Consider the following 57,671-nt stretch of genomic DNA (forward strand, 5'->3'; position numbering starts at 1 on the left):
CTGCAGGATGGAATAATAATGAAAACGATGAGAGTGATAGCAACCAGTTGCATGCTGTTAGCGACTAACGGCTGCTCAAGCGTGATGAGCCACACTGGCCCAAATCAGGGCTATTACCCCGGCACTCGCGCCAGCGTGGATATTCTGAAGGATGACAACACCAGTTGGGCAATGATGCCACTGGTTGCGTTGGATCTGCCGTTATCAGCCGTCATGGACACGGTATTGCTGCCTTACGACTATATGCGATCTGGCAGTGACGCGACCTCAGACTCACCTAAGGCGCGCATTCTCCGCGGCGAAGAGCAGAATCTGGCCGCCAGCGGCGATCCTGCCCACGCAGCCACCACAACCCCACATTAACGTATCAGACGCGGGCCACTTGCCCGCGGTTGATTACAGCCCGACCACAAAAATCTGGCTGAATCCGCCAATCTCACGCATAAACGCCACTTTATTGCCGTCCGGTGAGAACACGATAGCGTCCCCCGACGGCGGTAGCGCAGTACGCTGTGTCAGGCGCTGCATTCGGCCACTTGCGACCTCACACACCATGAGGCTGTTATCACACACCAACGCGATCCTGCCCCCCTGTGGATGCCAGCTAAATGCCGACTGAATCCCGTGTTCACCATGGGTGATCTGCCGCGGGTCACCGCCATTGGGTGAGATTGTCCACAATTGCACAACCCCTCTATCATCCTTCATTAGAAAGGCGATCATGCTACCGTCGGGCGAACTGCGCAGCCAGTGGCGAGGCGTGGTCACAACACCGGGATAACAGCGTTGGCCGGTAAACGTCAACCGGCGTTGGCGCACTCCCAACGGCGGTGCAGGCAAATGGCGGGCGGTGCCCTGTAACGGCCTGGTTCCGGCTTTGGCATAATCGGTATCATCCTGTGGCAGGTCTACAATAAAAACCTCAGGTAGCTTCTCACCGCTGCTGGAAAGCGTATCGCCGATAAATGCCAGCGCCCAACGCTGTTGCCGCCCATCAGGCCGGGTATAACCACGCTGGCCGACCCAACCTTCTTCATAGGCGCGGTTAATTTGGTCGCTGCCTGGCTGTGGCTGCGATGTCGTCTCGCTCACCAATACACAGTAATGGCTACCGTCATATTCACGCGGATGTTGCTTCGGCGGGTTCACTCCCTGCAATGGCACAGCCACACCCACGTTGCGCAAATCCTGCGCCGGGTCCAACTCGTGCATTACGTGGTCATTGTAGGTGAAGCTCAGGCGGCTACCGTCCGGGCTAAAGACATGCACGTGAGTGCCGCCACGTAGCGCGCCAGGGGTAAAGGGGGCGGTGATATCCATCGCATCGAGGGTTATGGCCAATTCACGATCCGGCTCGCTGACGATCACCCCACGCCGGTGATGAAAATCATAATGCCAAACGCTGTCCGGATACTCTGGCCCGTGAATAAAGGCATAGCGAGCCGGTGCATCCGGGCTGACGGTTACCACGCCAACGTGGGCCCCCTGCTGCGCGCGATAAACCACCTCTACCACGCCGCTATCGACGTTCACCCGCTCGATACTCAAGCCAGTGAAGGAAGCCCCATTCGGGCGTACATCGTAAGCCAACCACTGGCTGTCCGGCGTCCAGACGTTAATATTGGTTAACTGATGTCCACGTGGATCAAAAGTCAGTTGTTGTTCCCGATGGCTCATGGCGGCTCTCCTGCATAGGCTGGTACTGAACAGCCATCTTACCGGAATGGGCTGTGGGTTCACATTGCCCATTGGCACACTGTGTCCACGCACAAATGAAGGTTTACAGACAATACTAAAAAGTACACACTGGATTTTAAAGTCTACATTAATCTTTTCTACAGGAGCCCGTATGAGCAATCTATTCGATGCCATTGTTTCCGCCCATCAGCACTTGCGCCCGCAGGTTCGCGTGACCCCGCTGGACCGCAGCGTATTGCTGTCACAGCAGTTGGGCTGCGAGCTGTATCTGAAATGCGACCATCTGCAACATACCGGCTCCTTCAAGTTTCGTGGTGCCAGCAACAAACTGCGGTTGCTCAATGACCAACAGCGCAGCTGCGGGGTGATCGCCGCTTCTACCGGGAATCATGGCCAAGCCGTCGCGTTGGCAGGCAAACTGATGGGTGTCAGCGTGACGGTGTATGCCCCAGAAACGGCGGCAGCGATCAAACTGGAGACCATCCGTGCGCTCGGCGGTAAGGTGGAATTGATACCGGGCGATGCACTGAATGCCGAACAGGCGGGAGAAAAGGCGGCCATTGAGCAAGGTAAAGTCTATATCTCACCCTATAACGACCCACAGGTGGTTGCCGGTCAGGGCACCTGCGGCATGGAGCTCGTGGAGCAGCAAGCGGATTTGGATGCGGTGTTTGTCGCGGTGGGAGGCGGCGGCTATATTTCAGGAATTGGTACCGTTCTGCAGCGATTGTCTCCCAAAACCCAGCTTATCGCCTGCTGGCCAGAAAATGCCACCAGCATGTATAGCGCACTGGAAGCCGGCCATATTTATCCGGTGGAAGAACGGGACACGCTGTCCGATGGCACCGCTGGCGGTGTCGAGCCGAACGCAATCACCTTCCCGCTGTGCCAGCAGGTGATTGACCGCAAAATATTGGTCAGTGAAGCGGAAATCAAGCAGGCCATGCGCCAGATTGCCGCCAGCGATCGCTGGATAATTGAGGGCGCAGCCGGAGTAGCCTTAGCTGCCGCCATCAAACTCGCGCCGGAATTTCAGGGGAAGAAAGTGGCGGTAGTGCTGTGTGGCAAAAACATCGTACTGGAAAAATACCTCAAGGCCATCTCCGATGAGAATCATTAATAAACGGCAGATTCTTGACGCTTTCGATGCTGATGCAGTCACTTTGTTGCTTAAACAGGGGTTTATTGCCTATTCACAGCAACGGGTGCAACAGCCGCCAGTTCAGCACTTCCTCTTCGAGCAGGCGTCGGGTGACTGCTGCATTAAATCAGCGTGGCTGGAAGGGGACGAACAATTTGTCATCAAGGTTTCTTCCGGCTTTTATCACAACGCGTTGCAGGGCCTGGCCAGCAATCAAGGGCTGATGATGGCCTTCTCGGCGCAGACCGGCGTACCGCAGGCATTATTGTTGGACGAAGGTTGGCTGACCGCGTTACGCACCGCACTGGCCGGACGTATTGCCGCCGAACTGTGCGCACCAGCGGATATCCCGGCGATTGGCCTCATCGGTTGTGGCATGCAGGCCAGGCTGCAATTGCAACACCTCAAACCGCAGACGACCTGCCGCAACCTTTGGGTGTGGGGCCGTAACGAACCGGCATTAGACGCTTTCCGTCGCGAAGCGGAGGCGGAAGGATTTCGGGTACAGACCACGCAGGATGCCGCAGAATTGGCGGGACACTGCCGGTTGATTGTCACCACAACACCCAGCCGTGAACCCATTCTGCGGGCAGCAGATATTCAACCCGGTACCCACATCACCGCCGTCGGCGCCGATGCTCAGGGTAAGCAGGAACTGGAGAGCAGCCTGGTTGCCAGCGCGGATGTGTTGCTGGTCGACGCGGTGTCCCAGTGCACAGAATACGGCGAGATCGCCACGGCTTATCGGCAGGGTTTACTTCAATCGACGCCAATCGTCGAATTCGGTACGGCATTGGCTCAGGGGATAAAAGTGCGTAGTGATCCTCGGCAAATCACCCTCGCCGATCTCACCGGGCTGGCGATTCAGGATGTGCAAATTGTGAAAGGCATTTTGGCACGGCTATAACGTACAAGGGCGCAGTTGCGCCCCTGTAATGCCAAACAGCATTAGGCATTGAGCACAAACTTCTCAATGGCGCGCGCTACGCCGTCTTCCGTGTTGGTGGTGGTAACAAACTGTGCCACCGCCTTCAGTTCCGGAATAGCGTTACCCATTGCAACGCCGACACCGGCATACTCGATCATCGCGGTGTCGTTAGCCTGGTCGCCCAACGTCATCACGTTTTCACGCGCAATGCCAAGATGATCGGCCAGCATTTTCACGCCGGCACCTTTATCCACATTTTTATGCAGGAGCTCCAGGAAATAAGGCGCGCTTTTCAGGATGGTGTAGCGCTCATGCGTTTCGGCCGGAATACGGGCGATAGCGCGATCCAGCAACTCAGGCTCGTCAACCATCATCAATTTCGGGAAACGAATCGAACGATCCATCTCTTCCACACTGCGGTATTTGAGCGGGATACCGGTCATTTCCGACTCGTGCACGGTATATTTGCCGATATCTTTGTTCGGCGTATACAGCGTATCGAAATCAAATGCCTGATAGTGGACGCCGAATTCACGCGCCATCTGCTCGAAGTAGAGATAATCCTCAAAGCCCAGCGTTTCCTGCAGGATGCAGTCACCGTCAACCGCCTTCAAAACCAGCGCGCCGTTATAGGTAATACAGAAATCACCGGGACCCTGAATGTCCAACTGACGCAGATAATCCTGCACACCGACGTAAGGTCGCCCGGTAGCCAGCACGACATGCACCCCTTTGCGGCGTGCCTCGGTGATCGCCTGCTTTACCGCCGGCGTAATCTGGTGCTGCGGGTTGAGCAGCGTGCCGTCCATATCAATTGCAATCAGTTCAATAGCCATTCGAGCCTCTCCCAGTGGTTTTTTCCATGCTAACGCGTTTCAGCCGGTAATGTCAGCGCCAAAAAAGCGTAAAAAAATCCGCGCAAGTCACCCGGCGCGGATTTTCAACGATCCCTTCATACTTCAAGTCGCTTCTTATTGGCTGCCTTTACTCACCCCAGTCACTTCGTTATCTAAGCTCCCGGGGATTCGCTCAGTTGCCGCCTTGATGCAACTCGAATTATTTTGGGGGATAAGGACGTCAGATATCGATGTTTGCCGCTTTCAGGGCATTTTCTTCGATAAAGGCACGACGAGGTTCAACCGCATCACCCATCAGGGTGGTGAACAGTTGGTCAGCAGCAATGGCGTCCTTCACGGTCACGCGCAGCATGCGGCGGCTTTCCGGATCCATCGTGGTTTCCCACAGCTGCTCTGGGTTCATTTCACCCAGACCTTTATAACGCTGTACTGACAGACCACGGCGCGACTCTTTCACCAGCCACTCCAATGCCTGTTCGAAGCTTTCAACCGGCTGACGACGCTCACCACGTTCAATGAAGGCATCTTCTTCGATCAAACCGCGCAGCTTCTCACCCAGGACACAGATTTTGCGGTATTCGCCGCCGTGGATGAAGTCAAAGTCCAACGCGTAATCGGTATCCACACCGTGAGTACGAATGCGCAGTACAGGCTCAAACATCTGGCGCTCACGGTTCTCAAAGATCACCGAATCATAGCTGCTGCCGTGCTGTTCTTTGTCGTTCAGCAGTTTCACCAACGAATCAATCCAGGTCTTAACCTTGGCCTGATCGCTCAGATCGCCCTCTGCCAGAGTTGGCTGGTAGATCAGGTTGTTCAGCAACGCGCGCGGGTAGCGGCGTTCCATACGGCCGATCAACTTCTGCACGCTGTAATGCTCAGCAACCAGTCTTTCCAACTGCTCGCCCGCAAGCGCCGGTGCACTGGCGTTGGTATGCAGAGTGGCGCCGTCCATCGCGATGGCGATTTGGTATTGATCCATCGCCTCGTCATCTTTGATGTACTGTTCCTGCTTGCCTTTTTTCACCTTGTACAACGGCGGTTGGGCAATGAACACGTGACCGCGCTCAATGATTTCCGGCATCTGACGATAGAAGAAGGTCAGCAGCAGCGTACGGATGTGCGAGCCATCGACGTCGGCATCGGTCATGATGATGATACTGTGATAACGCAGCTTGTCCGGGTTGTACTCATCCCGGCCGATACCGCAGCCAAGTGCAGTGATCAGCGTGGCAACTTCCTGTGAAGACAGCATCTTGTCGAAGCGGGCTTTCTCAACGTTGAGGATTTTACCTTTCAACGGCAAGATCGCCTGGTTCTTACGGTTACGCCCCTGCTTGGCAGAGCCGCCCGCTGAGTCCCCTTCCACCAGGTACAGTTCGGACAGTGCCGGGTCGCGTTCCTGGCAGTCCGCCAGTTTGCCCGGCAAGCCGGCCAGATCCAACGCGCCTTTACGGCGAGTCATTTCACGCGCTTTACGTGCGGCTTCACGGGCACGCGCTGCATCGATAATTTTACCGACGACGATTTTCGCATCGCCCGGGTTTTCCATCAGGTAATCGACCAGCTTCTCGTTCATCAGGGTTTCAACAGCGGTTTTCACTTCGGAAGAAACCAGCTTGTCTTTAGTCTGAGAAGAGAACTTAGGATCCGGTACTTTTACTGACACAACGGCAATCAAACCTTCACGCGCATCGTCACCGGTAGCGCTGATCTTGGCCTTTTTGCTGTAACCTTCTTTATCCATGTAGCTGTTCAGGGTACGCGTCATCGCGGTACGGAAACCGACCAGATGGGTACCGCCATCACGCTGCGGAATGTTGTTGGTAAAGCAGTAAATGTTTTCCTGGAAACCGTCGTTCCACTGCAACGCCACTTCCACACCGATGTCGTCTTTCACTGTAGAGAAATAGAAGACGTTCGGGTGGATTGGGGTTTTGTTTTTGTTCAGGTACTCAACAAACGCCTTGATACCGCCTTCGTAGTGGAAGTGGTCTTCTTTGTCCGTACGTTTGTCTTTCAGGCGGATAGACACGCCAGAGTTCAGGAATGAGAGTTCGCGCAGGCGCTTGGCCAGAATGTCGTACTCAAATTCGGTATTGTTGGTGAAGGTTTCGTAGCTCGGCCAGAAACGCACTGTGGTACCGGTCAGATCGGTTTCACCGACCACTTTCAGGGGTGACAGTGGTTCGCCCATCGCATAGGTTTGTTCGTGAACCTTGCCTTCACGACGGATAACCAGTTCCAGCTTCTCGGACAAGGCGTTAACAACCGATACGCCTACACCGTGCAGACCGCCGGAAACCTTGTAGGAGTTGTCATCAAATTTGCCGCCGGCATGCAACACAGTCATGATCACCTGTGCCGCAGAAACCCCTTCCTCTTCGTGAATACCGGTCGGGATACCACGGCCGTCATCCTGTACCGAAACGGAGTTGTCGGCATGGATGGTCACCTGAATGTCACTACAGTGGCCAGCGAGTGCTTCGTCGATAGCGTTGTCCACAACCTCGAATACCATGTGGTGCAGACCGGTGCCATCATCGGTGTCGCCGATATACATGCCCGGGCGCTTACGCACCGCGTCCAGCCCTTTTAATACCTTGATACTTGAGGAGTCATAAGAATTCGACATCAACGTTTCTCGCTCATTTTAGTCCTGTGGTTGAACCTCTATTTTACCCTGTTCCACGCGGAACATCTTGCCCTTTTCACCGGCCATGTCGGTCACTTGTTCAGCGCTAACAGCACTGACAAAGACCTGGGCCTGGGTGGCTTTCAGGCGATCGGCCAGCAACCGGCGACGGCCGGTGTCCAGCTCGGAGGCAAAATCATCAATCAGATACAGGCAACGCCGCCCGCTCTGCCGGGTGAGAAACTCACCCTGCGCTAAGCGCAACGCGCACATCAGCAGCTTAAGCTGACCGCGCGATAACAAATCCTCTACCGGCGTGCCGTCGGCACGAATGCGAAAGTCCGCTTTATGCGGCCCCACCGCGGTATAGGTTAACGCCCTGTCGCGCTCAAACTGGCGCTCCAGGAGCTCTCCGTAGTCGCTCTCTTTGTCCCAGCCACGCTGGAAAGAGAAACTCAGGGCAAATTCGGGCAAAAACTGCGCGCATGTCGCGGTAATATCCGCGGCAATCGCGTCGCTGTAAGCTGCCCGCCATTCGCTGATGCGCTCGGCCAAGGGGATCAGTTCCTGATCCCACGCGCGGATCTGCGCATAGCGACTGACCTGGCGCAGCGCGGCATTGCGCTGCTTCAGTAACCGTTTCAGGTTGCTCCAGGCGGTGAAAAAACCGGGTTCGTTATGAAAACAACCCCAGTCCAGGAAGGCGCGCCGGAATTTCGGCCCGCCGTTTAGCAGGGTAAAACCTTCGGGGGTAATCAGTTGCATCGGCAGTAGCTGCGCCAGTTCAGCCACTTTGTGGCCGTCGCTGCCATCGACACGTACCTTGCTGTCCCCCTGACGGCTCTTGCTTAATCCTACGGATATTTCACGCTCTGCACCGTCAATGCGGCCGTGCAAAATGAACTCCGGCTGGTCGTGACGAATCACGCGCCCCGCCTGCAGGCTGCGAAATGCCCGCCCGTGACCGAGGGTATACACCGCCTCAAGCACGCTGGTCTTGCCGCTGCCATTGGCACCCACCAGGAAATTGAACCCCGGCGCCAGCGCCAAATCCGCAGCTTCTATATTGCGGAAATCTTTAATCAGTAAACGCGTTAATGCCATGCCAATTCCATCACCGGGAAATTACGCTCAATGTGAGGGCGTTATCGGCGCTGGCAGTTTACGTGCAGGCAGCGCACAGCAACCGGAGCGTACACAGAGTACGTGAGGATTGCGAGCACTGCCCAAGCGTAAAATGGCAAGCAAGATAGCCCGGATATCGATCACAACCGCATTGGCATGACGACATAGGCGGCAGACTTACTGGCACCGTCTTCGATCTGCACGCTAGAGACCGAGTCGGTCAGCAACAAGCGTACATCTTCACACTTGAGTGCATTCAATACGTCCAGCACATAACTGACGTTGAACCCAATTTCCATCTCGGTGCCGTCGTAGCTGACGTCGAGGATCTCTTCCGCTTCTTCCTGCTCAGGGTTATTGGCGGTGATCTTGAGTTGGTTTTGGCTGACGTACAGGCGCACACCGCGGAACTTTTCGTTCGACAAAATGGCCGCACGGGCAAAAGCCTGCTTAAGCAAGTCGCAACCGGCTTCCAGCGTTTTGTCCGGGTTCTTCGGCAATACACGACGATAATCAGGGAAACGGCCGTCAACCAGCTTGGAAGTGAAGATGAAATCACCGACGTGCGCACGGATGTTGTTACTGCCGATCTGCAATTGCAGCAGCGTATCGCCACCGTCCAGCAGACGCACCAGTTCCATCACCCCTTTACGCGGCACGATCACCGAATGCGACGGTAATTGCTGGCCAATAGGCATCGAACACACAGCAAGGCGGTGACCATCGGTCGCCACGGTACGCAGTTCTTCACCTTCGGTTTCGAACAGCATGCCGTTTAAGTAGTAGCGCACGTCCTGATGAGCCATCGAGAACTGCGTGGCTTCGATCAGGCGCTTAAGGGTCGCCTGCGGCAGAGAGAATTCAACTTCGCTCTGCCAATCGTCCAGGTTCGGGAAATCTACCGCCGGCAGCGTAGAAAGGGAGAAGCGACTGCGGCCAGAACGCACCAGCATACGCTCGCCTTCCAACGTCACAGTGATCTCAGCCCCTTCAGGCAAACCACGGCAGATATCAAATAATTTACGCGCGGGGACGGTAGTCGCGCCCGCTTCATGAGGTTGGGACAGGGCAACGCGCGCCACCATCTCCATCTCCAGATCGGTGCCGGTCAACAGCAGGCAGCCTTCTGTGACCTGCAACAGCAGGTTACCCAGAATAGGCAGCGTTGGGCGGCCGCCCAGCGGGCTGCTCACCTGTTGCAGCGGTTTTAGCAGATGCTCACGTTCAACGATAAATTTCATAGCGCTAGGAAGATAATGTTCTGATTAAATTGGAGAAATCTTCTTTGATGTCGTGACTTTCCTCACGCAACTGCTCGATCTTCCGGCAGGCGTGCAACACCGTGGTATGGTCGCGGCCACCAAACGCATCGCCGATTTCTGGCAGGCTGTGGTTGGTGAGTTCTTTCGCTAACGCCATCGCCATTTGACGTGGACGGGCAACGGAACGCGAGCGCCGCTTGGACAACAAATCTGCGATTTTAATTTTATAGTATTCCGCCACCGTCTTTTGAATATTATCGATGGTGACCAACTTTTCTTGCAGTGCCAGTAGATCGCGCAGCGCTTCACGCACGAAATCAATGGTAATGGCACGTCCGGTAAAGTTTGCGTTGGCGATCACGCGGTTCAACGCCCCTTCGAGCTCACGCACGTTGGAACGCAGGCGCTTGGCGATAAAGAACGCCACTTCTCCTGGCAGACGGATATTGTTTTCGTCAGCCTTTTTCATCAGGATCGCTACGCGGGTTTCCAGCTCCGGCGGTTCGATGGCTACCGTTAATCCCCAACCGAAGCGGGATTTCAGACGGTCTTCCACCCCGTTAATCTCTTTAGGATAACGGTCCGACGTCAGGATAATCTGCTGATTGCCTTCTAACAGCGCGTTAAAGGTATGGAAGAACTCTTCCTGCGAACGCTCTTTATTGGCAAAAAATTGTATGTCATCGATCAGCAGCGCATCGACCGAACGGTAATAACGCTTAAATTCTTCAATGGCATTGTTCTGCAACGCTTTGACCATGTCTTGCACAAAGCGTTCAGAGTGCATGTAGACCACTTTGGCGTTAGCTTTGCGCGCCATGATGCCGTTGCCAACCGCGTGCAACAGGTGGGTTTTACCCAGACCGGTGCCACCATAAAGGAACAACGGGTTATAGGCGCCGCCTGGGTTATCCGCAACCTGGCGAGCCGCCGCGCGCGCCAACTGGTTGGATTTACCTTCAACAAAGTTATCAAAGGTATGCTTTGGGTTAACGTTGGAACGGTAAGAAAGCTCCGGCTGCGGTGCCGCGTTGTCCCAGCTTGGGCGGGTAGGCGCAGCAACGCGCACCACGGGTGCACTCGGGGCGCTAACACTGGCGGTGACGGTTTGGCTGATGATTTGGGAAAGCGGTTTGCTGCCCACTTCAAAACGCAGCAATGGCGCATCCGTACCGCAGAAATCATTTAACAGGCCATTGATATTGTTTAAGTACTTATCGCGAACCCAATCCAGCACAAAACGATTTGGCGCATAAAGCGCCAGGGTGTTGTCACTCAGTTCCGCCTGCAATGGGCGTATCCACATACTAAATTCTGTGGCAGGTAACTCATCCTGCAATCGGGCAAGACACTGCTGCCAAAGCGAAAGTGACACGGCGGACTCCACTCGAACAAGATCAATAAAAGAAAAGAATCAGGCTACTTTTTTATAACTCATGATTTTTGACACATACCCGGCATCGGCAGTTTGCCTGTGGGGGATGCGAACCGCCTTTCACGGTTTATGTCCCTCACGATCCCCGCTTGAGAGATCGCGATCGGAATGACGGATCATAGCGCAATCCGCGCAAGAGATCCTCCCCTTCATCACAGATTAGATCCATTTTATCCACAGGCCCCGGCCTGCGGCGATCTTTTCGCCAGTCACGCTAAATTGCAGGCAAAATACCGTGTGAGTAACGGTATTTTTTACATTGTCAACCGGTTATACCCTGTTATCCACGCCGGATCCTGGGTTTTCACGCTAAGGATCGCATCGGGATCCTTGCGATTTACCCCTGAGTCCGTATAATCTTCGCCCTACGTGTGTACCTGGTTCCTTAATGGTGAGTCATTAACCGGACAGGATTCTGCGGTGACCACGGGCCAAGACCGGATTTTACTCCGAATTGGCAGACAACCAGGTAGGCTAGCGCAATGTGAATTGACTCAGGACTGTACAATTATTACAATCCCGCCTCTTTATATATTGCGATTGAGGCGTCGGTCGTCTTCACGCCGAGTAGCCAAACGCGTTTACTGATCAGTAATTATTTTAAGTTTAGGTAGAAATCGCCATGAAACGCACTTTCCAACCGTCCGTATTGAAGCGTAACCGTAGCCACGGTTTCCGTGCTCGTATGGCCACCAAAAATGGTCGTCAAGTTCTGGCCCGCCGTCGTGCGAAAGGCCGTTCTCGTCTGACTGTTTCTAAGTAATAAAAGCTAACCCGCTGAGTGGTTAAGCTCGCTTTTCCCAGGGAGTTACGTTTGTTAACTCCCACTCACTTCACTTTCGTCTTCCAGCAGCCACAACGGGCTGGCACGCCGCAAATCACCATCCTCGGCCGCCTGAACCAGCTGGGGCATCCCCGCATCGGTCTTACTGTCGCCAAAAAACACGTCAAACGCGCGCATGAACGCAATCGGATAAAACGCCTAACCCGCGAAAGCTTCCGTTTACGTCAGCACGAGTTACCGGCGATGGATTTTGTCGTAGTGGCCAAAAAAGGGATAGCGGATTTGGATAACCGCGCGCTGACGGAAGCTTTGGAAAAATTATGGCGTCGCCACTGTCGCCAGGCTCCCGCATCCTGATCGGGCTGGTGCGAGCTTACCAGCTCGTCATCAGTCCGCTGCTTGGGCCTCGTTGCCGCTTCCAGCCGACATGCTCTCATTACGCAATTGAGGCATTAAGCAGGTTTGGCATGATAAAAGGCAGTTGGTTAGCATTGAAACGCGTATTAAAATGCCACCCTTTGAACCCAGGTGGCGATGATCCCGTGCCGCCGAAACCCGACGATAACAGAGAACACTAACGATGGATTCGCAACGCAATCTTCTCCTCATCGCTCTGCTGTTCGTGTCTTTCATGATCTGGCAAGCCTGGCAAACGGACAATGCTCCGCAACCAGTCGCTCAGACCACGCAACAGACTTCGAACACTGCTACCGGTGATGCCGCAAGCTCAGCAGTTCCAGCCAGTGGCCAGGGTAAACTGATTACCGTTAACACTGACGTGCTGTCGCTGACCATCAACACCCGTGGTGGTGATATCGAGCAGGCTAAACTGTTGGCCTACCCGGACACTCTGGGTTCATCGACGCCATTCCAGCTGCTGGAAACCACACCGTCATTTGTTTACCAGGCGCAAAGCGGCCTGACTGGCAGAAACGGTCCGGATAACCCGGCAAACGGCGAACGTCCTCTGTTCCAGGCGGCGCAGGACAGCTACACCCTGCCAGAAGGCCAGGATGAGCTGCGCATTCCGCTGACCTTTACCGGTAAAGACGGTGCGATCTACACCAAGACTTTCGTGCTCAAGCGTAACCATTACGCAGTTGGCGTTGACTACAACGTTGACAACAAAGGCACAACTCCGCTGGAACTGACCCTGTTCGGCCAACTGAAGCAGACGACTGAGCTGCCTAAGCACCGTGACACCGGCAGCAACAACTTCGCTCTGCACACCTTCCGTGGTGCGGCGTATTCATCCAGCGATGACAAATACCAGAAGTACGCGTTCGATAAGGACGAGAACCTGAGTGTCACCACGCAAGGCGGTTGGGTTGCGATGCTGCAACAGTACTTCGCCACGGCTTGGGTACCGGCAACGCAGGGTAGCAACACCTTCTATACCGCCAAGCCTGGCGATAACCTGTCTACCATCGGCTTCAAATCTACGCCGGTAGTGGTACAGCCTGGTGCGCAGCAACAACTGAATGCGACCCTGTGGGTTGGCCCAGAACTGCAAGATCAGATGGCCCAGCTGGCACCGCATCTGGATCTCACCGTAGATTACGGTTGGTTGTGGTTCATCTCCCAGCCGCTGTTCAAACTGTTGAAGTTCATCCACGGCTTTATCGGTAACTGGGGCTTCTCAATTATCATCATCACCTTCATCGTGCGTGGCATCATGTACCCGCTGACCAAAGCGCAGTACACCTCGATGGCAAAAATGCGCATGCTGCAGCCAAAATTGCAGGCGATGCGTGAGCGTATTGGTGATGACAAACAGCGCATGAGCCAAGAAATGATGGCGCTGTACAAGTCTGAGAAAGTGAACCCGTTGGGGGGTTGTCTGCCGCTGGTTATCCAGATGCCAATCTTCCTGGCGCTGTACTACATGTTGATGGGTTCCGTTGAGCTGCGTCATGCGCCGTTCGCCCTGTGGATCCATGACCTGTCGGCGCAAGACCCGTACTACATCTTGCCAATCCTGATGGGCGTGACGATGTTCTTCATCCAGAAGATGTCGCCGACCACCGTGACTGACCCGATGCAGCAAAAAATCATGACCTTTATGCCGGTAATCTTCACAGTGTTCTTCCTGTGGTTCCCGTCTGGTCTGGTGCTGTACTACATCGTCAGTAACCTGGTGACCATCCTCCAGCAGCAGTTGATTTACCGCGGTCTGGAAAAACGTGGCTTACACAGCCGCGACAAGAAAAAAACCTAAGCGTATTGTAGGGGTTCGGCATGCCGAACCCTTGCAGTAACACCAAGAGGCGGTCATTAAGACCGCCTTTTTGCATATTGAATTGTCAGAGCCGCGTTACCCGACAGCGCTAAAGCTTGCAGGTTGGCGGCAACGGAACGCGTCCCCGAGAGCCTGGTAAGCCAGGTTACCGGGGTAAGAGAAGGCAGCCAACACCGCTGCAACTTGAAGGATAAAGGGTATATGAGCACTACCGATACCATCGTAGCCCAAGCCACCCCGCCGGGACGCGGCGGCGTCGGCATTTTGCGCATTTCCGGCCGTGGCGCCAAAGATGTCGCCCAAGCGCTGCTCGGCAAACTGCCCAAGCCGCGTTACGCCGATTATCTGCCATTCCGTGATGCCGATGGGGCGACGTTGGATCAGGGCATTGCATTGTGGTTCCCTGGCCCCCATTCGTTTACCGGTGAAGACGTGCTGGAACTGCAAGGCCACGGTGGACCGGTTATTCTCGATCTGCTGCTAAAACGTGTACTGGCGTTGCCTGACGTGCGTATCGCACGGCCCGGGGAGTTCTCCGAGCGCGCATTCCTCAACGACAAACTCGATCTGGCACAGGCGGAGGCAATTGCCGACCTGATCGACGCCAGCTCAGAGCAAGCAGCACGTTCAGCAATGAACTCGTTGCAAGGGGCATTTTCTACCCGTATCCACCAGCTTGTGGAAGCACTCACTCACCTGCGAATCTATGTGGAAGCTGCAATCGACTTCCCTGATGAAGAAATCGACTTCCTGTCTGACGGTAAGATCGAAGCGCAACTCAACGGCGTCATGGCCGACCTGGACAGCGTACGTGCCGAAGCACGCCAAGGCAGTCTGCTGCGTGAAGGCATGAAAGTGGTCATTGCGGGGCGACCAAACGCGGGCAAATCCAGCCTGCTGAACGCATTAGCTGGCCGTGAAGCCGCGATCGTCACCGATATCGCCGGTACCACACGCGATGTACTGCGCGAACATATTCACATCGACGGCATGCCGCTGCATATCATAGACACCGCCGGTCTGCGTGAAGCCAGTGATGAAGTTGAGCGTATCGGTATCGAACGTGCATGGAACGAGATCGAACAGGCAGACCGCGTCTTGTTTATGGTCGATGGTACGACCACCACCGCTACCGAGCCGGTAGAGATCTGGCCTGAATTTATGGCGCGTCTGCCACACCGCCTGCCCATTACCGTTGTGCGCAATAAAGCCGACATCACGGGTGAAACCTTGGGTATGACCGAAGTAAACGGCCATTCGCTTATTCGCCTGTCGGCGCGTACCGGTGAAGGTATCGATCTGCTACGTGATCACCTGAAGCAAAGCATGGGCTTCACCAGCAATATGGAAGGTGGCTTCCTGGCGCGCCGTCGCCATCTGCAGGCGCTAGAACAAGCGGCACAGCATCTGGTAGAGGGTAAAGAACAGTTAGTGAGCGCTTACGCGGGGGAGCTGTTGGCCGAAGAATTGCGCCTGGCACAGCAGGCGTTGAGTGAAATCACCGGTGAATTTACCTCTGATGATCTGCTGGGACGCATTTTCTCCAGCTTCTGTATCGGTAAGTAAAAAACCGCAGGTATTAACGATCGGAGCAGGCGACGCACTGCCGCCTGTTCCACCGTTGGCTTATCGCATAATGTCTGCGCGATATGTCACAGCCCCTTTAGAATAAGCGCTATATACTGAGCAATAAAGGATCCCCTCTCAGGAAAGAGCGAACATGCCGTTAACCATCAAGGTATTACTGGAAAACCGGCGTGCCGCTGGCGTAGACAAATCGCTAAAAGCGAAAGCCGGGTTGAGCCTGTGGATCCAGGATGAAACAGACGCGGTTTTGTTCGATACCGGCCCCGATGGCAGTTTTCTGCATAACGCGACGCAAATGGGCGTCGACCTCTCCCGAATGACCGCAACGGTGCTTTCACACGGCCACTACGACCACTGCGGTGGCGTACCCTGGTTACCCGATAACAGTCGCATCATCTGCCACCCGCACATAGCCAATGAACGCCACTCAGCGGTAACATTTCTTGGATATACCAGGAAAATCAAAAAATTATCACTGAATATTGATTACTCACGCCATCACATGGAATACAGCAGTGAACCTCTGCATATCAGCGAGCGCTTTATATGGTCAGGGGAAATCTCGGTTACCCAACCGCAGGCCTATGGTGTGCTCAGTGGCAAAACGGAGTCTGTGGATTACGTGATAGACGAAGGTGTACTGATTTATAAATCTGACCGCGGATTGGTGATCATTACAGGCTGCGGACATCGGGGGATCGTTAACATCGTTCGTCACTGCCAAAAAATCACCGGGATAAATCAGATCCATGCGCTGATCGGCGGTTTTCATCTGCGCTGTGCGTCACCGCACACAATATGGCAGGTCAGACGGTTTCTAAACCAGCAAAAACCGGAAAAATTAATGGGATGCCATTGTACCGGTGCATGGGGCCGGCTATGGCTGCCGGAAGTGATTGCGCCAGCAACGGGAGAGACTTTCGTTCTGGAATAAATACCGTCTCCGCCGGCGGCCCCTCATGGCCTCCGCCCTCTTTCCTCACGGGAAAATACATAGCAAAAACCAATAAATAGGATAAAACGCATACTGTTTTTTGATGATAAATCCTAGGCTTATGCTTAATCTAATCCCCCAGCATTTTCAGTGAACCCTCTGTCATGGAGTGAATAATGGCGTGTCATTTTGCCCGATGGATCCCCACATCCACCGTATTGGATACCCGTAGACTCCCCACCGACGTGATTGCTGCAGCTACTGCTTTTTCCGTTAAACGCCGCCAGAGATTCCTGCAAGGGCGTGTTCTGCTCGCAGAAATGATGTTTTATCTTTACGGGCTACCGACACTCCCTCCTATTGCCACTACCCCCACCGGACGTCCTTGTTTTATCGACAATCATCTGCCCGATTTCAGTCTGGCCTATGCCAGCAATACGGTGGGAGTTTTACTCAGCGAAGAAGGCAGGGTTGGCCTGGATATTGAAGTGATGCGCGCACGCGGCGGGCAACATAAAGAGCTTCAGCACCAATATCTTACACCGGCGGAAAGTGCCTGGATAAGCGCACAGTACGATAGACTGGAGGCAGAAACGCAACTGTGGAGCATCCGCCAGAGCGTGCTGAAACTTTCCGGCCAGGGCAACAGCGGCCAATCAACCCTACGTCTGCATCCTTTTTCCGGCCACCTGCGTTCCAGCACTACACCAGATGTCCATGTGATGAGCGACGCCGATGAGTACCTGAGCTGGGCCTGTGCCCACACTCCCGGCTTGGAACGCTTGGTGTGTTGGCAATATGCAGAACAGCAGGGCCTGCAAAAAGACGGCGAGATATCACCGCGCAACCCAGCCGTTTCAACGCGCTTCGTCAAACTGACCAGCCTGGCGACGCCTGGTTAAAAAGGGCGTAAATAGCGCAAAAACCAAGATAAAACTTTCTTTACCACATAAATTTCTTAATAAAAATGTAAAGTCAGCTAAATATTCAGAAATCGTCTATTCTCTCCGCACGCTTTGCCCTACTATCTTCAGGTGTTCTAAGCTGAATCTGTTCATTCGAAAGGGAGAGTCACCATGTCAGACCAAGCATTAAAAATCGTCACTCTGCTCGGTAGTTTGCGCAAAGGTTCGTACAACGCGATGGTTGCGCACGCGCTGCCAAGCCTTGCGCCACAAGGCGTCACCATTGAAGCGCTTCCTTCAATCCGTGATATCCCGTTATATGATGCCGATATGCAACAGGAAGAGGGTTTCCCTGCTACGGTGGAAGCCATTGCCGAGCAAATTCGTCAGGCTGACGGCGTTATCATCGTAACCCCGGAATATAACTACTCTGTGCCAGGCGGATTAAAAAACGCTATCGACTGGCTTTCTCGTCTGCCAAATCAACCCTTAGCCGGTAAACCAGTGGCCATTCAGACCAGTTCCATGGGGCCTATTGGCGGCGCACGATGCCAGTATCACCTGCGCCAGATTCTGGTATTCCTTGATGCCATGGTGATGAATAAGCCGGAATTTATGGGTGGCGTGATCCAAAATAAAGTGGATGCTCAGGCAGGTGAATTGATCGACCAAGGTACGCTGGACTTCCTGACCGGGCAGCTCTCCGCGTTCAGCGATTATATCCGCCGCGTGGAGTAAATGTTTTTTGACGCCCTCAGCAGAAAGCCGAATGGGGGCGTCACGCCAATGAGAGAACCATTGCCAACCCATTAAAAATAAAGTCATTACATTATGTATTTTTTCATTTTAGCCATATTACTGGCTTTCATCACCAGACCATTATTAGCCACAGAAATGCGCTACCCCGCCGGAGAAGAGCCCATCGCGCTGCCGGTACATAGCCCACTCAATGCTCAACTGTCGCGCACGGCTCAGAATCAGGAAGATAAAAAGATCGCAGCCATGTCGTTATATCTGACGCTCATGCGAGAAGACGGTCGCAACATCTGGGCCCCCTACCAGCTGGCGGCTTCGTCAGCGGAAAAAGGCCAAACCGAACTGGCAGAGCGGTACCTGCAGCTGAGCGCCGATCGCGGATTATGGTATTACTACAATCTGCTGGAAGACGACGCCTTCAATAGTATTCAACACAGCAGCACCTATCAGTCGATCTTGGCCGTTACCAAGGCCCGCTATCTGCAGCATGCGCATTGGTTTGAAGGCAAAGCCAGCTACGCCATTCCGGCTGGCACACCGCCCCCCGAAGGCTGGCCAACGGTGGTATATCTGCATGCCTATGGCAAAAGTGCCGGTATATCTCCCGAGGAGCGCGTGCTGTTTAGTGAGATGGGCGTCGCCTATATTGAAATCAACGGCACCCAGATGCTGTCGGAAAACAGTTTCCGCTGGTCGAATTACAGTGACGAGAGCACCCAAAGCGCCATTCAGCGGGCGCTGCAACCGTTAATAGCGGAATTAAAACTCAACCCACAACAGGTCTATCTGAGCGCTCGTGGCCAGGGAGCGCTGCATGCCGCCAATCTGTTAGCCAAGTACCCACAGCATTATGCTGGTGCTCTGTTAATTGCGCCTCAGGGCGAGATCAAACAGGCACAGCAATCTCTGGCGAAAAATAAACGGATGGTGGTGGCGTATTACGATCGGCAAAAATTTAGCGATCAAGCGCTGGCAATGCACTTTGCCAATCTGTTCAGCGAAGATAATCAGGTTGAGGCACTGCATTTTGCGCAGGGAGAGAACCCAGACGCGGGCTGGCAGGCACGCTTCAAACGGCCATTACAGTGGCTACTGAATCAGGCGCCGGATGCAACGCCTGACGCATAGAACACCGGGGCCGACGCTTGTCGGCCCCGGTGGCATCAATGTCCGTCGACAAAGACAATCTTCAGCACAAACAACAGCGCGACAACGACCACGCATGGGCTGATTTCACGCCAGCGGCCGGTACCCAATTTCATCACACAGTACGAAATAAAACCGAGTGCGATACCTTCGGTAATCGAGAAACTGAACGGCATCATCACCGCAGTAACAAACGCCGGTACGGCTTCGGTCAGGTCATCCCACTTCACCCGTGCCAGGCTGGATGTCATCAGTACGCCAACGTAGATCAGCGCACCGGCAGCGGCATAAGCCGGAACCATACCCGCCAGCGGTGACAGGAAAATCACCAACAGGAACAAGATACCGGTCACCACTGCGGTCAGGCCGGTACGGCCACCGACAGAAACCCCGGCGGAACTTTCAATGTAGGCTGTAACGGAAGACGTGCCGACAAACGAACCTGCTACCGAGCTGATACTATCAACATACAGTGCCTGCTTCATGCGCGGGAACTTGCCTTTGTCATCGGTCAGCCCAGCCTTGTCAGTCACCCCGATCAGAGTACCGGAGGAGTCGAACAGGTTTACCAGCATGAAGGAGAAAATGACCCCTGCCAGACCAATGTTCAGCGCGCCTGCCAGATCAACCTGACCCACGACCGAAGTTATGTTCGGTGGCATGGAGAACAGACCGCCGTATTTCACATCACCCAATGCCCAACCGATCAGGGTTGTCACCACGATAGAAACCAGCACCGCCGCGTGGAAGTTACGCGAAGACAGCACAGCGATGATAAAGAAGCCCAGCGCACCTAACAGCACGTTGTGCGAGGTCAGGCTGCCTATGGTCACCAGCGTGTCCGGATTAGCCACCACGATACCGGCATTTTTCAGCCCCATCATGCCGATAAACAGGCCGATACCACTGGTAATCCCCACCCGCAGGCTCATGGGAATATTGGCAATCATCCAATAGCGGATACGGAAAATAGTCAGCAACAGTAAACCGACCGCGCCCCAGAAAATGGCTCCCATGCCAACCTGCCATGAAATGCCCATTGCACCCACGACCACAAAGGCGAAGAACGCATTGAGGCCCATCGCGGGTGCCAGCGCAACCGGCAGGTTTGCCAGCAAGCCCATCAAAATACTGCCGAAAGCGGCAATCAGACAGGTTGTGACAAACACGGCCTGCGTATCCATGCCCGCCGCGCCCAGAATTTGGGGGTTAACGAACACGATATACACCATAGTCAAAAAGGTCGTAATACCGGCAATCGTTTCCGTACGCGCCGTAGTTCCATGTTGCTTGAGTTTAAACACGCGCCCAAGCAAGCCTTGCTCAACGTCAAGGCCAGATACTGGTTTGCTCATTATCAGAATTCCGAAGAAGGGAATGGAGAGTCGCCGGCTATCCTATAACAAAAAGTAGGGGTTTTGACGCCGCTCACAGATTTTTTTCGCCGTCTTTACGGCTATAACCCTCAACAGATTGTATTTACTGAAATTGATAGGCAAACCGGGATTCTGATGTCGCAATCGCACCCGATCTGGGTAAAGTGGCACTATCGCTGCTTAATTAAAGGACATGACGCTGATGAACCAGGTTGACTGTATTTTGTTTGATTGTGACGGCACGCTGGTAGACAGTGAAGTGATATGCAGCAAAGCCTATGTGCACATGTTTGCTCACTACGGTATATATCTGTCGCTGGACGAGGTGTTCAGAAAATTCAAAGGGGTGAAGCTGTACGAAATTATCGAACAGGTTAATGCAGAACATGGCATCAATCTGGCAAAGGAAGAGCTGGAACCCTTATACCGCCAAGAAGTAGCCCGTCTATTCGACAGTGAACTGCAGCAGATTGCCGGGGCTCGTGAACTGCTGGCACAAGTAACAGTGCCTATCTGCACCGTATCCAATGGCCCGGTCAGTAAAATGCAACACTCGCTCGGTCTGACCGATATGCTGCACTATTTTGATGACCGGTTGTTCAGCGGCTATGATATTCAACGCTGGAAACCAGACCCAGCCATCGTATTCCACGCGGCAGAAAAAATGCAGGTACCGGTCGAGCGTTGCATTCTGATCGACGATTCCGCCGCTGGCGCCCAGGCCGGGATCGCTGCGGGGATCCCGGTATTTTACTTCTGCGCCGATCCGCACAATAAACCGATCAACCACCCGCTGGTTACCGTATTCGACGATCTGGCACAGCTGCCTGCGCTGTGGCGCGAGCGGGGGTGGCAGCTAACGGCAGATTAACTGGCCGGTAGCGGTGGCTTATTACGCCACCAGCGCCATGACCGTTTCAGCGCTCGGGTCTGTGGGCTGAAACGGCGGTTGGCCGCATTGGCCAGCAAATCCAGCGCCAGACAAAACACGAAGTACACCAATGCGACAAACAGAAACACTTCCATCGGGTACACCATGCTGCGGTTATTGACCTGAGTCGCCAGGAAGGTCAGTTCTCCGACGCCGACGATATAAGCCAGGGAGGTGTCTTTGATCAGCGAAATCCATTGGTTGATAAACGACGGCACCATCATACGCAGCGCCTGCGGCAGCACGATCATGCGCAGTGTTTGCCAACGGGTCAGCCCCAGTGACAAGCCGGCTTGCCACTGCCCAACGCCGATAGCGACAATGCCGGCCTTCACCGCATGGGCCAAATACGCGGAGGCGATCAGCGCCAGCGCGCATACCACGGTGGTGATTTCCGGGATATCGACGCCAAACACCATCGGCAATAAGAAATAGGTCCAGAAAATCAGCATGATCACCGGGATGGCGCGGAAGAAACCCAACACCGCCGCCAGCAAGCCAGCCGCCACACCGCGCGACATTGCCAATGCCACCCCCAGCAGCGTGCCGAAAATGGCCGAGGCCACACCGGCCATCAGACTGATCGCCAGCGTCAGCGCCGCACCGCCCAATGGCCCGTCGGGCCAGGTTCCCCACAGCAGATAGCCCAGGTTGTCATGAATAATGCTGAAATCCATCTTAATGCCCCCTCAGCGGCTTGCGCTGCTGTCGCCACATTCCCCAGCCTTCCAGTAACGCAATGATGGCGATGTACAACACCGTCGCCACACCAAATGCCTGGAAGGTGCGTAGTGTCTCGGTTTCCACCTGACGCGAAGCATACGACAGTTCGGCCACGCCGATCGCCATCGTCAACGAGGAGTTCTTTATCACGTTCATATACTGACCCAGCAGCGGCGGCATGGCGATGTTTAGCGCCTGCGGCAACACCACATAACGCATAGCCTGCCAGCCGGTTAATCCCAGCGCATTGGCCGCATATTTTTGCCCACTGGCAACGCCACGAATACCGGATCGGATCTCTTCGGCGATAAAGGCGCTGGAGTACAACGTCAGGCCAAAGAAACCGGCAAGAAATTCAAACGACGGCCATTCAAGCGGGCCAATGTGATGTGAGGTGTTAAGCCATTGCATCGTGGCTGAAGGCAGGATCTGCCCGGCGGCGAAATACCAGAAGAACAGCTGTACCAGAAGCGGCGTATTGCGAAACAACGAACTGTAGCCCATCGCCAGCCATCGCAATGGGCGCAGGTGGCTGTCACGCATCGTCGTCAGTAAAAAACCCAACAACGTGGCGGCCAGGCTCGCACAGGCAGAAAGCCACAGCGTCAACAGAAAACCCTGCCACAGCCAGTTTAGGTATTGCGGCGCCAGCAACCAGTCCAGATTCATGGTCAATCCTTGTCTTACAAAATGCGTCAGGGGCGCAGCAAGCTGCGCCCCTACAAACAGATCTCAGCCCCGCAAAAAATCAGGCCTTCGGCTGTTGATCCAACGGCGCGATTTTGAAATCGCCGCGCGGTTGTGCGGTTTTGGTTTCCGGGCCGAACCAGCGATCGTAGATCTTCACCGCTTCGCCGTCTTTTTCCAGCGCGATCAGCGTGTCGTTAACCGTGGCCGTCAGGCGATCTTCCCCTTTTGGAATACCGACGCCCTGGTACTCTTTGGTAATGCTGAACGGGGAGATTTCGAAGTCCGCTTTCTGCGCGGCCGGCAGGTTGCCTAACAGGCCCACCAGCTTGGCGTCATCCTGGGTGATTGCCTGCACGTTGCCGTTACGCAACGCAACGAACGCCAGCGGGGTGTCATCGTAGGAGATCACTTTCGCCGTTGGATAATGCTCACGCAGCGTGATTTCCTGCACTGTCCCCTTGTCCGCACCGATACGCAGTTTTTTGATATCTTCCGGGGTTTTCAGCACGCCTTTATGGGCAATAAATTTCTGGCCGGTAGCAAAATAGGGCACGCTGAAGTTCACTTCCTTGGCGCGCTCATCGGTAATGGTGAAGTTGGCGGCGATCAGATCGACCTTTTTCGAGACCAATAAAGGAATACGGTTAGCTGGATTGGTGGCACGCAACTCCACCTTTACACCCAGCGCTTTACCAATCGCATCGGCCACATCAACGTCATAACCCACCAGCTTTTTAGTTTGCGGATCGATATAACCGAACGGCGGGTTACTGTCGAATACCGCGATACGCACTACGCCAGCTTTCTTGATGTCGTCGAGTTTGTCCGCATGCGCGGCACCGGTAGCGAGGCTGGTCAAGCTGGCTAATAGCGTTAAGGCCAAAACGCGATGTTTCATGGGAAGCTCCTAAGGGGTTGATGTCCTGCTGGCTGCTACGCTAGCAAGACCCACTTAGGTCAGGAAATAATATAAAAAGCTATATTTATAACCATTTTGTATTTAAGGGTTTTAAACGGCATAAAGGCGCAGTTTTCTGCGCCTTTATAGGGTAACTCGCGAAGAGAATTACTCTTTTTTCTCGTCTGTACCGTCGGAAGACAACAGTTTTTCCAAGGCATCACCACCAATATGGCGGAAGTCCTGGCCTTTCACGAAGTAGAAGATGAATTCGCAAATATTCTGGCAACGGTCACCGATACGCTCAATAGAACGTGCGCAGAACAATGCAGTCAGCACGCTTGGAATGGTGCGTGTGTCTTCCATCATATAAGTCATTAACTGGCGTACAATGCCTTCATATTCCTGATCGACTTTTCTGTCTTCGCGATAAATTCGGATCGCTTCGTCCAGATCCATACGCGCAAAGGCATCCAGCACATCATGCAACATCTGCACGGTATGGCGGCCAAGAGACTCCAGACTGACCAGCAGAGGCTGGTGCTGGTGCGAGAATTTCTCCAGTGCCGTGCGACAGATTTTGTCTGCCACATCGCCGATACGCTCCAGCTCAGAGATAGTTTTGATGATCGCCATCACCAAACGCAGGTCGCTGGCGGTCGGCTGGCGTTTGGCAATGATGCGCACACAGGCCTCATCGATTGCCACTTCCATCATATTGACCTTGGCATCGCCTTCGATCACCCGCTTGGCCAACTCACCGTCCTGGTTATGCATCGCGGTAATGGCGTCAGTCAGTTGCTGTTCCACCAGCCCACCCATGGTCAACACCTGGGTACGGATGTGCTCAAGTTCTGCGTTGAACTGGCCGGAAATGTGTTTATTTAAATTCAGGTTATCCATGATGCATCCTATCAACCATAACGGCCAGTGATGTAGTCTTCGGTCTGTTTTTTCTGTGGCGCGGTGAACAGGGTATCAGTATCACTGAACTCGATCAGTTCGCCCAGATACATAAATGCCGTGGAATCAGAACAACGCGCGGCCTGCTGCATGTTGTGAGTGACGATCACCACGGTGTAGTCAGACTTCAGCTCGCTGATCAGCTCTTCAATTTTACCGGTGGAAATCGGATCCAGCGCCGAGCAGGGTTCGTCCAGCAATAAGACGTCAGGGCGAATAGCAATCCCGCGGGCGATGCACAAACGCTGTTGCTGGCCACCAGACAGGCTATAACCGCTCTGGTGCAGCTTGTCTTTGGTCTCGTTCCACAGCGCTGCCTTGGTCAGAGCCCATTGCACGCGCTCATCCATATCGGCACGCGAGAGCTTTTCAAACAGACGTACACCGAAGGCGATATTGTCGTAAATCGACATTGGGAACGGTGTCGGTTTCTGGAACACCATGCCAACCTTGGCGCGCAGCAGGGCGATATCCGAGTTATCCGTCAGAATATTTTGCCCATCCAGCAGGATGCCGCCTTCAGCACGCTGCTCGGGGTATAACTGATACATCTTGTTGAAGGTGCGCAGCAGGGTAGATTTGCCGCAGCCGGACGGACCGATAAACGCGGTGACCTTGTTTTTGGCGATATCCAGCGTGATGTTTTTCAGCGCATGGAATTTGCCATAGTAGAAGTTCAGATCGCGTACCTGAATTTTGCTGCTGGAAGCGTCAGTAACCATACTCATCAAGACTTCTCTCTTTTCATCAGCGCCGCCATGGCAGCGCTCAAAATTTTATGAATGCTTTTGCTTGGCGAAAACCACACGCGCCAAGATATTCAGTAGCAGTACGCACAGGGTAATCAACAGCACCCCTGCCCAGGCCAGCTCTTGCCATTCGGCAAACGGGCTCATGGCGAATTTGAAAATAGTCACCGGTAAGTTGGCGATCGGCTGCATCAGGTCTGTGCTCCAGAACTGATTCGACAGCGAGGTAAACAGCAGCGGTGCTGTTTCCCCGGCAATACGCGCAATCGCCAGCAGCACACCGGTGATGATGCCGGAAACCGACGCTTTCAACGTGATGGCGGAAATCATGCGCCATTTCGGCGTACCCAGCGCGTAGGCAGCCTCACGCAGCGTATCCGGTACCAGCTTCAGCATATTCTCGGTAGTTCGGATAACGATCGGCACCTGCAACAGCGCCAGCGCGATGATCCCAGCCCAGCCGGAGAAGTGTTGCATCTTCGCCACCACGATGGTGTACACGAACAGGCCCACGACGATCGACGGGGCTGATAGCAGAATGTCGTTAATAAAACGGATCACCTCTGCCAGCCAGGATTTACGGCCATATTCCGCCAGATAAATGCCAGCCATGATGCCCAGCGGCGTACCGAACACGGTAGCCCACAGGATCAGCAGACCGCTGCCGGCAATGGCGTTCGCCAGACCGCCGCCTGCGGTGTTCGGTGGTGGCGTCATTTCGGTGAACAACGCCAGCGACATGCCATCGATGCCTTTGGTCACGGTAGAGAACAGGATCCACACCAGCCAGAACAGGCCAAAGGCCATGGTCGCCATCGACAAAAACAGCGCCAATCGGTTCTTCTGACGGCGCCACGCCTGCATTTTGCGGCGGCTTTCTAACAGCGCCAGGTCGTTTTGCATTTCCATAGTCGCCACGTTAGCGTCCCTCATTCTTGGCCAGACGCATAACCATCAACTTCGACAGCGCCAGGACGATAAAGGTGATAACAAACAGAATCAGCCCCAGCTCCATCAGCGCTGCGGTGTGCACCCCTGATTCTGCTTCAGCGAATTCGTTGGCCAGTGCCGAGGTGATGCTGTTACCCGGCATATACAGTGAAGCACTGTCGAGCTGATAGGTGTTACCGATGATGAAGGTCACGGCCATCGTTTCGCCCAGCGCGCGGCCCAAGCCGAGCATCACGCCCCCGATCACACCATTCTTGGTAAATGGCAGCACGATACGCCAGATCACTTCCCAGGTGGTGCAGCCGATGCCGTAGGCCGACTCTTTCATCATCACCGGGGTTTGTTCGAACACGTCGCGCATTACCGCGGCGATGTAAGGAATAATCATAATCGCCAGGATCACCCCAGCAGCCAGAATACCGATACCGAATGCCGGGCCAGAGAACAGCTCACCGACAATAGGGATACCCGACAAAACGTCGCCGACCGGGGTCTGGAAATATTTGGCAAACAGCGGGGCAAACACGAACAGGCCCCACATGCCGTAGACAATACTCGGGATTGCTGCCAGCAATTCAATGGCGATACCCAGTGGGCGTCTCAACCAGTTAGGTGCCAGCTCGGTCAGGAACAACGCAATACCAAAGCTGACAGGCACGGCGATAATCAGAGCAATCAGTGAGGTGACAACGGTGCCGTAGATAGGTACCAATGCACCGAATTGCTCAGCAGGTGCGTCCCACTCTTTTGTCCACAGGAAGGAGAAGCCGAATTTCTGCATGCTCGGCCAGGAGGCAAAGATCAGTGAAACAATAATGCCGCCCAGCAACAATAGGGTAATCAGCGCTGCCAGTTTTACCAGCGCGCTGAAGATAACGTCACCATTTTTACTCGGTGCTTTAATGGTCGGCTTGTACTCAGCCATAGATCACTCTCTATTTTAACCCTGGCAGGCCCAACATGGGTTAGACCCTGAAAACTGAGTGGGGCGCGCTGAAACACGCGCCCCTGCGTTGTTAGTACAGCGCTTTACCTGAACTGTCTTTTACGTTGGATTTCCATGCTGCACGCACCTGCTCGATAACTTCTTTCGGCAGAGTGGCGTAATCCAGGTCATTAGCCTGTTTGGCACCCGTTTTGTATGCCCAGTCAAAGAACTTCAGGACTTCAGTGCCCTGAGCTGGGTTTTTCTGCTCTTTGTGCACCAGAATGAAGGTGGTGGACGTGATTGGCCACACATTGTCGCCTTTCTGGTCAGTCAGATCCTGAGCGAAGGTTTTGCTCCAATCCACGCCTTTGGCGGCAGCGCTGAAGCTCTCTTCTGTTGGGCTAACGGCTTTGCCGTCGGCAGAAATCAGCTTGGTGTAAGCCAGGTTATTTTGCTTGGCGTAAGCGTATTCAACGTAACCGATAGAGCCTGGCAGACGTTGTACGAAGGCTGCGATGCCGTCGTTACCCTTGCCGCCCAGACCGGTTGGCCAGTTAACGGTAGAGCCTGCACCGATTTTCTCTTTCCACTGTGCGTTGGCTTTTGACAGGTAGCTGGTGAACACGAACGAAGTGCCTGAACCGTCAGCGCGGCGGACAACGGCAATGTTCTGATCCGGCAGCTTAACGCCTGGGTTCAGTTTGGTGATCGCCGGGTCGTTCCATTTCTTCACGTTACCCAGGTAGATATCGCCCAGGGTTTTGCCGTCCAGAATCAGTTCGCCGGATTTGATACCCGGGATATTCACCGCCAGTACGACGCCACCGATCACGGTAGGGAACTGGAACAGGCCATCAGCAGCCAGTTTTTCGTCAGTCAAAGGTGCATCAGAAGCACCAAAGTCAACGGTGTTGGCAACGATTTGCTTCACGCCGCCAGAAGAGCCGATGCCCTGATAGTTAACTTTGTTGCCGGTTTCTTTCTGATAAGAATCTGCCCACTTGGCATATACCGGAGCGGGGAATGTCGCACCTGCACCGGTCAGGCTAGCAGCAGCGAACGCGGACACGGCGGTCAGGGAGAAAGTCGCTGCCACAATACTGGCGACGGTGGTACGCATCAGTTTCATAATCCCTCCTAATGGGATATTTAAAAATCGACTTCGAGTCGTTTTCATCAGAGTAAGTATTGCTGCAGGAGGGAAAATAGGACAGTTTGGTGACAGTAAAATGTACGAAATATGACAGTTATATTACAACGCAAAAAGAAACACAGTAATCAAATAAAAATCATGCAGTTAAAGAGAAAAACACGCAATAATTAATCAATAAAAAAACACATTACATCTCATCTATCCGCTTGAATATGACAACTTTTATCCCGGCTGTCGCATCATTGTCATATTTGATTAGGCCATGAAAAAAGCCGGCGCAGCGGCCGGCTTCCAGAGTCTAACAAAGAGGGATTACTCTACTGTGACAGACTTCGCCAGGTTACGCGGCTGGTCAACGTCGGTGCCTTTGATCAGCGCAACGTGGTAAGAGAGCAACTGCAACGGCACGGTGTAGAAGATAGGAGCCACGATCTCTTCAACATGCGGCAACGGGATGATGGTCATGCCTTCGCTGCTGACGAAACCGGCGTCCTGATCGGCAAACACGTACAGCTGGCCGCCGCGCGCGCGCACTTCTTCAATGTTGGACTTCAGCTTTTCCAGCAGTTCGTTGTTTGGCGCAACCACGATCACTGGCATATCGGCGTCGATCAACGCCAGCGGGCCGTGTTTCAATTCACCGGCGGCATAGGCTTCCGCGTGAATATAGGAGATCTCTTTCAGCTTCAGCGCCCCTTCCATCGCGATCGGGTACTGATCGCCACGGCCCAGGAACAATGCGTGATGCTTGTCGGAGAAACCTTCCGCCAGCGCCTCGATGCTCTTATCCATCGACAGCATCTGTTCGATACGTGCCGGCAACGCCTGCAGGCCATGCACAATGTCATGCTCAACGCTTTCTGCCATGCCTTTCAGACGGCCCAAACGCGCCACCAGCATCAGCAATACCGCAAGCTGGGTGGTGAAGGCTTTGGTCGAAGCAACGCCGATCTCTGTACCGGCTTTGGTCATCAGCGCCAAATCGGACTCACGCACCAGTGAAGAACCGGCCACGTTGCACACCGCCAGCGACCCCAGATACCCCAGTTCTTTCGACAGGCGCAGCGCCGCCAGCGTATCGGCGGTTTCACCGGACTGCGACAGCGTAATGATCAGGCTATCTGGACGCACGGCAGACTTGCGGTAACGGAATTCGGATGCAATTTCGACGTCGCAAGGGACGCCAGCCAGGGATTCGAACCAATAACGCGCAACCATCCCGGAGTGGTAAGACGTCCCACAGGCGATAATTTGCACGTGCTGAACCTTCGACAGCAGTTCGTCGGCACGCAGGCCCAGCTCGCTCAGGTTGATTTGGCCATGGCTGAAACGCCCTTCAAGGGTATTCTTCAACGCCAGCGGCTGTTCATAGATCTCTTTTTGCATGTAATGGCGGTAAGCGCCTTTATCACCCGCATCGTACTGCACCTGGGATTCAATCTCAGGACGCTCAACGGCGTTGCCCTGCTTATCGAAAATGCTCACGCAGCGGCGGGTCATTTCTACCACGTCACCTTCCTCAAGGAAGATAAAACGGCGGGTAACCGGCAACAGTGCCAACTGATCGGATGCCAGGAAGTTTTCACCCACGCCACGACCGATAACCAACGGGCTTCCGGAACGTGCGGCCACCAGCACGCTTGGGTCACGGCTGTCCATCACCACGGTACCATAAGCGCCGCGCAGCTGAGGGATCACACGCTGAACGACTTCCAGCAAAGTGCCACCCTGGCGCTGCTCCCAATGCACCAGGTGAGCAATAACCTCGGTGTCGGTCTCGGAGCTGAAGTGATAACCGCGTTCGATCAGCAGTTCACGCAGCGGTTCGTGGTTTTCGATAATGCCGTTATGCACTACCGTAATGTAATCAGAAACATGCGGGTGCGCGTTAGCTTCGGTAGGTTCACCGTGCGTTGCCCAGCGGGTGTGAGCAATACCGGTGCCCCCATGCAATTCATGTTGTTCTGCGGCTTCGGCCAGTTTATTCACTTTGCCTACGCGGCGTAAGCGGTTGACGTTCCCTTCCGCATCCACCACAGCCAAACCCGCTGAGTCGTAGCCACGGTATTCAAGGCGGCGTAACCCTTCCAACAGAATCTCTGCAATATCACGTTGCGCTACTGCGCCTACAATTCCACACATCAGTTGTATTCCTAATTAAACGCCTTTCAGGGCGCTTTCGATGTCTTGACCTGATTTTGCCGGTTATTACCGTGCTTCCCCGAGCCTGTAGATGGTGGGGATTATCCTCTTCATCTTTCGCGCTGCTGCGTTGTTGGCTACGAGTGCTCATCCCAGTCACTTAGCGAACTAAGCTCCTGGGAATTCACACTCTTGCCACCTAGCAGCAACGTAAAATCTATTGAGGACTTTTATGTTTTGTATTGGGCTCGTAAGCAGAGCCCAACGCAAAACACACTCGTTATTTCTTCTTCACCGGGCGCTGCCAGCCCTGAATATGCACCTGCTTGACGCGGCTCAGCACCAGTTCGTCATCAGCGATATCGCGGGTTACTGTAGTACCGGCAGCAATCGTCGCGCCTTTACCCACAGAGACCGGTGCCACCAGTTGGGTGTCAGAACCGACAAACACACCGTCGCCAATAAGGGTTTTATGCTTGTTGGCACCATCGTAGTTACAGGTGATGGTACCGGCACCGATATTTACATCATCGCCAATCTCGGCGTCGCCAAGGTAACTCAAATGACCTGCTTTTGAGCCTTTGCCCAAGCGCGCCTTTTTCATTTCTACGAAGTTACCGACATGAGCACCGACAGCCAGCTCAGCCCCAGGACGCAGGCGAGCAAAAGGACCCACGGTACATTCAGCCGCCAACACCGCGTCTTCCAACACGCTGTACGGACTGATCTCGCAATCATCGCCGATCACGCAGTTTTTCAACACGCAGCCGGCACCGATTTTCACGCGATCCCCGAGCTTAACCGACCCTTCAATAATAACGTTGGCATCAATAGAGATATCACGACCGTGCACAAGTTCCCCGCGGAGGTCAAAACGCGCCGGATCCAGCAGCATTACGCCCGCTAACAACAACTTTTCAGACTGTTCTGCCTGATAAATACGTTCAAGCCGCGACAACTGCAGGCGGTTATTCACACCTTCTACTTCGCTCAGGCGCGATGGGTGCACCGCTTCAATTTTCTTACCGTCAGCATGAGCCAGCGCAATAATATCGGTGATGTAGAACTCACCCTGCGCGTTGTCGTTCTTCAGCATCCCCAGCCAGCGTTTTAGATCGCCGCCATTAGCCACCAGGATACCGGTGTTGATTTCATTAATTTGGCGCTGGGTTTCGCTGGCGTCCTTATGCTCGACAATCCCCACAACTGCATCGTTCTCACGCACGATACGGCCGTAGCCGCTTGGGTCAGCCAGTTTCACCGTCAGCAAGCCAATGCCACCTTGTGGCTTCGCGGCCATCAAGCGTTGCAAGGTATCGACAGAAATCAGCGGGACGTCGCCGTACAACATCAGCACGTCTTCGTCATCGGCAAAATGTGGTGCAGCCTGTTGCATGGCATGACCCGTACCCAATTGCTCGGCCTGTAACACCCAGTTCAGTGCGCCGTCAGTCAACGCACTTTTCAGCAGATCGCCGCCGTGGCCATATACCAGATGGACATTTTTCGCGCCCAATTTCATTGCGGCGTCAATGACGTGCTGCACCATGGGCTTACCGGCTAATGGATGTAACACCTTGGGAAGATCGGAATACATGCGTGTTCCCTTGCCCGCGGCGAGGATCACCACACTCATTGTGCTGTTAGACATAAGCAACCTGATAACTCCATTTTAATAGACGAAAGTAGAACCCTTTAGCCACGATATTACTACATATTTCTCTTCACGAACCCGGCCCAGACCATGGGGCACTAAGCACGCCGCCGCTAAGACGCTCACAGCCCAGAGATTGGCAGAACTGTCGGCGATCGGAGACATTTTTAGTCTCTATAACCGGTTATAACACCACAGTGCCAACCTGGCTGAAATGCTTATTTTAAAGCAAAAAAAAAGCGACCAAATAGGCCGCTTTCTTAATTTTGACTGCGTTATAAACGAGCCAAAATATTACATCGTTCTTCTGGTGAGCTCGATAACGCGCAATTTTGCGATCGCTTTCGCCAGTTCTGCAGATGCCTGAGCATAGTCGACATCGCCATGAGAGCTGTTGATATGTTCTTCAGCTTTACGCTTAGCTTCCAACGCTCTCGCTTCGTCGAGGTCCGTTCCACGGATAGCAGTGTCAGCCAGCACGGTGACCACGCTCGGTTGTACCTCAAGGATACCGCCGGACAGGTAGATGAACTCTTCTTCACCGTGTTGTTTAACAATACGCACCATGCCAGGCTTGATGGCAGTCAGCAGCGGCGCATGGCCAGGGAAAATCCCCAGTTCGCCTTCGCTACCTGTCACCTGGATCTTTTGTACCAGGCCGGAAAACATATGTTTTTCCGCGCTGACTACATCCAGATGGTAAGTCATAGCCATATCACCCTCCTCTCAAGGCGTTACAGTTTCTTGGCTTTTTCCACTGCTTCTTCAATGGCGCCAACCATGTAGAACGCTTGTTCAGGCAGGTGGTCATAGTCGCCGTCCATAATGCCTTTGAAACCACGGATGGTGTCTTTCAGCGATACGAACTTGCCCGGAGAACCGGTGAAGACTTCTGCCACGAAGAACGGCTGAGACAGGAAGCGTTGGATTTTACGCGCACGGGATACGACCAGTTTGTCATCTTCTGACAGCTCGTCCATACCCAGGATTGCGATGATATCTTTCAGTTCCTGGTAGCGTTGCAGAATGGACTGCACGCCACGCGCTACATCGTAGTGCTCCTGGCCAACTACCAGCGGATCCAACTGACGGCTGGTGGAATCCAGCGGGTCAACGGCCGGGTAGATACCCAGAGAAGCGATATTACGGCTCAGTACCACGGTTGCATCCAAGTGAGCAAAGGTGGTGGCTGGTGACGGGTCAGTCAAGTCATCCGCAGGAACGTAAACGGCCTGTACGGAGGTGATAGAACCGGTCTTGGTAGAGGTGATACGTTCTTGCAGAACGCCCATCTCTTCCGCCAGCGTTGGCTGATAACCTACCGCAGATGGCATACGGCCCAGAAGTGCGGACACTTCGGTACCGGCCAGGGTATAACGGTAAATGTTGTCAACGAACAGCAGAACGTCGCGGCCTTCATCACGGAATTTCTCCGCCATGGTCAGACCGGTCAGAGCAACGCGCAGACGGTTACCCGGTGGCTCATTCATTTGGCCGTAAACCAGGGATACTTTGTCCAGTACGTTGGAGTCGTTCATTTCGTGGTAGAAGTCGTTACCCTCACGAGTACGCTCACCCACGCCTGCAAACACGGAATAACCGGAGTGCTCGATCGCGATGTTACGGATCAGCTCCATCATGTTTACAGTTTTACCCACACCCGCACCACCGAACAGACCGACTTTACCGCCCTTAGCGAACGGACAAATCAGGTCCATAACCTTGATACCGGTTTCCAGCAGGTCCTGGGAGTTGGACAGATCTTCGTAGCTTGGCGCCGGACGGTGAATCGCCCAACGTTCTTCTTCGCCGATGTCGCCTTTCATGTCGATTGGTTCACCCAATACGTTCATGATACGGCCCAGGGTAGCTTTACCTACCGGTACTTCAATTGGGTGTTCCAGATCGTTCACTTTCAGACCGCGGCGCAGACCATCTGAGGTCCCCATCGCGATACAGCGAACTACGCCACCGCCCAACTGCTGCTGAACTTCCAGCACCAACTTCTCGGTACCGTTTTCTACCTCAAGAGCATTGTACACTTTTGGTACGGCATCCTGAGGGAACTCGACGTCCACTACGGCGCCGATTACCTGGATAATCTTTCCAGTAGCCATCTTGAATCCTCTACGTAATTCGTTTACCCGGCCTAGTTCAAACTGCTGGTGCGTTGACTGTCTTATCTCACCCCAGTGGCTTACTTTAGTAAGCGCCTGGGGACGTGCCAGTTGTCGCCTTCCCGCAATCTGAACGATTTAGGGTAATAACCTGGTTAAACCGCGGAGGCTCCCGAAACGATCTCGGTGAGTTCCTGAGTGATGCTGGCCTGACGAGCCTTGTTGTATACCAACTGCAGCTCTTTGATCAGGCTACCGCCGTTATCGGTTGCGGCTTTCATCGCTACCATTCGTGCGGCCTGCTCGCTGGCCAGGTTTTCCACGACGCCCTGATAAACCTGCGATTCCACATAGCGGCGCAGCAAGGTATCAAGCAGCACTTTTGGATCGGGTTCATACAGGTAATCCCAAGATTTTTTCTTCAGCTCACCGTCATCGGAAGGCGGCAACGGCAACAGCTGAACGATCTGCGGTTCCTGGGACATCGTATTGATAAATTTGTTGCTGACAATGTACAGCTTGTCCAAACGACCTTCGTCGTAGGCTTGCAGCATCACTTTCACCGGTCCGATCAGGTCTGACAGGGAAGGTTTATCCCCCATGCCGGTGACCTGGGCAACAACGTTACCGCCAACGGAACCAAAGAAAGAGGCCGCTTTAGAGCCAATCAGCGCCAAATCAACTTCAACGCCTTTTTCGGACCAGCCTTTCATCTCTGTCAACAGACGCTTGAACAGGTTGATGTTCAAGCCGCCACAGAGACCACGGTCAGTCGACACCACCAGATACCCGACGCGCTTAACGTCACGCTCATCCAGGTACGGGTGCTTATATTCCAGATTACCCAGAGCAAGGTGACCAATCACTTTGCGCATGGTCTCTGCATAAGGACGGCTGGCCGCCATGCGTTCCTGCGATTTACGCATTTTGGAGGCGGCGACCATTTCCATCGCTTTAGTGATCTTTTGCGTGTTTTGCACGCTCGCGATCTTACTACGTATCTCTTTTGCGCCGGCCATCTCTGCTTCTCCTCATTGCCAGACGGCCTGCTGTCTTTCAACTGCAGGCCGCTGAGCGTTACCAGGACTGGGTTTTCTTGAAGGTCTCGAGGATGCCTTTCAGCTTGCCCTCGATCTCATCATTGAAATTGCCAGTTTGGTTGATGTGGTTCAGCAACTCGGCATGCTCGCGGTCTGCGTAAGCAACCAGCGCGGCTTCGAAGCTCACGACTTTCGCGACTTCAACGTCGTTCAGGTAGCCACGTTCTGCGGCAAACAGGACCAGAGACTGTTGTGCGACGGACATCGGCGCATACTGTTTCTGTTTCAGCAGCTCGGTCACTTTCTGACCGTGGCTCAGCTGTTTGCGGGTCGCATCATCCAGATCGGAAGCGAACTGAGAGAACGCAGCCAGTTCACGATACTGTGCCAATGCGGTACGAATACCACCGGACAGTTTTTTCATGATCTTGGTTTGCGCTGCACCGCCCACACGGGATACAGAGATACCCGGGTTAACTGCCGGACGAATACCGGAGTTAAACAGGTTGGATTCCAGGAAGATCTGACCATCGGTAATCGAGATTACGTTGGTCGGAACGAACGCGGAAACGTCACCCGCCTGGGTTTCAATGATTGGCAGAGCAGTCAGTGAACCGGTTTGGCCTTTGACTTCACCTTTAGTGAAGGCTTCAACATACTCGGCGTTAACACGCGCAGCACGCTCCAGCAAACGGGAGTGGAGGTAGAATACGTCGCCTGGGTAAGCTTCACGACCTGGTGGACGACGAAGCAGCAGGGAAATCTGACGATAAGCAACGGCCTGTTTGGACAGGTCATCATACACAATCAGCGCGTCTTCACCGCGGTCACGGAAGTATTCGCCCATCGCACAACCGGCATACGGTGCCAGGTATTGCAATGCAGCAGATTCAGACGCGGTAGCAACCACAACGATGGTGTTTGCCAGTGCACCGTGCTCTTCCAGTTTGCGCACCACGTTAGCGATGGTAGATGCTTTCTGGCCGATAGCCACGTAGACACATTTGATGCCTGAATCGCGCTGGTTGATGATCGCATCGATTGCCAGAGCAGTTTTACCTGTCTGACGGTCACCGATCACCAGCTCACGCTGGCCACGGCCGATTGGGATCATGGCGTCAACAGATTTGTAGCCAGTTTGAACTGGTTGATCTACAGACTGACGCTCGATAACACCAGGGGCAATAGCTTCAACCGGGGAGAAACCGTCGTTATCAACCGGGCCTTTACCGTCAATAGGTGCGCCCAGGGTGTTAACTACACGGCCCAGCAGGCCACGGCCAACCGGAACTTCCAGAATACGGCCAGTACATTTTACCTTCATGCCTTCGGCCAGATCCGCGTACGGACCCATAACCACGGCACCTACGGAGTCGCGCTCCAGGTTCAATGCGATTGCGTAACGGTTGCCTGGCAGTGCGATCATTTCGCCCTGCATAACTTCGGCCAGACCGTGTACGCGGATGATCCCGTCACTGACGGAAACAATAGTACCTTCATTGTGAGCTTCGCTCACCACATTGAACTGAGCAATGCGCTGCTTGATCAGTTCGCTGATTTCGGTGGAATTCAGTTGCATGCTCCAGTCCCCTTAAGACTGCAAGACGTCTGTCAGGCGTTCAAGACGACCGCGAACGCTGCCATCAATCACCATATCGCCAGCACGGATAATTACGCCGGCCAGTACAGACTTGTCAATTTTGCAATTCAGCTTAACTTTGCGTGACAGACGTTTTTCCATCGCAGCGACAATATTTGCCTGCTGTTTGTCGCTCAGTGCGCTCGCAGAGAGCACGTCGACTTCGACGGTGGATTCCAACAAGGCGCGCAGTTCGGTGAACTGCTGCAGCACGGCAGGAAGAACCAGTAAACGTCCATTTTCGGCCATTACACGGATAAAGTTCTGGCCATGTTCGTCGAGTTGATCGCCACATACCGCGATGAACGTCTTGGACAGCATCTCTGGCGCCATAGCGCCAGACAGCAGTTCAGAAATCTGTTCATTGCGAGTGACATCAGCAGCAAACGCCAGCATATCCTGCCAGCGCTCTACGCTTTGATGCTCAACGGCAAAGTCAAAAGCTGCTTTGGCGTAGGGGCGAGCTACAGTTACAAATTCAGACATCAGCCCCTCCCTCCTTACAGTTCAGCGACCAGTTTATCAACGATGTCGCTGTTAGCAGCTTCATCCACGGAACGTTCGATGATCTTCTCGGCGCCGGCAATTGCCAGCATCGCGACTTGCTTACGCAACTCTTCACGAGCGCGCTTACGTTCGGCTTCGATCTCAGCCTGAGCCTGCGCCACGATTTTGTTACGTTCCTGCTCGGCTTCGGCTTTCGCTTCATCCATGATCTGAGCTTTGCGTTTGTTTGCTTGCTCGATGATCACCTGAGCTTCTGCTTTAGCAGTTTTCAGCTGGTCGGTCGCATTGGCTTGCGCTAAGTCCAAATCTTTTTTGGCACGTTCTGCAGAAGCGAGACCGTCAGCAATTTCTCCCTGACGCTTCTCGATGGCTGCCATAATCGGCGGCCATACGTACTTCATACAGAACCAGACAAACAGAACGAACGCGATGGCCTGGCCGAGGATTGTTGCGTTAAGATTCACAGCACAATGCCTCTTTAAAAGTTAAATAGTGTGGTTTCAGTGTAGAGAAATTCTCTACTTACGCGACAGCAAACATCACGTACAGACCCAGACCAACAGCGATCATCGGGATGGCGTCAACCAGACCCATAACGATAAAGAACTGTGTACGCAGCAGAGGAATCAGGTCAGGCTGACGTGCAGCGCCTTCCAAGAATTTACCACCCAGGATGCCGATACCGATCGCAGCACCGATTGCCGCTAAACCCATCATCACAGCGGCAGCCATGTACAGCAGATCCATACTCAGGTTTTCCATGACAGTCTCCAGTTTGTTTCAGTTTAAAAGTGCAAGTGTTTTAAGAAAATCAGTGCTCTTCAGATGCCATCGAGAGATAGACAATCGTCAGAACCATGAAAATAAAGGCTTGAAGCGTAATGATCAGGATGTGGAAAATAGCCCAAGGCAAGCTCAGGATCCACTGTGACCACCACGGCAACAGACCAGCAATCAGGATGAAGATCAACTCACCCGCATACATGTTGCCGAACAGTCGCAGGCCGAGTGAAACAGGCTTGGACAGCAGGCTGACACCTTCAAGAATCAGGTTGATAGGAATGAATACTGGGTGGTTGAACGGCTGCATGGTTAACTCTTTAACGAACCCACCAACGCCTTTCATTTTAATGCTATAGAACAGAATCAGGATAAACACACCCAACGCCATCGACAGGGTGACGTTTACGTCAGCTGTTGGCACCACGCGTAATGCCGGCAGGCCGAGCTGAGCCCCGATGAACGGCAAGAAGTCTACCGGGATCAGGTCCATCATGTTCATCAGGAATACCCAAACAAACACCGTCAGCGCCAGCGGAGCAATGACCTTGCTCTTGCCGTGATACATATCTTTGACGCTGCTGTCGACGAATCCAACGACCAGTTCCACTGCGGTTTGCAGTTTGCCCGGCACACCGCTGGTGGCGTTTTTGGCAACCTTGCGGAAAATCACCAGGAACAAAACCCCGAGGACAACGGAGAAAAACATCGAGTCGAGGTTAATCGACCAAAAACCAGTCCCGACCTGAAGTTGCGTCAGGTGGTGACCGATATACTCCTGTGGACTGTTGTATCCCTCTGCAGACATGATGCCTCTACCCTTATTTAGTTAATTTCGGTAACTGTTAATCACGGCGGGTGCCACTATCTGCACCACTAACACCGCTAAATAGGTCAGGCCAAGCGGTATAAACGCCGCTTTGAACACCCCAAGCGCCACGATCAACAAAACTATGGTGATCAAGACCTTCAATCCTTCGCCGATGGCAAACGACCAGGCAACCCGACCGGGTGCCGGCGTCTGCGCCTGATGGCGCAAGGCAAACAGCATAAACATGGTACTCGGCAACCAGGCAGCCAGACCGCCCGCCAGTGCCGAACCGCTCCATTCCAGGCTTTTCAGACCGAAAGCAGCGCTGATCAGAACAAAAGTCATTAACTGCAGAAACAGCAATTTGCGAGCAACTTTTCCGCTGTAAAGGGACACAGACATGACGTTTGTTCTCTCCGTACCCCAGAGTGGGTATGCTGAGTGACGTATAAAACTGTCTTTGCTGCTCTGAGTCAAGCTGCAAAAAACGAGCAAATTATACGGGGCATACCAACGAATTCAATCGATAAGTAGCGAAAAGGTGAACAATTATTTAAATTTCCCCATTTGAGGCTATTTTCACAAGAAAACAGTCGGAATAATAGGGCTCATTTAATTGTCTGATTATTCCAGCGTTACAGTAAGAAACGTGGTACTGCTCACAGTAATACCTGTTTCTGATTTATAGCCCATCAAAAGCAAAAGCGTCTTTAGCAAATTGGGCGATCAAAAAGATATTATAAATCAAAATATTACAAGTTAACTGTTCAAAAACAATCCGTATACCCGATAAAAACCTTTTATTGACAGCTTCGGGGACAATATTACAACAGGCAATTAACATTAGCAGTAAAGCAAGATCCTTCACTTATCGTTGCTAACGTAACTATTACGATCTGCAATTACCTTATTGTCGCTAATTGGCGGCTATTTTTGTGTTAATAAAAAGTAAATTAACTAAAAAAACCATCATTTAATTAGCCTGCTTATCTTCCCTATTGCCACTATCTTTTAATTCACGCTTATTTGATCAAAAACAAACTCAGTTTGCCTTAAGGATGACCAGATGGCGTTCACCTTCAAGCTCCGGCACCTGCAGACGTACCACCGATTCCAGTTGTATGCCTTCTGGCAGCTGTGTCAGTTCTTCGTCCGGACGCACCCCTTTCAGCGCATAGAAGCGCCCCTGCCCTTTTGCCGGCAGATGATGACACCAGGACAGCATATCTTGCAGAGAAGCAAAGGCACGGCTGATAACACCGTCAAACGGCGGCTCCGCCGGGAAATCCTCAACACGACTTTGCACCGGTTCAATGTTAGTCAGACCAAGCTCATGTTGTACCTGGCGCAAGAAACGCACGCGCTTGCCCAAACTGTCCAGTAAGGTGAAGTGAGCATCAGGACGAACGATCGCCAGCGGAATGCCTGGTAAGCCAGGGCCGGTGCCAACGTCGATGAAACGAGAACCTTGCAGATGTGGATTTACCACAATGCTGTCGAGAATATGGCGTACCAGCATTTGCTGCGGATCACGCACTGAAGTGAGGTTGTAAGCTTTGTTCCACTTGTCCAACATACCAACATAACCCAGCAACTGCTGTTTTTGCTGATCGGGAAGCGCAATGCCTGCTGCCGACAGCAGCGAGTCTAATTTTTTCTGCACAACGTGTCCTCTGACAGGCGCGGAACGGCAAGCCGGTTAGGGCTGGCCAAGGTGGCGACTATGATAATTCAGGGTTGGGGGGATGTCAGCGATCGTTTGTTTACTTGATAAACAAACGATCGCCTAAAAGCAGTATTTATGCGCTGCGGCGCAGCAGCCCCTGCTTTTTCAGCCAAATCAGTAGAATTGAGATTGCCGCAGGGGTAATGCCTGATATACGTGAAGCCTGGCCGATCGAGTTCGGCTTATGGTCATTCAGTTTGGCAATCACTTCATTCGACAGACCGGAAACTTGCTGATAATCGAGATCCAAAGGCAGCACCGTATTTTCATTGCGCTGCTGTTTTTCGATCTCTTCCTGCTGGCGAGCAATATAACCTTCGTATTTTACCTGGATCTCAACTTGCTCAGCGGCTTGAACATCAGCCAGCGGTGGTGCGAATGCCGCGACAGAGGTCAATTGGGTGTAATCCATTTCTGGACGACGCAGCAGCTCTTCACCGTTGGCTTCACGCGATAACGGCGCTTTCAACAGTGCGTTGACCTGATCGACGTTCTCAGCATGCGGATGCATCCAAATGTCACGCAGGCGCTGGCGTTCTTGTTCGATACGCTCGAGTTTTTCGCTAAAGCGTGCCCAGCGGGTGTCGTCAACCAAACCCAACTCGCGGCCTTTTTCGGTCAGGCGGATATCGGCATTGTCTTCACGCAACATCAGGCGATATTCGGCACGAGAGGTGAACATACGGTACGGCTCTTTGGTACCCAGCGTGCTGAGATCGTCCACCAAGACGCCGAGGTAAGCTTGATCGCGGCGTGGAGACCAACCTTCATCTTCGTTGGCATAACGGCCTGCATTCAGACCCGCTAATAAGCCTTGAGCAGCCGCCTCTTCATAGCCGGTAGTACCGTTAATTTGCCCAGCGAAGAACAGGCCCTGGATAAATTTGCTTTCCAGTGTCGGTTTCAGATCGCGTGGATCGAAGAAATCATACTCAATGGCATAGCCTGGTCGAATGATCCGAGCATTTTGCATCCCTTCCATTGAGCGAACAATCTGCATCTGCACGTCAAACGGCAAGCTGGTGGAAATGCCGTTTGGATAAATCTCATTGCTGGTCAGGCCTTCTGGCTCGAGGAAGATCTGGTGCGCGTTACGATCGGCAAAACGCATCACTTTGTCTTCGATCGACGGGCAGTAACGTGGGCCGATCCCTTCGATGATCCCGGCATACATCGGGCTGCGATCGAGGTTATTGCGGATCACGTCGTGCGTTTTTTCGTTGGTGTAGGTGATGTAGCACGCCATTTGTTCTGGGTGCTGTTCCGCATTGCCCATAAACGAGAATACGGGGATAGGAGTATCACCGTGTTGCGGTGCCAATACGCTGAAATCGATAGTCCGGGCATCGATACGCGGAGGCGTACCGGTTTTCAAGCGGTTAACACGCAAAGGTAACTCACGTAAGCGCTGTGACAATGAGATCGACGGAGGATCCCCTGCACGGCCACCGCTGTAGTTTTCCAGGCCGATGTGAATCTTGCCGTCCAGGAAGGTACCGACGGTCAGCACAACCGCCTTGGCGCGGAATTTCAACCCCATTTGGGTCACCGCCCCGACGACGCGATCGTTTTCCACAATCAGATCTTCGACGGGCTGTTGGAAGATCATCAGGTTTGGCTGGTTTTCCAGTGCGGTGCGTACAGCTTGGCGATACAGCACACGGTCTGCTTGAGCACGAGTGGCTCGCACCGCTGGGCCTTTGCTGGCGTTTAGTATCCTAAACTGGATACCTGCATGATCGATCGCAGTCGCCATTAGGCCGCCAAGTGCATCAATTTCCTTAACCAGATGCCCTTTACCAATACCGCCAATCGCCGGGTTGCAAGACATCTGCCCCAACGTATCGATATTGTGTGTCAATAATAAAGTCTGACGTCCCATGCGTGCCGCAGCCATAGCGGCTTCGGTACCGGCATGTCCACCACCGATGATGATGACGTCAAATTGCTCTGGATAAAACATGGAACTGCACCTCGCCGTATTGCGAACGATCGTTGTTTGCCCTGGGGTGGGCGATTCTACTCAAGTTTAGTCGATCGACCAAGTGGTCAGGATCGTAGGTAATTAAAAGAAGATCTTTTTTATTTAAAGATCTCTTTATTAGATCTCTTATTAGGATCGCGATCTTCTGTGGATAAGTGATTATTCGTGATTGAGATCAGCGAATTAAGGAGGATCGTTAGCTGTGAATGATCGGTGATCCTAAGGCTTATAAGCTGGGATCTAAATGGCATGTTATGCACAGGACAAAAAGCGACCTAAGGTTGTTATTGGGATAACTACTGGTTTTACCCTGCTTTTAAGCTTAGTTATCCACAATCGTTCGGGTGATCTTTGTACGAATTAGAGTAAATTAATCCACTTTTTCACCCATTCCTCAGCTGGATCCTCAGGAATTTCGTGTTCAGTCACGTCGATCTCTAGCCGATCGCCGATCCTTTTCGCTCCACGAGCAATCAGAAGATCGTCGATCCGTTGGATAGCACCACAGAAAGTATCGTATTCAGAGCTGCCTAAACCCACTGCACCGAACTGCACCTGGGATAAGTCAGGAAGCTGTTCTTCTATTTGTTCCAGCAGGGGTTGCAGATTATCCGGTAAATCACCGGCGCCGTGGGTAGAAGACACCACCAGCCAACGCCCGGACAGGGTCAGTTCATCCAATTCAGGGCCATGCAGGGTCTCAGTCGTAAAGCCCGCGGCTTCCAGCTTTTCAGCCAGATGCTCGGCTACGTACTCAGCACTGCCAAGGGTACTGCCACTGATCAGAGTAATGTCTGCCATGAAATGAATGATCCCAACCTTCTCAAAGTGGCAGCATTGTACGCTGTGAATCGGCTGGGATCTACCTGTGGATAATATGGGTATAGTAAATAATTGGCTAAGGAGTGATGGTACGCATGATGGGGTTCTGCAGCGAGATCAGGGTTTCAGTAGACTGGATCTCGTCTATCGTCTGGATCTTGTTGATAAGTACTTGTTGCAACGCATCTATCGAGCGGCACATCACCTTAATGAACACGCTGTAATGGCCGGTGGTGTAATAAGCCTCTACCACTTCTTCCAGGCTTTCGAGCTTTTTCAGCGCGGAAGGATAGTCTTTAGCACTCTTTAATATAATGCCGATAAAACAACAGACGTCGTAACCCAATCGTTTGGGATTTACGTCTACCCGCGCACCGGTGATGATACCGGCTTGTTTCATCTTCTCTACCCGCACATGAATAGTGCCGGGGCTCACTGCAAAATTCTTCGCCAGTTCGGCATACGGTGTGCGTGCGTTCTCCATCAGGGCGTTAAGGATGCCGCGATCGAGATTATCGATCTGATAATTTTCAGCCATTTAATCCCCCACTCATTGCTGATTATTGAATTATTACCGTATCAAAATGAATGATTAAAAGTGAAAAGGCAATATTGATTAGTGGATATTGAATTGCGGTGCGGTTCTGTTGCTTAATCACTGGCAACAGAGACAGGTTTATAAGAGATACGGCAATGAAAAAACAGTTTATCCAAAAACAACAACAAATCAGCCTGGTTAAATCCTTCTTCTCTCGCCAATTAGAACAGCAGCTGGGTTTGATCGAGGTGCAAGCACCGATCCTCAGCCGCTTGGGCGATGGTACCCAGGACAACCTGTCTGGCAGCGAGAAAGCTGTGCAGGTAAAGGTAAAAACGTTGCCGGATGCGACCTTTGAAGTGGTGCATTCACTGGCCAAGTGGAAGCGTAAGACACTGGGCAGCTACGACTTCGGCGCTGGTGAAGGCCTGTATACCCATATGAAAGCGCTGCGTCCGGACGAAGATCGTCTGAGCGCGATCCATTCGGTCTATGTCGATCAATGGGACTGGGAGCGAGTGATGGGCGATGGCGAACGTAGCCAGGATTACCTCGAAAGCACCGTGCGCAGCATTTATGCGGCGATTAAAGCGACCGAAGGTGAGGTCAGCCGCGAATATGGCTTAACGCCGTTCCTGCCAGAACAGATTCATTTCGTGCACAGCGAAACCCTGTTACAACGCTACCCTGAGCTGGATGCCAAAGGCCGCGAACGCGCGATTGCCAAAGAATTGGGCGCGGTATTCTTGATCGGCATTGGCGGCAAACTGTCACACGGTAAATCACACGATGTGCGAGCGCCGGATTATGATGACTGGACGACGCCAGCAGCAGACGGCCTGGCCGGTTTGAACGGCGATATTCTGGTATGGAACCCGGTTCTGCAGGACGCGTTTGAGCTTTCATCCATGGGGATTCGTGTTGATGCCGGCGCACTGAAACGCCAGTTGGCGCAAACCGGTGATGAAGATCGCTTAGCACTGGAATGGCATCAATCACTGTTGCGTGGCGACATGCCGCAAACTATCGGTGGGGGTATCGGTCAGTCGCGTCTGGTGATGCTGCTGCTGCAACTGTCTCATATCGGCCAGGTACAATGCGGTGTGTGGTCACCGCAAGTACGCGAAGCGGTCGACGGGCTGTTGTAATTATCAGCGCCGCCAGCGGCGCATCAAACGGCTTTTTAACCCGGTATCAAAGCGCCAGATATGATCGAATATGCGCATGATGCCGGGTTTGCCGTAGCTGGACATGGCCACCGCGTGAAAACGCTGTTGGTGGCTCTGCTGCTGCTGTTTCACCTTCTTTATTACGTCTTCCGGCAACCGCTGGGCGATAAAATCTGAAATGATCACCGCGTCGGCGTCAAACCAACCGCTTTCAGCCATTTTGCTCACCGTAGCGTTCAGGCATGCCGCCAGATCGGTACCGCCGCGAAAGTGTTGACCAAGAAAACGCACTGCTTGCTCAATACCGCTGGCCGCCGTGAGTTCGTAATGCACGATTTGATTGGCGAATAACATGATGTAGCAGCGGCGGTTATCTGCTAACGCAATGCGTAACAGCGCCAGGCAGAAGGCTTTTGCGCACTGTTCATTAAACCCGCCCATGGAACCTGAAGTATCCACACAGACAATAAATGGCCCGCGAGGCTGTTGATCCTGTTGCTGGTGGGTAACCTGACGGATCGTGATCTGTTCCTGCCAGACATCGCCTTGCAGACGATAACTTAACAGCCGTTTTTCCAGCAGCCGGCGATAAAATTCAAACTCCAGCTCTTCAATGCCCAACGTAACCAGCTCGGGCGGCAGTAGACGAAGAATGTCGTCGCTTTGATGAATACCGCTAACTTCCTCAGGCAGCGTGGCCGGCACCTGCACCATCACGCGAAACGGCTCCGGCAGCGCATCCTGTTGCTGCACCGCTTTGGCCTGATAGCTGCGGCCAAGCTGCTGCGCCAGCTTTTTCAGCTCGGGCTGTTGCTGCAAGAAGTTGCCGTACTCCACCAGCCGCTGATAGTCACCGCGCTGCAAATGGCCTTTACTCATATCCCACAACCGCCCCGCGGCAGTGTCATTTTCCGACAATACCGGCTCTAGCGCGCCACTCAACGCCAGGCGTTCCTGCAATTCGGCCATCAGTTGTTCACGTTCCTGTTCCAATAACTGATGATGCATCATGGTAGCCTGCAGCGTCAGACTGATACGCCAGCGCTGTAGAAACAGGGTTTGGAAGCTGTCATCCAGCGGATGGTTAGGCAGATCCGCTGCATCCACCAGCGTGCGGGCCTGCTCATAGAAAGGAGAAACCAGTTGGCGCAGTAGGTCCAGGGTGTCATTAAGGTTATGAAAGAACTGGGTGTTGTTTTCTAATTGGCACTGTTGGTAGCGATAAAATTCCTGTGCCAGCGCGGGCGGTACCATGGCCTCATGAAGGCGTTCTTTGAGTTGCAGCTTCCAGCGCGGTAGATCGTTATCCAACGCTCGACGTATTGCGGGAAACTTTTTGAAGAAAACCGTTAGCTGCGGCGCGGCCAGCATGCCTATGATCATCTCCTCGATCAGCTCACCTTCGGTGATCGCTAACAGCAGATCGAGTGTTTCCAGACTGAGCATAATTACTGGCCGCGCATCTGCTGGTGCTGCTGTTTGATTTGTTCCGCCACTTGCAACAGGCTGGCTTCAATTTTTGCCAGGCCAGCCGCGGGGGTAAACAAGCAGGGCTGATGCTGACTGAACAATCGACGTTGCTCCGCCAGGCGCTGCGCCAGTGCGTCCATTTCATCCAGCATCGCCTGGGGTGTTCCGCCGGTCTGTATGCCGGGCAGGGCCAACAGTGAGGGCTGACGGCTAACATCCAACACGGTGAGATGCAGTTGTTCGTCTACTTCCAGATCAATTTGTTGTGCAAAGCCAATGCCATTGAGCTTAGCGCGTACGTCACCGCCTTTTTGCAGCCAGTTTTCCAGAACGCTATTTTCAATACTCAGATGGTTAACCTGAATATCATGCAGTTGCAGTGGTTTTTGCAGTAACAAGGTCAGGGCGCCGGTCCCAAGCGGTGTTGCCAGGGCATACTGCGGTTTCCTGCTGAACATGCCGCCTTTTTTTACTAAGGCGATCGCTCGGCTGTCACTCTGCTGTTGCTGATGCTGCACCCAACGGGTGTGAATCTGTTGAAGTTGAATCAATAACGTTTGCTGTTGATAGGCTGACTCGGTCAGCAACTGGTCAATTTGCTGTTGCAGCAGTTTCAATGAGGTGAGGTCGTGCCACAGGCAGTCTTTCAATAGCATCAGGTCAAGCGGAGCCACGGCATCGCGGCCGCTGAAGAAAGCACAGGCCTGTAACAGCCGAAGTGCTTTTTTCCACCGACGATCGGAGACATAAGGGGCGTGGTCTAATGCATCCAGCCGTTGGCGCAACTGGAAGATCAGTTCAAAGCACGTTTCTGGCAGCTTGATTTTGTCTATCTGTGGCTGCCATTGATGATACTCCTCGTCACTGATGCTCAGCGCTTCCGGCACCGGGTTTTCATTCTCGTTCTGACGACTGACCAGCAGTGAGCGGAAATTCTGTTTGTCCTGCACTTTATCCAACCACAGACGTATCAGCATACGGTCGTACAGGGCTTCCAGGCTGTTATCGGATTCCGGCAGTTCGTTAGAGGCCGTGACCAGCAATCTTAGTGGGATCGGCTCTTCCGCGTTACCGTTACGGAAGCGACGTTCGTTGATCGCCGTGAGTAACGTATTGAGGATCGCCGGGCCCGCTTTCCAGATCTCATCCAGGAACACGATTTCTGCCTCGGGCAGATAACCGGCGGTCAGGCGCTGATAGCGGCCTTCATCTTTTAATGCCTGGATAGACAATGGGCCGAACACTTCTTCTGGCGTTGAGAAACGCGTCATCAGATATTCAAATGAGCGCGCGCTGCGAAAGGCAAATTTTAACCGGCGTGCGATCAGGCTCTTGGCGATGCCGGGCGGGCCAAGCAGAAACACGCTTTCACCGCTTAGCGCTGCCAGCAAACACAGGCGAATTGCTTCCTGTCGTTCATAAAGGCCGCTCTCAAGCGCGTTGCTGAGGCGGGATATCCGTTCTGCCAGAAGTGATGATGGCGCCATATTATTGCCGTGTTGTCCGAGAGTTAGCCAATCTTGGTGGATAATCCGATGATAAACCACCATTATTTTTAATGGTATAGCTTGTTGATTAGTAAAATCTTTCTATTATCAAAAGAGCGGCTGGTTCACATTTTGTTTATTTTTAGGGTCTGATATAAGAGTAGGCAAGCAGTATAAATCGTGCATACTGTGCGCCTTTTAGTGGGCGTAACGGATCTTAGAGCCCGTATCTCTGGCTGATGCGGATGCATCGCTAACGGATGTTCTAATAAAGAAACGAATTATGAGCACAGAGCATAAACAGTCTTTATCGGCGGTAACCCTTGCAGCAATTGGGGTCGTTTACGGTGATATCGGCACCAGCCCTCTCTATACTCTCAGAGAGTGTTTCTCCGGCCATTATGGCTTCGATGTTCGTCCAGACGTTGTTTTCGGCTTCCTGTCACTGATTTTCTGGATGCTGATCGTCATTGTTTCCCTGAAATACCTTACCTACGTCATGCGAGCGGATAACGCCGGTGAAGGCGGTATTCTGACGTTGATGTCATTGGCTGGGCGCCACACGTCGGCGCGCACCACCGCTATATTGGTGATTCTGGGCCTGATTGGTGGCAGCTTCTTCTATGGCGAGGTGGTAATCACGCCAGCAATATCGGTGATGTCGGCGATAGAAGGGCTGGAAATTGCAGCCCCGTCGCTTGATCCCTATATCGTTCCGCTGTCTATCTTGGTGCTGACGGTGCTGTTTGCCATTCAGAAGCACGGTACGGGGAGCGTCGGTAAGCTGTTTGCGCCAGTGATGTTACTGTGGTTTATCGTGCTGGCTGTGTTGGGTGCACGTAGCATTATGGCCAACCCAGAAGTGCTGCAGGCGTTAAACCCGAAATGGGCGCTGAACTTCTTTATTGAATATAAGAAGGTTTCGTTCTTTGCGCTGGGGGCGGTAGTGCTGTCGATCACCGGTGTCGAGGCGTTGTACGCCGACATGGGGCACTTTGGTAAATTCCCTATCCGCCTGGCCTGGTTCACCGTCGTGTTGCCTTCACTGGTGCTGAACTATTTCGGCCAAGGTGCGCTGCTACTGAAAAACCCTGAGGCCATCAAGAACCCATTCTTCCTGTTAGCCCCGGACTGGGCGCTGATCCCGTTATTGATCCTGGCGACGCTGGCCACGGTTATCGCCTCTCAGGCGGTGATCTCCGGCGTATTCTCACTGACGCGTCAGGCAGTACGTCTGGGTTACCTGTCACCGATGCGCATTATTCATACGTCGGAAATGGAGTCGGGCCAAATTTACATTCCGGTGATCAACTGGACACTGTATATCGCGGTGGTATTGGTGATTGTCGGGTTTGAACACTCCAGTAATTTGGCCGCGGCATACGGTATTGCCGTAACTGGGACCATGGTACTGACCAGTATTCTGGTGACCTCCGTGGCGATCAAAAACTGGCATTGGAACCGCTTCTTCGCGGTGGGCATTCTGGTCATCCTGCTGATTATTGACGTGCCGATGTTCGCTGCAAACGCCTTGAAGCTGTTCTCTGGCGGTTGGCTGCCGCTGCTGCTGGCGCTGGTGATGTTCATCATCATGACAACCTGGAAAAGCGAACGCTTTCGCTTACTGCGTCGCATGCATGAGCACGGTAATTCCCTTGAGGCGATGATTGCTTCATTGGAGAAATCACCGCCGGTGCGTGTGCCTGGTACTGCGGTATTTATGTCGCGTGCCATCAACGTGATTCCTTTTGCCCTGCTGCATAACCTGAAGCACAACAAGGTGCTGCATGAGCGGGTGGTGCTGTTGACGCTGCGTACTGAGGATGCGCCTTACGTACATAACGTACGCCGGGTGACTATCGAGCAACTGTCACCGACCTTCTGGCGGGTGGTGGCCAGCTATGGCTGGCGCGAAACGCCGAACGTTGAGGAGGTGTTCCACCGCTGCGGGCTGGAAGGGCTGCCATGCAGGATGACGGAAACCTCGTTCTTTATGTCGCACGAGTCGCTGATTCTCACTAAACGCCCCTGGTATTTGTTCCTGCGTGGCAAGTTGTTTATCGCATTGAGCCGTAATGCGCTGCGCGCGCCAGACCAGTTTGAGATCCCACCGAATCGGGTGATCGAACTCGGCACCCAGGTCGAGATTTAACTCTCCCTCAAGGGCTCAGCAATCGCTGGGCCCTTTCTGTTGATGTTCTCGGTAACACGAGCGAAACGTTTCGATAATGATCACATTTCTGCATTATCCCGGTTGCCTTCTCCTGACGTTTTTTTAAACTCCAGACACAAGCGAAACGTTTCGCTGGCGGAATGAGAAAAAGAAAATGAAAAAAGGCGTGCTGCTGAATGCTGATGTCTCTGCCGTGGTTTCGCGCCTCGGCCATACCGATCAGATCGCCATTTGCGATGCGGGGTTGCCTATTCCAGCGGCAACGCAGCGTATCGATCTGGCGCTGACGCAGGGAGTGCCGACGTTTTTACAGGTGCTCGAGGTGGTGACTCAGGAGATGCAGGTAGAAAGCGTCATTCTGGCAGAAGAGATCATCAAACAAAATCCGCCGCTCCACAACGCATTGTTGGCTCAACTGACCAAACTCGGCCAACACCAGGGCAATACCATTAGCGTGAGCTATATCAGTCACCGTGCCTTCAAAGCGCAAACTGAACACAGCCGGGCGGTGATCCGCAGCGGGGAATGCTCGCCATACGCGAATGTGATCCTCTGTGCCGGCGTAACTTTCTGAGGCGTCTATGCAACCTTTACTGCAACTGAAAGGGATCGATAAAGCCTTTCCCGGCGTGAAGGCGCTTTCCGGCGCTGCGCTCAGCGTTTATCCCGGCAAGGTGATGGCGCTGGTGGGGGAAAACGGTGCGGGAAAATCCACCATGATGAAAGTGCTGACCGGCATTTATAACAAAGACGCCGGCAGTCAGTATTTTCTCGGTAAAGAAGTGGCGTTCAACGGCCCGAAGGATTCGCAGGAAGCGGGTATAGGTATCATCCATCAGGAACTTAATCTGATCCCGCAATTGACGATTGCGGAGAACATCTTTCTCGGGCGTGAGTTTGTCAACCGTATCGGCCGCATCGACTGGAAACGCATGTATGCCGAAGCCGACAAACTGCTGGCGCGGTTGAACCTGAGTTACAGCAGTCACCGGCTGGTGGGTGAACTGTCGATTGGCGATCAGCAGATGGTGGAAATCGCCAAGGTGCTGAGCTTCGAATCGAAGGTCATCATCATGGATGAGCCAACGGATGCGTTGACCGACACCGAAACCGCTTCTTTATTTAAAGTGATCAACGAACTTAAGGCCGAAGGGCGAGGCATTGTTTACATTTCGCACCGGCTGAAAGAGATTTTTGAAATTTGCGATGACGTTACGGTATTTCGTGATGGGCAGTTCATCGCCGAACGACCGGTCAGCGAGCTGCAGGAAGATTCGCTGATAGAAATGATGGTAGGCCGCAAGCTGGAAGAACAATATCCGCGTTTGAATCAGCCGCGTGGTGAAAAAAGGCTGGAAGTCAGCCAGGTCTCTGGCCCGGGCGTGCATGACGTCAGCTTTACGTTGTACCGCGGCGAAATACTTGGTGTTGCCGGGTTGATGGGCGCTGGGCGTACCGAGTTGATGAAAATTCTCTACGGCGCCGCACCGCGTAAAGCCGGTACCGTCAAACTCGACGGGCATGAGGTGGTCACCCATTCTCCACAGGATGGCTTGGCAAACGGCATTGTGTATATCTCCGAAGACCGTAAGCGCGATGGCCTGGTGTTGGGGATGTCAGTGAAGGAAAACATGTCGCTGACTGCGCTGCGTTATTTCAGCCGTGCCGGTGGCAGTCTGAAACAGGCCGAAGAACAGCAGGCGGTGGGCGATTTCATCCGCTTGTTCAATATCAAGACACCGTCGATGGAACAGCCGATAGGCCTGCTCTCCGGCGGCAACCAGCAGAAAGTGGCAATTGCCCGCGGCCTGATGACGCGGCCAAAGGTGTTGATCCTCGATGAACCAACGCGGGGGGTCGACGTCGGTGCCAAAAAAGAAATCTATCAGTTAATCAACCAGTTCAAGCAGGAAGGGTTGAGCATCATTCTGGTGTCGTCGGAAATGCCGGAGGTTATGGGCATGAGTGACCGTATTCTGGTCATGCACGAAGGACATCTCAGCGGCGAGTTCCCGATTGAACAGGCCACCCAGGAAGCGTTGATGGCTGCGGCTGTTGGCAAGCAATACGGCGTAAAGCAGGAGTAATCAGATATGAGTTCCCAGAGTGTGGCAAAACGCTGGTTCAGTAAAGAGTGGCTGTTAGAGCAAAAATCACTGATTGCTCTGCTGGTGCTGATCGCCGTGGTTTCTTCAATGAGCCCTAATTTCTTCACGGTAAACAACCTGTTCAATATTCTGCAGCAAACGTCGGTGAACGCCATTATGGCGGTAGGGATGACATTAGTGATCCTCACTTCCGGCATTGATTTGTCGGTAGGATCGTTGCTGGCATTGACTGGCGCAGTGGCGGCGTCGATCGTCGGTTTTGAAATTAACGCGGTGGTTGCCGTCGCGGCGGCATTGGCATTGGGTGCGGCAGTGGGCGCCTGTACCGGGGTGATCGTTGCCAAAGGCAAGGTTCAGGCATTTATTGCCACCCTGGTCATGATGCTGTTGTTGCGCGGGGTCACCATGGTGTACACCAACGGCAGCCCGGTGAATACCGGCTTTACCGACGTGGCGGATACTTTCGGCTGGTTCGGCATCGGCCGCCCATTGGGGGTTCCAACCCCGATCTGGATCATGGCGATCGTATTTATCGCTGCCTGGTACATGCTGCACCATACCCGTTTGGGCCGTTATATTTATGCCCTGGGCGGTAACGAAGCGGCGACCCGCCTGTCCGGTATCAGCGTCGATAAAGTAAAGATTATCGTCTATTCACTCTGTGGATTGCTGGCTGCGCTGGCGGGCGTGATTGAAGTGGCGCGTTTGTCTTCGGCACAGCCAACCGCCGGTACCGGCTATGAGTTGGACGCCATTGCAGCAGTCGTGCTGGGCGGTACCAGCCTGGCGGGTGGCAAAGGCCGCATTGTTGGCACGCTGATCGGGGCGCTGATCCTTGGCTTCCTGAATAATGGCCTGAATTTATTGGGTGTTTCTTCCTACTACCAAATGATCGTGAAGGCAGTGGTGATACTGCTGGCGGTTCTGGTAGAGAACAAAAGCAACAAATAACCTCCCCCTACAGGAATCACGATGATGAAAATGAAAAAATTGGCAATTCTGGCTTCAGCCTTCGCGCTGAGCGCTACCCTGAGTGCTAACGCACTGGCTAAAGACACCATCGCGCTGGTGGTCTCTACCCTGAATAACCCGTTCTTCGTTTCGATGAAGGAAGGCGCACAACAAGAAGCGAATAAACTGGGCTACAACCTGGTGGTGCTGGATTCGCAAAACAACCCGGCGAAAGAGCTGGCAAACGTGCAGGACCTGATGGTGCAAGCACCTAAGTTGCTGTTGATCAACCCAACGGACTCTGATGCCGTTGGTAACGCTATCAAGATGGCCAATCAGGCCAAGATCCCTGTCATCACATTGGACCGTGTGGCGAGTAAAGGTGACGTCGTCAGCCATATCGCGTCTGATAACCGTGTCGGCGGTAAAATGGCCGGTGATTTTATTGCCAAAAAAGTCGGTGCAGACGCTAAAGTGATCCAGCTGGAAGGGATTGCCGGTACTTCTGCGGCACGTGAACGCGGCGAAGGGTTTAAACAGTCTCTGGATCAGAACAAATTCAAACTGTTGGCTAGCCAACCGGCAGACTTCGACCGTACCAAAGGGTTGAACGTGATGCAGAACCTGCTGACCGCTCATCCAGACGTGCAGGCCGTTTTTGCACAGAATGATGAAATGGCGCTGGGTGCACTGCGTGCTCTGCAAACCGCCGGTAAAACCGATGTGGTCGTGGTAGGCTTCGACGGCACTGCCGATGGCGTGAAAGCGGTTGAAGGCGGCAAACTGGCGGCAACCGTGGCACAGCGTCCAGATCAAATTGGTGTGATCGGCGTAGAAACTGCCGACAAAGTGCTGAAGGGCGAAAAAGTACCGGCCACGATTCCGGTAGATTTGAAACTGGTCACCAAATAAGACACACCCGCGCCATCTTATGATGGCGCGCAATTCAGGAATCAATGCGATGGAAACAGGTAAGCTGGTGGTTCTGGGCAGCATTAATGCCGACCATATCCTCAATATTGAGCATTTCCCACATCCGGGTGAAACGGTGATCGGGAAACAGTATAAGGTGGCGTTCGGTGGCAAGGGCGCTAACCAGGCGGTGGCTGCAGGGCGCAGCGGGGCAGATATCGCCTTTATCGCCTGCGTGGGGGCTGACGATATCGGCGAACGCATCCGCAAACAGCTGGCGACCGATCGCATTGATACCCAACCGATTGAAGCTATTGCCGACAGCACCACCGGCGTGGCGCTGATTTTCGTCAACGCGGAGGGCGAGAATGTGATCGGCATTGATGCCGGCGCCAACGCCGCAGTGACACCAGACTATCTGGCGCGTTACCAGCAAAAGATTGTGGATGCCGATGCGCTGCTGATGCAGCTCGAATCTCCGTTGGAGACCGTTATTGGCGCCGCCAACCTGGCGAAACAGCACCAAACTCAGGTGATCCTCAATCCGGCACCGGCACGTGAATTGCCTGATGAGCTGCTGGCAATGGTCGATATGATCACGCCAAACGAGACAGAAGCCCACCGCCTGACCGGTATTACGGTCAACAATGACGATGATGCTGCACAAGCCGCCCAGGCTTTGCATGATAAAGGCATTGCCACGGTGATCATCACTCTTGGTAGCCGAGGTGTCTGGCTGAGTGAGCAGGGTAACGGCAAATTGGTGCCAGGTTTTAAGGTCAAAGCGGTAGACACCATCGCTGCCGGTGACACGTTCAATGGCGCACTGGTAACGGCGCTATTGGAAGGGAAAGTGATGGCTGATGCGGTGCGTTTTGCTCATGCGGCGGCGGCGATTGCGGTGACCCGACCGGGCGCACAGCCTTCCGTGCCTTGGCGCGAAGAGATTGATGCCTTTTTGCAGCAGCAGGAGTAACCCCTTTGGCCACCATGAAAGATGTCGCCCGTCTGGCGGGTGTTTCAACCTCGACGGTCTCGCACGTCATTAATAACAATCGCTTTGTCAGCGACAGTGTGCGAGCTAAAGTCATGGCGGCCGTTGAACACCTTAACTATGCCCCCTCTGCACTTGCGCGTAGCCTCAAACTGAATCAGACGCGCACCATCGGCATGTTGGTCACCTCCAGTAACAACCCTTTCTATGCTGAGGTCGTACGCGGCGTTGAACGCAGTTGCTATGAGCGTGGCTACAGCCTGATCCTGTGCAATACGGAAGAGGACGCCGCGCGCATGAATCGCAACATGGAAACACTGCTGCAAAAACGTGTCGATGGTTTGCTATTAATGTGCACCGAGAACCACCGGCCATCGCAAGATGCGCTGAGCCGTTATCCCTCACTCCCTATAGTGATGATGGACTGGGCTCCGTTCGAGGGGGCTAACGACATTATCCAGGACAATTCGTTGCTGGGCGGTGAGATGGCGACCGATCACCTGATCGCCCGCGGGTATCGCAAAATTGCCTGTATTGCCGGGCCACAGGATAAAACCACGGCACGCCATCGGTTAGAAGGCTATCGCCGGGCGATGCAACGCGCCGGGTTGGCTGTCCTGCCGGGATATGAAGTGCACTGTGATTTTGAATTTGAAGGTGGCGTTGATGCCATGAAACAATTGCTGGCGTTGGCTGAGCCACCGCATGCGGTATTTGCCGGTAATGACGCTGTTGCGGTAGGGGCCTATCAGGCCTTGTACCAGGCCGGGTTATCGGTACCGCAGGACATGGCAGTGATGGGCTACGATGATATTGAGCTAGCCAAATACTTGGCTCCGCCACTCAGTACTATTCACCAGCCAAAGGATTCTCTGGGGGAGCTGGCGATCGATGCGTTGATCAACCGCCTGCAAAACCCAGAACGTGACGCTCAGGTTTTGGTTTTAACGCCTGAGCTGGTGGAGCGCGCCTCGGTGGGGTGGCGTTAACCTGAGACCTTTGCCGGTTTCTTTGGGTCTTGGCCGCTGATCAGGTTACGGCCGTCTTTTCTTCTTAATAATAGAAACACAAATGCCGACGCCACGGTGACAATGCCCATGGTAATAAAGGTGTAGTGGAAGTGATCAACCATGGTGCCGAGTGACATCGTTTGATAGAAACGCAGTACCGCCGCACTGATCGCCACGCCGAAGCTAATGGATAATTGTTGCGTGACGGCCAGCACGCTGTTGCCGGAGCTGGCATTGCTGTCGTTCAGGTCAGCCAGGCTGATGGTGTTCATGGCGGTGAATTGCGTAGACATGGCCATTCCCAGCACAAACAGCGGCAGAATCATCAACCACAGCGGCATGCCAGGGCTTTGCAGTGCGAACTGAGCTATCAGTACGCCAATAATGATGGTGATACCAACCAATGTTTTGCGATAGCCAAACCACCGCAGCACTTGAGTGACGGTGGATTTTGCCATCAACGAACCGACGGCTGTCGGTGCCATCATGCAACCGGCAATTATTGCTGAGTAACCAAAACCGACTTGCAGCATCAACGGCATCAAAAACGGAACACAGCCGGTACCAAGGCGTGAGGCAACATTACCGGCAATGCCTACCGAGAAGGTCCGGGTCTGGAATAAATCCAGGCCAATGAGGGGCTGGGGGTGTCTGCGGGCATGGGCGATATAGCCAAACAGCATCACCACGCCGCTGAGCAGAATGCCCAGAGAGATATAGCTGGCCAGGACTTGTTCACCAAACAGCTCCAACCCAGTGGAAACCAGCACCAGGCTCAAACCAAACAACATAAAGCCAATAAAGTCGAAGCGGCGCTTGGGCGTGGTGAAATCCGGCATATAT

The 57,671-nt window shown here is 53.4% G+C and carries 54 protein-coding genes (1 of these 54 cut by a window edge); 21 read left to right on the top strand and 33 right to left on the bottom strand.

Annotation, left to right across the window (positions count from 1 at the left end):
- Positions 1–18: 18 nt before the first annotated feature.
- Positions 19–363 (top strand): YceK/YidQ family lipoprotein, encoded by a 345-nt coding sequence (locus AC2FCQ_RS13500; protein ID WP_209638047.1) that lies wholly within the window; start codon positions 19–21, stop codon positions 361–363.
- 33 nt (positions 364–396) lie between these two features.
- On the opposite strand, the gene AC2FCQ_RS13505 is transcribed toward AC2FCQ_RS13500, so the two are convergent.
- Positions 397–1,677, bottom strand: coding sequence for a YidR family protein (locus tag AC2FCQ_RS13505; RefSeq protein ID WP_490308399.1), 1,281 nt, complete (start codon positions 1,675–1,677; stop codon positions 397–399).
- A 172-nt stretch (positions 1,678–1,849) separates the two neighbouring features.
- Here AC2FCQ_RS13505 and AC2FCQ_RS13510 point away from each other — a divergent pair, with 172 nt between their 5' ends.
- On the top strand, positions 1,850–2,818 hold the full coding sequence (locus AC2FCQ_RS13510; RefSeq protein ID WP_490308400.1) for a threonine/serine dehydratase: 969 nt from the start codon (positions 1,850–1,852) through the stop codon (positions 2,816–2,818).
- Positions 2,805–3,746: an ornithine cyclodeaminase family protein gene (locus tag AC2FCQ_RS13515; RefSeq protein WP_404760646.1), complete on the top strand. Its 942-nt coding sequence runs from the start codon at positions 2,805–2,807 to the stop codon at positions 3,744–3,746. The genes AC2FCQ_RS13510 and AC2FCQ_RS13515 overlap by 14 nt, the downstream gene beginning before the upstream one ends.
- A 41-nt stretch (positions 3,747–3,787) precedes the next feature.
- On the opposite strand, the gene yidA is transcribed toward AC2FCQ_RS13515, so the two are convergent.
- The 5 genes from yidA to dnaA form a co-directional block, all read right to left on the bottom strand.
- A complete protein-coding gene (yidA, locus tag AC2FCQ_RS13520; RefSeq protein ID WP_209638056.1) occupies positions 3,788–4,603 on the bottom strand; it encodes a sugar-phosphatase in 816 nt (271 codons plus the stop codon).
- 241 nt (positions 4,604–4,844) lie between these two features.
- Positions 4,845–7,259 (bottom strand): DNA topoisomerase (ATP-hydrolyzing) subunit B, encoded by a 2,415-nt coding sequence (gene gyrB / locus AC2FCQ_RS13525; RefSeq protein WP_209638058.1) that lies wholly within the window; start codon positions 7,257–7,259, stop codon positions 4,845–4,847.
- Positions 7,260–7,277: 18 nt separating this feature from the next.
- Entirely contained in the window at positions 7,278–8,363 is a 1,086-nt protein-coding gene (gene recF / locus AC2FCQ_RS13530) for a DNA replication/repair protein RecF (protein WP_209638060.1), read from the bottom strand.
- 161 nt (positions 8,364–8,524) lie between these two features.
- Positions 8,525–9,625 carry a DNA polymerase III subunit beta gene (dnaN, locus tag AC2FCQ_RS13535; protein ID WP_012004507.1) on the bottom strand — a complete coding sequence of 367 codons (1,101 nt, stop codon included), beginning with the start codon at positions 9,623–9,625 and terminating at the stop codon, positions 8,525–8,527.
- Between the two features lie 4 nt (positions 9,626–9,629).
- Positions 9,630–11,021 carry a chromosomal replication initiator protein DnaA gene (gene dnaA / locus AC2FCQ_RS13540; protein ID WP_037421193.1) on the bottom strand — a complete coding sequence of 464 codons (1,392 nt, stop codon included), beginning with the start codon at positions 11,019–11,021 and terminating at the stop codon, positions 9,630–9,632.
- Positions 11,022–11,703: 682 nt separating this feature from the next.
- On the opposite strand from dnaA, the gene rpmH reads away from it, so the two are divergent.
- From rpmH to AC2FCQ_RS13585, 9 genes are all read left to right on the top strand, one after another.
- Complete coding sequence (gene rpmH / locus AC2FCQ_RS13545; RefSeq protein WP_003849659.1) at positions 11,704–11,844, top strand: 50S ribosomal protein L34; 141 nt, start codon at positions 11,704–11,706, stop codon at positions 11,842–11,844.
- A gap of 18 nt (positions 11,845–11,862) precedes the next feature.
- Positions 11,863–12,222: a ribonuclease P protein component gene (gene rnpA, locus AC2FCQ_RS13550; RefSeq protein WP_004950547.1), complete on the top strand. Its 360-nt coding sequence runs from the start codon at positions 11,863–11,865 to the stop codon at positions 12,220–12,222.
- On the top strand, positions 12,186–12,443 hold the full coding sequence (yidD, locus tag AC2FCQ_RS13555; protein ID WP_012004505.1) for a membrane protein insertion efficiency factor YidD: 258 nt from the start codon (positions 12,186–12,188) through the stop codon (positions 12,441–12,443). The genes rnpA and yidD overlap by 37 nt, the downstream gene beginning before the upstream one ends.
- A gap of 2 nt (positions 12,444–12,445) precedes the next feature.
- Positions 12,446–14,083 carry a membrane protein insertase YidC gene (gene yidC, locus AC2FCQ_RS13560; RefSeq protein WP_037421197.1) on the top strand — a complete coding sequence of 546 codons (1,638 nt, stop codon included), beginning with the start codon at positions 12,446–12,448 and terminating at the stop codon, positions 14,081–14,083.
- Positions 14,084–14,305: 222 nt separating this feature from the next.
- Positions 14,306–15,670, top strand: coding sequence for a tRNA uridine-5-carboxymethylaminomethyl(34) synthesis GTPase MnmE (gene mnmE / locus AC2FCQ_RS13565; RefSeq protein WP_265556642.1), 1,365 nt, complete (start codon positions 14,306–14,308; stop codon positions 15,668–15,670).
- 154 nt (positions 15,671–15,824) lie between these two features.
- Positions 15,825–16,625: an MBL fold metallo-hydrolase gene (locus AC2FCQ_RS13570; RefSeq protein WP_490308401.1), complete on the top strand. Its 801-nt coding sequence runs from the start codon at positions 15,825–15,827 to the stop codon at positions 16,623–16,625.
- Positions 16,626–16,801: 176 nt separating this feature from the next.
- Positions 16,802–17,527 (top strand): 4'-phosphopantetheinyl transferase family protein, encoded by a 726-nt coding sequence (locus AC2FCQ_RS13575; RefSeq protein ID WP_490308402.1) that lies wholly within the window; start codon positions 16,802–16,804, stop codon positions 17,525–17,527.
- A gap of 174 nt (positions 17,528–17,701) precedes the next feature.
- Positions 17,702–18,268, top strand: coding sequence for an NADPH-dependent FMN reductase (locus AC2FCQ_RS13580; protein WP_404760648.1), 567 nt, complete (start codon positions 17,702–17,704; stop codon positions 18,266–18,268).
- 93 nt (positions 18,269–18,361) lie between these two features.
- Positions 18,362–19,414: an alpha/beta hydrolase gene (locus AC2FCQ_RS13585; protein ID WP_404760649.1), complete on the top strand. Its 1,053-nt coding sequence runs from the start codon at positions 18,362–18,364 to the stop codon at positions 19,412–19,414.
- A gap of 35 nt (positions 19,415–19,449) precedes the next feature.
- Here the strand turns inward: AC2FCQ_RS13585 and AC2FCQ_RS13590 are convergent, their stop codons facing one another.
- Positions 19,450–20,787 (bottom strand): NCS2 family permease, encoded by a 1,338-nt coding sequence (locus AC2FCQ_RS13590; RefSeq protein WP_037421216.1) that lies wholly within the window; start codon positions 20,785–20,787, stop codon positions 19,450–19,452.
- A 223-nt stretch (positions 20,788–21,010) separates the two neighbouring features.
- Here AC2FCQ_RS13590 and yieH point away from each other — a divergent pair, with 223 nt between their 5' ends.
- Positions 21,011–21,679 carry a 6-phosphogluconate phosphatase gene (gene yieH / locus AC2FCQ_RS13595; RefSeq protein WP_209638073.1) on the top strand — a complete coding sequence of 223 codons (669 nt, stop codon included), beginning with the start codon at positions 21,011–21,013 and terminating at the stop codon, positions 21,677–21,679.
- On the opposite strand, the gene AC2FCQ_RS13600 is transcribed toward yieH, so the two are convergent.
- The 23 genes from AC2FCQ_RS13600 to asnC form a co-directional block, all read right to left on the bottom strand.
- Entirely contained in the window at positions 21,676–22,416 is a 741-nt protein-coding gene (locus AC2FCQ_RS13600; RefSeq protein ID WP_490308403.1) for an amino acid ABC transporter permease, read from the bottom strand. The two genes, yieH and AC2FCQ_RS13600, sit on opposite strands and share 4 nt — an antisense overlap.
- 1 nt (position 22,417) lies before the next feature.
- On the bottom strand, positions 22,418–23,131 hold the full coding sequence (locus AC2FCQ_RS13605; protein ID WP_490308404.1) for an amino acid ABC transporter permease: 714 nt from the start codon (positions 23,129–23,131) through the stop codon (positions 22,418–22,420).
- Between the two features lie 79 nt (positions 23,132–23,210).
- Positions 23,211–24,050 (bottom strand): ABC transporter substrate-binding protein, encoded by an 840-nt coding sequence (locus AC2FCQ_RS13610; protein ID WP_490308405.1) that lies wholly within the window; start codon positions 24,048–24,050, stop codon positions 23,211–23,213.
- A gap of 168 nt (positions 24,051–24,218) precedes the next feature.
- Positions 24,219–24,953, bottom strand: coding sequence for a phosphate signaling complex protein PhoU (gene phoU / locus AC2FCQ_RS13615; protein ID WP_209638080.1), 735 nt, complete (start codon positions 24,951–24,953; stop codon positions 24,219–24,221).
- 11 nt (positions 24,954–24,964) lie between these two features.
- On the bottom strand, positions 24,965–25,735 hold the full coding sequence (pstB, locus tag AC2FCQ_RS13620) for a phosphate ABC transporter ATP-binding protein PstB (RefSeq protein ID WP_369804765.1): 771 nt from the start codon (positions 25,733–25,735) through the stop codon (positions 24,965–24,967).
- Positions 25,736–25,789: 54 nt separating this feature from the next.
- Positions 25,790–26,680 carry a phosphate ABC transporter permease PstA gene (gene pstA / locus AC2FCQ_RS13625; protein ID WP_265556634.1) on the bottom strand — a complete coding sequence of 297 codons (891 nt, stop codon included), beginning with the start codon at positions 26,678–26,680 and terminating at the stop codon, positions 25,790–25,792.
- A gap of 1 nt (position 26,681) precedes the next feature.
- Entirely contained in the window at positions 26,682–27,638 is a 957-nt protein-coding gene (gene pstC / locus AC2FCQ_RS13630; protein ID WP_037421236.1) for a phosphate ABC transporter permease PstC, read from the bottom strand.
- Between the two features lie 91 nt (positions 27,639–27,729).
- Positions 27,730–28,770, bottom strand: a complete 1,041-nt coding sequence (gene pstS, locus AC2FCQ_RS13635) for a phosphate ABC transporter substrate-binding protein PstS (RefSeq protein WP_209638083.1) — start codon at positions 28,768–28,770, stop codon at positions 27,730–27,732.
- A 336-nt stretch (positions 28,771–29,106) separates the two neighbouring features.
- The gene (gene glmS / locus AC2FCQ_RS13640; protein ID WP_490308406.1) at positions 29,107–30,936 is read right to left on the bottom strand and encodes a glutamine--fructose-6-phosphate transaminase (isomerizing); all 1,830 of its coding nucleotides are present in this window, start codon (positions 30,934–30,936) and stop codon (positions 29,107–29,109) included.
- 280 nt (positions 30,937–31,216) lie between these two features.
- Positions 31,217–32,587 carry a bifunctional UDP-N-acetylglucosamine diphosphorylase/glucosamine-1-phosphate N-acetyltransferase GlmU gene (gene glmU / locus AC2FCQ_RS13645; RefSeq protein WP_490308407.1) on the bottom strand — a complete coding sequence of 457 codons (1,371 nt, stop codon included), beginning with the start codon at positions 32,585–32,587 and terminating at the stop codon, positions 31,217–31,219.
- A 297-nt stretch (positions 32,588–32,884) separates the two neighbouring features.
- Positions 32,885–33,304 carry a F0F1 ATP synthase subunit epsilon gene (locus AC2FCQ_RS13650; RefSeq protein WP_209638090.1) on the bottom strand — a complete coding sequence of 140 codons (420 nt, stop codon included), beginning with the start codon at positions 33,302–33,304 and terminating at the stop codon, positions 32,885–32,887.
- 20 nt (positions 33,305–33,324) lie between these two features.
- Positions 33,325–34,707 carry a F0F1 ATP synthase subunit beta gene (gene atpD, locus AC2FCQ_RS13655; protein ID WP_020837712.1) on the bottom strand — a complete coding sequence of 461 codons (1,383 nt, stop codon included), beginning with the start codon at positions 34,705–34,707 and terminating at the stop codon, positions 33,325–33,327.
- 155 nt (positions 34,708–34,862) lie between these two features.
- A complete protein-coding gene (atpG, locus tag AC2FCQ_RS13660) occupies positions 34,863–35,726 on the bottom strand; it encodes a F0F1 ATP synthase subunit gamma (protein WP_490308408.1) in 864 nt (287 codons plus the stop codon).
- A 58-nt stretch (positions 35,727–35,784) separates the two neighbouring features.
- Positions 35,785–37,326 carry a F0F1 ATP synthase subunit alpha gene (atpA, locus tag AC2FCQ_RS13665; protein WP_209638093.1) on the bottom strand — a complete coding sequence of 514 codons (1,542 nt, stop codon included), beginning with the start codon at positions 37,324–37,326 and terminating at the stop codon, positions 35,785–35,787.
- A 12-nt stretch (positions 37,327–37,338) separates the two neighbouring features.
- Positions 37,339–37,872, bottom strand: a complete 534-nt coding sequence (atpH, locus tag AC2FCQ_RS13670; protein ID WP_209638095.1) for a F0F1 ATP synthase subunit delta — start codon at positions 37,870–37,872, stop codon at positions 37,339–37,341.
- A 14-nt stretch (positions 37,873–37,886) separates the two neighbouring features.
- Positions 37,887–38,357 (bottom strand): F0F1 ATP synthase subunit B, encoded by a 471-nt coding sequence (atpF, locus tag AC2FCQ_RS13675; protein WP_004950476.1) that lies wholly within the window; start codon positions 38,355–38,357, stop codon positions 37,887–37,889.
- A gap of 58 nt (positions 38,358–38,415) precedes the next feature.
- Positions 38,416–38,655: a F0F1 ATP synthase subunit C gene (gene atpE, locus AC2FCQ_RS13680; protein WP_004093904.1), complete on the bottom strand. Its 240-nt coding sequence runs from the start codon at positions 38,653–38,655 to the stop codon at positions 38,416–38,418.
- Between the two features lie 49 nt (positions 38,656–38,704).
- Positions 38,705–39,481, bottom strand: coding sequence for a F0F1 ATP synthase subunit A (atpB, locus tag AC2FCQ_RS13685; RefSeq protein WP_265556630.1), 777 nt, complete (start codon positions 39,479–39,481; stop codon positions 38,705–38,707).
- Positions 39,482–39,502: 21 nt separating this feature from the next.
- Positions 39,503–39,886 (bottom strand): F0F1 ATP synthase subunit I, encoded by a 384-nt coding sequence (gene atpI, locus AC2FCQ_RS13690; RefSeq protein ID WP_209638099.1) that lies wholly within the window; start codon positions 39,884–39,886, stop codon positions 39,503–39,505.
- Positions 39,887–40,526: 640 nt separating this feature from the next.
- Positions 40,527–41,147: a 16S rRNA (guanine(527)-N(7))-methyltransferase RsmG gene (gene rsmG / locus AC2FCQ_RS13695; protein WP_209638101.1), complete on the bottom strand. Its 621-nt coding sequence runs from the start codon at positions 41,145–41,147 to the stop codon at positions 40,527–40,529.
- 136 nt (positions 41,148–41,283) lie between these two features.
- A complete protein-coding gene (gene mnmG, locus AC2FCQ_RS13700; protein WP_265556629.1) occupies positions 41,284–43,173 on the bottom strand; it encodes a tRNA uridine-5-carboxymethylaminomethyl(34) synthesis enzyme MnmG in 1,890 nt (629 codons plus the stop codon).
- Between the two features lie 381 nt (positions 43,174–43,554).
- Positions 43,555–43,995: an FMN-binding protein MioC gene (gene mioC, locus AC2FCQ_RS13705; RefSeq protein ID WP_265556628.1), complete on the bottom strand. Its 441-nt coding sequence runs from the start codon at positions 43,993–43,995 to the stop codon at positions 43,555–43,557.
- A 97-nt stretch (positions 43,996–44,092) separates the two neighbouring features.
- Entirely contained in the window at positions 44,093–44,554 is a 462-nt protein-coding gene (gene asnC, locus AC2FCQ_RS13710) for a transcriptional regulator AsnC (protein WP_004950461.1), read from the bottom strand.
- Between the two features lie 155 nt (positions 44,555–44,709).
- On the opposite strand from asnC, the gene asnA reads away from it, so the two are divergent.
- Positions 44,710–45,702 (top strand): aspartate--ammonia ligase, encoded by a 993-nt coding sequence (gene asnA, locus AC2FCQ_RS13715; protein ID WP_209638103.1) that lies wholly within the window; start codon positions 44,710–44,712, stop codon positions 45,700–45,702.
- Positions 45,703–45,705: 3 nt separating this feature from the next.
- On the opposite strand, the gene viaA is transcribed toward asnA, so the two are convergent.
- Entirely contained in the window at positions 45,706–47,169 is a 1,464-nt protein-coding gene (gene viaA / locus AC2FCQ_RS13720) for an ATPase RavA stimulator ViaA (RefSeq protein ID WP_265556626.1), read from the bottom strand.
- Positions 47,170–47,171: 2 nt separating this feature from the next.
- Complete coding sequence (gene ravA / locus AC2FCQ_RS13725) at positions 47,172–48,680, bottom strand: ATPase RavA (RefSeq protein ID WP_209638107.1); 1,509 nt, start codon at positions 48,678–48,680, stop codon at positions 47,172–47,174.
- A 283-nt stretch (positions 48,681–48,963) separates the two neighbouring features.
- On the opposite strand from ravA, the gene kup reads away from it, so the two are divergent.
- From kup to rbsR, 7 genes are all read left to right on the top strand, one after another.
- Positions 48,964–50,832 (top strand): low affinity potassium transporter Kup, encoded by a 1,869-nt coding sequence (gene kup / locus AC2FCQ_RS13730; RefSeq protein WP_209638109.1) that lies wholly within the window; start codon positions 48,964–48,966, stop codon positions 50,830–50,832.
- A gap of 175 nt (positions 50,833–51,007) precedes the next feature.
- Positions 51,008–51,427, top strand: coding sequence for a D-ribose pyranase (gene rbsD, locus AC2FCQ_RS13735; protein WP_490308409.1), 420 nt, complete (start codon positions 51,008–51,010; stop codon positions 51,425–51,427).
- Positions 51,428–51,434: 7 nt separating this feature from the next.
- The gene (gene rbsA, locus AC2FCQ_RS13740) at positions 51,435–52,940 is read left to right on the top strand and encodes a ribose ABC transporter ATP-binding protein RbsA (protein ID WP_209638113.1); all 1,506 of its coding nucleotides are present in this window, start codon (positions 51,435–51,437) and stop codon (positions 52,938–52,940) included.
- Between the two features lie 6 nt (positions 52,941–52,946).
- Positions 52,947–53,912 carry a ribose ABC transporter permease gene (gene rbsC / locus AC2FCQ_RS13745; RefSeq protein ID WP_037421280.1) on the top strand — a complete coding sequence of 322 codons (966 nt, stop codon included), beginning with the start codon at positions 52,947–52,949 and terminating at the stop codon, positions 53,910–53,912.
- Positions 53,913–53,936: 24 nt separating this feature from the next.
- Positions 53,937–54,824, top strand: a complete 888-nt coding sequence (gene rbsB / locus AC2FCQ_RS13750) for a ribose ABC transporter substrate-binding protein RbsB (protein ID WP_037421308.1) — start codon at positions 53,937–53,939, stop codon at positions 54,822–54,824.
- Between the two features lie 49 nt (positions 54,825–54,873).
- Positions 54,874–55,800, top strand: a complete 927-nt coding sequence (gene rbsK, locus AC2FCQ_RS13755) for a ribokinase (RefSeq protein ID WP_490308410.1) — start codon at positions 54,874–54,876, stop codon at positions 55,798–55,800.
- A 5-nt stretch (positions 55,801–55,805) separates the two neighbouring features.
- On the top strand, positions 55,806–56,807 hold the full coding sequence (gene rbsR, locus AC2FCQ_RS13760; protein WP_209638117.1) for a ribose operon transcriptional repressor RbsR: 1,002 nt from the start codon (positions 55,806–55,808) through the stop codon (positions 56,805–56,807).
- On the opposite strand, the gene mdtD is transcribed toward rbsR, so the two are convergent.
- Positions 56,804–57,671, bottom strand: partial view of a multidrug transporter subunit MdtD gene (mdtD, locus tag AC2FCQ_RS13765; RefSeq protein ID WP_209638120.1) — the 3' portion only. 548 nt of this gene lie beyond the right edge of the window; only the last 868 of its 1,416 coding nucleotides appear in the window; the start codon falls outside the window, past its right edge; its stop codon occupies positions 56,804–56,806. The genes rbsR and mdtD overlap by 4 nt on opposite strands.

The sequence above is a fragment of the Serratia sp. CoH_134_PS_4 genome, assembly GCF_058190535.1.

Excerpts from the sequence above, each read along its gene's own strand:
- atpA (WP_209638093.1), bottom strand. The coding sequence starts at position 37,326 with ATGCAACTGAATTCCACCGAAATCAGCGAACTGATCAAGCAGCGCATT.
- AC2FCQ_RS13570 (WP_490308401.1), top strand. The coding sequence starts at position 15,825 with ATGCCGTTAACCATCAAGGTATTACTGGAAAACCGGCGTGCCGCTGGC.
- glmS (WP_490308406.1), bottom strand. The coding sequence starts at position 30,936 with ATGTGTGGAATTGTAGGCGCAGTAGCGCAACGTGATATTGCAGAGATT.
- rbsC (WP_037421280.1), top strand. The coding sequence starts at position 52,947 with ATGAGTTCCCAGAGTGTGGCAAAACGCTGGTTCAGTAAAGAGTGGCTG.
- AC2FCQ_RS13610 (WP_490308405.1), bottom strand. The coding sequence starts at position 24,050 with ATGAAACATCGCGTTTTGGCCTTAACGCTATTAGCCAGCTTGACCAGC.
- asnA (WP_209638103.1), top strand. The coding sequence starts at position 44,710 with ATGAAAAAACAGTTTATCCAAAAACAACAACAAATCAGCCTGGTTAAA.
- yidD (WP_012004505.1), top strand. The coding sequence starts at position 12,186 with ATGGCGTCGCCACTGTCGCCAGGCTCCCGCATCCTGATCGGGCTGGTG.
- asnC (WP_004950461.1), bottom strand. The coding sequence starts at position 44,554 with ATGGCTGAAAATTATCAGATCGATAATCTCGATCGCGGCATCCTTAAC.
- AC2FCQ_RS13510 (WP_490308400.1), top strand. The coding sequence starts at position 1,850 with ATGAGCAATCTATTCGATGCCATTGTTTCCGCCCATCAGCACTTGCGC.
- pstB (WP_369804765.1), bottom strand. The coding sequence starts at position 25,735 with ATGGTTACTGACGCTTCCAGCAGCAAAATTCAGGTACGCGATCTGAAC.
- atpD (WP_020837712.1), bottom strand. The coding sequence starts at position 34,707 with ATGGCTACTGGAAAGATTATCCAGGTAATCGGCGCCGTAGTGGACGTC.
- rbsA (WP_209638113.1), top strand. The coding sequence starts at position 51,435 with ATGCAACCTTTACTGCAACTGAAAGGGATCGATAAAGCCTTTCCCGGC.
- AC2FCQ_RS13600 (WP_490308403.1), bottom strand. The coding sequence starts at position 22,416 with ATGGATTTCAGCATTATTCATGACAACCTGGGCTATCTGCTGTGGGGA.
- AC2FCQ_RS13505 (WP_490308399.1), bottom strand. The coding sequence starts at position 1,677 with ATGAGCCATCGGGAACAACAACTGACTTTTGATCCACGTGGACATCAG.
- AC2FCQ_RS13585 (WP_404760649.1), top strand. The coding sequence starts at position 18,362 with ATGTATTTTTTCATTTTAGCCATATTACTGGCTTTCATCACCAGACCA.
- ravA (WP_209638107.1), bottom strand. The coding sequence starts at position 48,680 with ATGGCGCCATCATCACTTCTGGCAGAACGGATATCCCGCCTCAGCAAC.
- yieH (WP_209638073.1), top strand. The coding sequence starts at position 21,011 with ATGAACCAGGTTGACTGTATTTTGTTTGATTGTGACGGCACGCTGGTA.
- rbsD (WP_490308409.1), top strand. The coding sequence starts at position 51,008 with ATGAAAAAAGGCGTGCTGCTGAATGCTGATGTCTCTGCCGTGGTTTCG.
- atpE (WP_004093904.1), bottom strand. The coding sequence starts at position 38,655 with ATGGAAAACCTGAGTATGGATCTGCTGTACATGGCTGCCGCTGTGATG.
- AC2FCQ_RS13575 (WP_490308402.1), top strand. The coding sequence starts at position 16,802 with ATGGCGTGTCATTTTGCCCGATGGATCCCCACATCCACCGTATTGGAT.
- AC2FCQ_RS13650 (WP_209638090.1), bottom strand. The coding sequence starts at position 33,304 with ATGGCTATGACTTACCATCTGGATGTAGTCAGCGCGGAAAAACATATG.
- gyrB (WP_209638058.1), bottom strand. The coding sequence starts at position 7,259 with ATGTCGAATTCTTATGACTCCTCAAGTATCAAGGTATTAAAAGGGCTG.
- recF (WP_209638060.1), bottom strand. The coding sequence starts at position 8,363 with ATGGCATTAACGCGTTTACTGATTAAAGATTTCCGCAATATAGAAGCT.
- atpB (WP_265556630.1), bottom strand. The coding sequence starts at position 39,481 with ATGTCTGCAGAGGGATACAACAGTCCACAGGAGTATATCGGTCACCAC.
- yidA (WP_209638056.1), bottom strand. The coding sequence starts at position 4,603 with ATGGCTATTGAACTGATTGCAATTGATATGGACGGCACGCTGCTCAAC.
- yidC (WP_037421197.1), top strand. The coding sequence starts at position 12,446 with ATGGATTCGCAACGCAATCTTCTCCTCATCGCTCTGCTGTTCGTGTCT.
- AC2FCQ_RS13605 (WP_490308404.1), bottom strand. The coding sequence starts at position 23,131 with ATGAATCTGGACTGGTTGCTGGCGCCGCAATACCTAAACTGGCTGTGG.
- dnaN (WP_012004507.1), bottom strand. The coding sequence starts at position 9,625 with ATGAAATTTATCGTTGAACGTGAGCATCTGCTAAAACCGCTGCAACAG.
- atpH (WP_209638095.1), bottom strand. The coding sequence starts at position 37,872 with ATGTCTGAATTTGTAACTGTAGCTCGCCCCTACGCCAAAGCAGCTTTT.
- mnmG (WP_265556629.1), bottom strand. The coding sequence starts at position 43,173 with ATGTTTTATCCAGAGCAATTTGACGTCATCATCATCGGTGGTGGACAT.
- kup (WP_209638109.1), top strand. The coding sequence starts at position 48,964 with ATGAGCACAGAGCATAAACAGTCTTTATCGGCGGTAACCCTTGCAGCA.
- AC2FCQ_RS13580 (WP_404760648.1), top strand. The coding sequence starts at position 17,702 with ATGTCAGACCAAGCATTAAAAATCGTCACTCTGCTCGGTAGTTTGCGC.
- AC2FCQ_RS13515 (WP_404760646.1), top strand. The coding sequence starts at position 2,805 with ATGAGAATCATTAATAAACGGCAGATTCTTGACGCTTTCGATGCTGAT.
- atpG (WP_490308408.1), bottom strand. The coding sequence starts at position 35,726 with ATGGCCGGCGCAAAAGAGATACGTAGTAAGATCGCGAGCGTGCAAAAC.
- mnmE (WP_265556642.1), top strand. The coding sequence starts at position 14,306 with ATGAGCACTACCGATACCATCGTAGCCCAAGCCACCCCGCCGGGACGC.
- rbsK (WP_490308410.1), top strand. The coding sequence starts at position 54,874 with ATGGAAACAGGTAAGCTGGTGGTTCTGGGCAGCATTAATGCCGACCAT.
- AC2FCQ_RS13500 (WP_209638047.1), top strand. The coding sequence starts at position 19 with ATGAAAACGATGAGAGTGATAGCAACCAGTTGCATGCTGTTAGCGACT.
- mioC (WP_265556628.1), bottom strand. The coding sequence starts at position 43,995 with ATGGCAGACATTACTCTGATCAGTGGCAGTACCCTTGGCAGTGCTGAG.
- pstS (WP_209638083.1), bottom strand. The coding sequence starts at position 28,770 with ATGAAACTGATGCGTACCACCGTCGCCAGTATTGTGGCAGCGACTTTC.
- viaA (WP_265556626.1), bottom strand. The coding sequence starts at position 47,169 with ATGCTCAGTCTGGAAACACTCGATCTGCTGTTAGCGATCACCGAAGGT.
- rpmH (WP_003849659.1), top strand. The coding sequence starts at position 11,704 with ATGAAACGCACTTTCCAACCGTCCGTATTGAAGCGTAACCGTAGCCAC.
- pstC (WP_037421236.1), bottom strand. The coding sequence starts at position 27,638 with ATGGCTGAGTACAAGCCGACCATTAAAGCACCGAGTAAAAATGGTGAC.
- atpI (WP_209638099.1), bottom strand. The coding sequence starts at position 39,886 with ATGTCTGTGTCCCTTTACAGCGGAAAAGTTGCTCGCAAATTGCTGTTT.
- glmU (WP_490308407.1), bottom strand. The coding sequence starts at position 32,587 with ATGTCTAACAGCACAATGAGTGTGGTGATCCTCGCCGCGGGCAAGGGA.
- AC2FCQ_RS13590 (WP_037421216.1), bottom strand. The coding sequence starts at position 20,787 with ATGAGCAAACCAGTATCTGGCCTTGACGTTGAGCAAGGCTTGCTTGGG.
- phoU (WP_209638080.1), bottom strand. The coding sequence starts at position 24,953 with ATGGATAACCTGAATTTAAATAAACACATTTCCGGCCAGTTCAACGCA.
- rbsB (WP_037421308.1), top strand. The coding sequence starts at position 53,937 with ATGAAAATGAAAAAATTGGCAATTCTGGCTTCAGCCTTCGCGCTGAGC.